At 72.1% G+C, this 56,593-nt stretch carries 52 protein-coding genes (2 of these 52 only partly in view); 39 read left to right on the plus strand and 13 right to left on the minus strand.

Annotation, left to right across the window (positions count from 1 at the left end; translation table 11 throughout):
• The 6 genes from ACFZB3_RS43975 to ACFZB3_RS44000 form a co-directional block, all read left to right on the plus strand.
• Positions 1–1,297: the 3' portion of an ABC transporter substrate-binding protein gene (locus ACFZB3_RS43975; protein ID WP_391387997.1), read on the plus strand. Its footprint begins 479 nt before the window's first position; only the last 1,297 of its 1,776 coding nucleotides appear in the window; its start codon lies beyond the left edge, outside the window; its stop codon occupies positions 1,295–1,297.
• A 72-nt stretch (positions 1,298–1,369) separates the two neighbouring features.
• Positions 1,370–2,377, plus strand: a complete 1,008-nt coding sequence (locus ACFZB3_RS43980; RefSeq protein ID WP_391388000.1) for an ABC transporter permease subunit — start codon at positions 1,370–1,372, stop codon at positions 2,375–2,377.
• Positions 2,374–3,465, plus strand: a complete 1,092-nt coding sequence (locus ACFZB3_RS43985) for an oligopeptide/dipeptide ABC transporter ATP-binding protein (protein ID WP_391388003.1) — start codon at positions 2,374–2,376, stop codon at positions 3,463–3,465. Before ACFZB3_RS43980 ends, ACFZB3_RS43985 begins: the two co-directional genes overlap by 4 nt.
• Positions 3,462–4,919, plus strand: a complete 1,458-nt coding sequence (locus ACFZB3_RS43990) for a dipeptide ABC transporter ATP-binding protein (RefSeq protein WP_391388007.1) — start codon at positions 3,462–3,464, stop codon at positions 4,917–4,919. Before ACFZB3_RS43985 ends, ACFZB3_RS43990 begins: the two co-directional genes overlap by 4 nt.
• A gap of 100 nt (positions 4,920–5,019) precedes the next feature.
• Entirely contained in the window at positions 5,020–6,420 is a 1,401-nt protein-coding gene (locus tag ACFZB3_RS43995; protein ID WP_391388010.1) for a M1 family aminopeptidase, read from the plus strand.
• A gap of 47 nt (positions 6,421–6,467) precedes the next feature.
• Positions 6,468–7,127, plus strand: coding sequence for a TRIC cation channel family protein (locus ACFZB3_RS44000; RefSeq protein ID WP_391388012.1), 660 nt, complete (start codon positions 6,468–6,470; stop codon positions 7,125–7,127).
• On the opposite strand, the gene ACFZB3_RS44005 is transcribed toward ACFZB3_RS44000, so the two are convergent.
• Positions 7,036–8,265 (minus strand): alpha/beta hydrolase-fold protein, encoded by a 1,230-nt coding sequence (locus ACFZB3_RS44005; protein WP_391388015.1) that lies wholly within the window; start codon positions 8,263–8,265, stop codon positions 7,036–7,038. The genes ACFZB3_RS44000 and ACFZB3_RS44005 overlap by 92 nt on opposite strands.
• A gap of 198 nt (positions 8,266–8,463) precedes the next feature.
• Here ACFZB3_RS44005 and ACFZB3_RS44010 point away from each other — a divergent pair, with 198 nt between their 5' ends.
• A complete protein-coding gene (locus ACFZB3_RS44010) occupies positions 8,464–9,315 on the plus strand; it encodes an acyl-CoA thioesterase domain-containing protein (RefSeq protein WP_391388018.1) in 852 nt (283 codons plus the stop codon).
• Positions 9,316–9,542: 227 nt separating this feature from the next.
• Entirely contained in the window at positions 9,543–9,923 is a 381-nt protein-coding gene (locus tag ACFZB3_RS44015; RefSeq protein ID WP_391388020.1) for a hypothetical protein, read from the plus strand.
• Between the two features lie 190 nt (positions 9,924–10,113).
• Here ACFZB3_RS44015 and ACFZB3_RS44020 read toward each other — a convergent pair whose 3' ends face one another.
• Positions 10,114–10,761 (minus strand): TetR family transcriptional regulator, encoded by a 648-nt coding sequence (locus tag ACFZB3_RS44020; RefSeq protein ID WP_391388022.1) that lies wholly within the window; start codon positions 10,759–10,761, stop codon positions 10,114–10,116.
• A 120-nt stretch (positions 10,762–10,881) separates the two neighbouring features.
• On the opposite strand from ACFZB3_RS44020, the gene ACFZB3_RS44025 reads away from it, so the two are divergent.
• From ACFZB3_RS44025 to ACFZB3_RS44040, 4 genes are all read left to right on the plus strand, one after another.
• Positions 10,882–11,049: a hypothetical protein gene (locus tag ACFZB3_RS44025; protein WP_391388024.1), complete on the plus strand. Its 168-nt coding sequence runs from the start codon at positions 10,882–10,884 to the stop codon at positions 11,047–11,049.
• Between the two features lie 35 nt (positions 11,050–11,084).
• Positions 11,085–11,357, plus strand: coding sequence for a DUF4190 domain-containing protein (locus ACFZB3_RS44030; protein WP_391388266.1), 273 nt, complete (start codon positions 11,085–11,087; stop codon positions 11,355–11,357).
• 180 nt (positions 11,358–11,537) lie between these two features.
• Entirely contained in the window at positions 11,538–12,701 is a 1,164-nt protein-coding gene (locus ACFZB3_RS44035) for an aminotransferase class V-fold PLP-dependent enzyme (RefSeq protein ID WP_391388027.1), read from the plus strand.
• A 145-nt stretch (positions 12,702–12,846) separates the two neighbouring features.
• Positions 12,847–13,677, plus strand: a complete 831-nt coding sequence (locus tag ACFZB3_RS44040; protein ID WP_391388030.1) for an intradiol ring-cleavage dioxygenase — start codon at positions 12,847–12,849, stop codon at positions 13,675–13,677.
• Between the two features lie 6 nt (positions 13,678–13,683).
• Here the strand turns inward: ACFZB3_RS44040 and ACFZB3_RS44045 are convergent, their stop codons facing one another.
• A complete protein-coding gene (locus ACFZB3_RS44045; RefSeq protein WP_391388033.1) occupies positions 13,684–15,009 on the minus strand; it encodes a hypothetical protein in 1,326 nt (441 codons plus the stop codon).
• A gap of 181 nt (positions 15,010–15,190) precedes the next feature.
• Here ACFZB3_RS44045 and ACFZB3_RS44050 point away from each other — a divergent pair, with 181 nt between their 5' ends.
• The 8 genes from ACFZB3_RS44050 (at position 15,191) to ACFZB3_RS44085 (ending at position 24,112) form a co-directional block, all read left to right on the plus strand.
• Positions 15,191–16,027, plus strand: coding sequence for an SDR family oxidoreductase (locus tag ACFZB3_RS44050; RefSeq protein WP_391388036.1), 837 nt, complete (start codon positions 15,191–15,193; stop codon positions 16,025–16,027).
• Positions 16,020–16,934, plus strand: coding sequence for an amidohydrolase family protein (locus tag ACFZB3_RS44055; protein WP_391388040.1), 915 nt, complete (start codon positions 16,020–16,022; stop codon positions 16,932–16,934). The genes ACFZB3_RS44050 and ACFZB3_RS44055 overlap by 8 nt, the downstream gene beginning before the upstream one ends.
• Positions 16,935–17,143: 209 nt before the next feature.
• The gene (locus tag ACFZB3_RS44060; protein WP_391388042.1) at positions 17,144–18,514 is read left to right on the plus strand and encodes an FAD-binding protein; all 1,371 of its coding nucleotides are present in this window, start codon (positions 17,144–17,146) and stop codon (positions 18,512–18,514) included.
• A 25-nt stretch (positions 18,515–18,539) separates the two neighbouring features.
• A complete protein-coding gene (locus ACFZB3_RS44065) occupies positions 18,540–19,547 on the plus strand; it encodes an ABC transporter substrate-binding protein (protein WP_391388045.1) in 1,008 nt (335 codons plus the stop codon).
• Positions 19,544–20,323 (plus strand): ABC transporter permease subunit, encoded by a 780-nt coding sequence (locus ACFZB3_RS44070; protein WP_391388048.1) that lies wholly within the window; start codon positions 19,544–19,546, stop codon positions 20,321–20,323. The genes ACFZB3_RS44065 and ACFZB3_RS44070 overlap by 4 nt, the downstream gene beginning before the upstream one ends.
• Positions 20,320–21,135, plus strand: a complete 816-nt coding sequence (locus ACFZB3_RS44075) for an ABC transporter permease subunit (RefSeq protein WP_391388051.1) — start codon at positions 20,320–20,322, stop codon at positions 21,133–21,135. Before ACFZB3_RS44070 ends, ACFZB3_RS44075 begins: the two co-directional genes overlap by 4 nt.
• Positions 21,132–21,941 (plus strand): ATP-binding cassette domain-containing protein, encoded by an 810-nt coding sequence (locus ACFZB3_RS44080; RefSeq protein ID WP_391388053.1) that lies wholly within the window; start codon positions 21,132–21,134, stop codon positions 21,939–21,941. Before ACFZB3_RS44075 ends, ACFZB3_RS44080 begins: the two co-directional genes overlap by 4 nt.
• Positions 21,942–22,072: 131 nt before the next feature.
• Positions 22,073–24,112 (plus strand): hypothetical protein, encoded by a 2,040-nt coding sequence (locus tag ACFZB3_RS44085; protein ID WP_391388056.1) that lies wholly within the window; start codon positions 22,073–22,075, stop codon positions 24,110–24,112.
• Positions 24,113–24,261: 149 nt separating this feature from the next.
• Here ACFZB3_RS44085 and ACFZB3_RS44090 read toward each other — a convergent pair whose 3' ends face one another.
• Positions 24,262–25,044: an SDR family oxidoreductase gene (locus ACFZB3_RS44090; protein ID WP_391388059.1), complete on the minus strand. Its 783-nt coding sequence runs from the start codon at positions 25,042–25,044 to the stop codon at positions 24,262–24,264.
• 30 nt (positions 25,045–25,074) lie between these two features.
• Positions 25,075–25,827, minus strand: coding sequence for an SDR family oxidoreductase (locus tag ACFZB3_RS44095; protein ID WP_391388062.1), 753 nt, complete (start codon positions 25,825–25,827; stop codon positions 25,075–25,077).
• Positions 25,828–25,934: 107 nt separating this feature from the next.
• Here ACFZB3_RS44095 and ACFZB3_RS44100 point away from each other — a divergent pair, with 107 nt between their 5' ends.
• The 6 genes from ACFZB3_RS44100 to ACFZB3_RS44125 all read left to right on the plus strand — a co-directional run bounded on the left by ACFZB3_RS44100 (position 25,935) and on the right by ACFZB3_RS44125 (position 31,715).
• Positions 25,935–26,819: a fumarylacetoacetate hydrolase family protein gene (locus tag ACFZB3_RS44100; RefSeq protein ID WP_391388066.1), complete on the plus strand. Its 885-nt coding sequence runs from the start codon at positions 25,935–25,937 to the stop codon at positions 26,817–26,819.
• Positions 26,820–26,826: 7 nt separating this feature from the next.
• A complete protein-coding gene (locus ACFZB3_RS44105; protein WP_391388068.1) occupies positions 26,827–27,648 on the plus strand; it encodes a fumarylacetoacetate hydrolase family protein in 822 nt (273 codons plus the stop codon).
• Complete coding sequence (locus ACFZB3_RS44110; RefSeq protein ID WP_391388071.1) at positions 27,645–28,865, plus strand: amidohydrolase family protein; 1,221 nt, start codon at positions 27,645–27,647, stop codon at positions 28,863–28,865. Before ACFZB3_RS44105 ends, ACFZB3_RS44110 begins: the two co-directional genes overlap by 4 nt.
• Positions 28,862–30,325: a carboxylesterase family protein gene (locus ACFZB3_RS44115; protein WP_391388073.1), complete on the plus strand. Its 1,464-nt coding sequence runs from the start codon at positions 28,862–28,864 to the stop codon at positions 30,323–30,325. The genes ACFZB3_RS44110 and ACFZB3_RS44115 overlap by 4 nt, the downstream gene beginning before the upstream one ends.
• Positions 30,326–30,354: 29 nt before the next feature.
• Positions 30,355–30,909: a carboxymuconolactone decarboxylase family protein gene (locus ACFZB3_RS44120; RefSeq protein ID WP_391388076.1), complete on the plus strand. Its 555-nt coding sequence runs from the start codon at positions 30,355–30,357 to the stop codon at positions 30,907–30,909.
• 65 nt (positions 30,910–30,974) lie between these two features.
• Positions 30,975–31,715, plus strand: coding sequence for an FCD domain-containing protein (locus tag ACFZB3_RS44125; RefSeq protein WP_391388079.1), 741 nt, complete (start codon positions 30,975–30,977; stop codon positions 31,713–31,715).
• Positions 31,716–31,755: 40 nt separating this feature from the next.
• On the opposite strand, the gene ACFZB3_RS44130 is transcribed toward ACFZB3_RS44125, so the two are convergent.
• From ACFZB3_RS44130 to ACFZB3_RS44140, 3 genes are all read right to left on the minus strand, one after another.
• Entirely contained in the window at positions 31,756–32,544 is a 789-nt protein-coding gene (locus ACFZB3_RS44130; RefSeq protein ID WP_391388081.1) for an SDR family oxidoreductase, read from the minus strand.
• 518 nt (positions 32,545–33,062) lie between these two features.
• Positions 33,063–34,679 carry a multicopper oxidase domain-containing protein gene (locus ACFZB3_RS44135; protein ID WP_391388084.1) on the minus strand — a complete coding sequence of 539 codons (1,617 nt, stop codon included), beginning with the start codon at positions 34,677–34,679 and terminating at the stop codon, positions 33,063–33,065.
• A 223-nt stretch (positions 34,680–34,902) separates the two neighbouring features.
• Positions 34,903–35,547: an N-acetylmuramoyl-L-alanine amidase gene (locus ACFZB3_RS44140; protein WP_391388088.1), complete on the minus strand. Its 645-nt coding sequence runs from the start codon at positions 35,545–35,547 to the stop codon at positions 34,903–34,905.
• A 79-nt stretch (positions 35,548–35,626) separates the two neighbouring features.
• Between ACFZB3_RS44140 and mnmA the strand changes: the two genes are divergently transcribed.
• Positions 35,627–36,763, plus strand: a complete 1,137-nt coding sequence (gene mnmA / locus ACFZB3_RS44145; RefSeq protein WP_391388091.1) for a tRNA 2-thiouridine(34) synthase MnmA — start codon at positions 35,627–35,629, stop codon at positions 36,761–36,763.
• Here mnmA and ACFZB3_RS44150 read toward each other — a convergent pair.
• The gene (locus ACFZB3_RS44150; protein WP_391388095.1) at positions 36,739–37,065 is read right to left on the minus strand and encodes a DUF427 domain-containing protein; all 327 of its coding nucleotides are present in this window, start codon (positions 37,063–37,065) and stop codon (positions 36,739–36,741) included. The two genes, mnmA and ACFZB3_RS44150, sit on opposite strands and share 25 nt — an antisense overlap.
• Positions 37,066–37,197: 132 nt before the next feature.
• On the opposite strand from ACFZB3_RS44150, the gene ACFZB3_RS44155 reads away from it, so the two are divergent.
• Both ACFZB3_RS44155 and ACFZB3_RS44160 read left to right on the plus strand, forming a co-directional pair.
• On the plus strand, positions 37,198–37,737 hold the full coding sequence (locus tag ACFZB3_RS44155) for a TIGR00730 family Rossman fold protein (protein WP_391388098.1): 540 nt from the start codon (positions 37,198–37,200) through the stop codon (positions 37,735–37,737).
• Positions 37,738–37,753: 16 nt separating this feature from the next.
• Complete coding sequence (locus tag ACFZB3_RS44160) at positions 37,754–38,452, plus strand: SDR family oxidoreductase (protein WP_391388102.1); 699 nt, start codon at positions 37,754–37,756, stop codon at positions 38,450–38,452.
• A gap of 24 nt (positions 38,453–38,476) precedes the next feature.
• Here ACFZB3_RS44160 and ACFZB3_RS44165 read toward each other — a convergent pair whose 3' ends face one another.
• The 3 genes from ACFZB3_RS44165 to ACFZB3_RS44175 form a co-directional block, all read right to left on the minus strand.
• Positions 38,477–39,700: a cytochrome P450 gene (locus tag ACFZB3_RS44165; RefSeq protein WP_391388105.1), complete on the minus strand. Its 1,224-nt coding sequence runs from the start codon at positions 39,698–39,700 to the stop codon at positions 38,477–38,479.
• A 159-nt stretch (positions 39,701–39,859) separates the two neighbouring features.
• Positions 39,860–41,038 (minus strand): cytochrome P450, encoded by a 1,179-nt coding sequence (locus ACFZB3_RS44170; RefSeq protein WP_391388107.1) that lies wholly within the window; start codon positions 41,036–41,038, stop codon positions 39,860–39,862.
• A gap of 228 nt (positions 41,039–41,266) precedes the next feature.
• Complete coding sequence (locus ACFZB3_RS44175) at positions 41,267–41,962, minus strand: helix-turn-helix domain-containing protein (RefSeq protein ID WP_391388110.1); 696 nt, start codon at positions 41,960–41,962, stop codon at positions 41,267–41,269.
• 352 nt (positions 41,963–42,314) lie between these two features.
• Here ACFZB3_RS44175 and ACFZB3_RS44180 point away from each other — a divergent pair, with 352 nt between their 5' ends.
• From ACFZB3_RS44180 to ACFZB3_RS44195, 4 genes are all read left to right on the plus strand, one after another.
• Positions 42,315–45,581, plus strand: a complete 3,267-nt coding sequence (locus tag ACFZB3_RS44180; RefSeq protein ID WP_391388112.1) for a BTAD domain-containing putative transcriptional regulator — start codon at positions 42,315–42,317, stop codon at positions 45,579–45,581.
• Positions 45,582–45,590: 9 nt separating this feature from the next.
• Entirely contained in the window at positions 45,591–46,592 is a 1,002-nt protein-coding gene (locus ACFZB3_RS44185; RefSeq protein ID WP_391388114.1) for a methionine synthase, read from the plus strand.
• A 13-nt stretch (positions 46,593–46,605) separates the two neighbouring features.
• Positions 46,606–48,801 carry an NAD-dependent DNA ligase LigA gene (gene ligA, locus ACFZB3_RS44190; RefSeq protein ID WP_391388116.1) on the plus strand — a complete coding sequence of 732 codons (2,196 nt, stop codon included), beginning with the start codon at positions 46,606–46,608 and terminating at the stop codon, positions 48,799–48,801.
• A 214-nt stretch (positions 48,802–49,015) separates the two neighbouring features.
• Positions 49,016–51,256, plus strand: coding sequence for an EAL domain-containing protein (locus tag ACFZB3_RS44195; protein WP_391388119.1), 2,241 nt, complete (start codon positions 49,016–49,018; stop codon positions 51,254–51,256).
• A 132-nt stretch (positions 51,257–51,388) separates the two neighbouring features.
• Here the strand turns inward: ACFZB3_RS44195 and ACFZB3_RS44200 are convergent, their stop codons facing one another.
• A complete protein-coding gene (locus tag ACFZB3_RS44200) occupies positions 51,389–51,967 on the minus strand; it encodes a WHG domain-containing protein (protein WP_391388122.1) in 579 nt (192 codons plus the stop codon).
• A gap of 96 nt (positions 51,968–52,063) precedes the next feature.
• Between ACFZB3_RS44200 and ACFZB3_RS44205 the strand changes: the two genes are divergently transcribed.
• From ACFZB3_RS44205 to gatB, 6 genes are all read left to right on the plus strand, one after another.
• The gene (locus ACFZB3_RS44205) at positions 52,064–52,435 is read left to right on the plus strand and encodes a DUF4267 domain-containing protein (RefSeq protein ID WP_391388124.1); all 372 of its coding nucleotides are present in this window, start codon (positions 52,064–52,066) and stop codon (positions 52,433–52,435) included.
• 38 nt (positions 52,436–52,473) lie between these two features.
• Positions 52,474–52,965: a cupin domain-containing protein gene (locus ACFZB3_RS44210; RefSeq protein WP_391388127.1), complete on the plus strand. Its 492-nt coding sequence runs from the start codon at positions 52,474–52,476 to the stop codon at positions 52,963–52,965.
• Positions 52,966–53,042: 77 nt separating this feature from the next.
• Complete coding sequence (gene gatC / locus ACFZB3_RS44215) at positions 53,043–53,339, plus strand: Asp-tRNA(Asn)/Glu-tRNA(Gln) amidotransferase subunit GatC (RefSeq protein ID WP_293990396.1); 297 nt, start codon at positions 53,043–53,045, stop codon at positions 53,337–53,339.
• 6 nt (positions 53,340–53,345) lie between these two features.
• Positions 53,346–54,839, plus strand: a complete 1,494-nt coding sequence (gene gatA / locus ACFZB3_RS44220; RefSeq protein ID WP_391388132.1) for an Asp-tRNA(Asn)/Glu-tRNA(Gln) amidotransferase subunit GatA — start codon at positions 53,346–53,348, stop codon at positions 54,837–54,839.
• Positions 54,836–55,078: a hypothetical protein gene (locus ACFZB3_RS44225; protein WP_089098594.1), complete on the plus strand. Its 243-nt coding sequence runs from the start codon at positions 54,836–54,838 to the stop codon at positions 55,076–55,078. Before gatA ends, ACFZB3_RS44225 begins: the two co-directional genes overlap by 4 nt.
• Positions 55,079–55,093: 15 nt before the next feature.
• A protein-coding gene (gatB, locus tag ACFZB3_RS44230) for an Asp-tRNA(Asn)/Glu-tRNA(Gln) amidotransferase subunit GatB (protein ID WP_391388135.1) crosses the window boundary here: on the plus strand, positions 55,094–56,593 show its 5' portion. The gene runs 15 nt beyond the window's last position; 1,500 of the gene's 1,515 nt are visible here — the first part of the coding sequence; its start codon is at positions 55,094–55,096; its stop codon lies beyond the right edge, outside the window.

Raw genomic sequence — 56,593 nt, forward strand, 5'->3', positions numbered from 1 at the left:
GCGTGACGTGCTCTCCCTCGGCCCGAACTACTTCCAGCAGTTCCTGGTCGGCGGCGACAAGTACAAGGGCCCCTACAAGGACAAGAGCGCCAAGGGCCTGGCGTCCATCGAGACCCCGGACGACACCACGATCGTCTTCCACCTGAAGCAGGCCTTCCAGGAGTTCGACTACCTGGTCTCGGCCCCGCAGACGGCCCCGGTCCCGCAGGCCAAGGACACCGGCGTCGACTACGTCAAGAACATCGTGTCCTCGGGCTCGTACCAGTTCCAGAGCTACCAGGACGGCAAGCAGGCCGTGCTGGTCCGCAACAAGAACTGGGACCCGAAGACCGACCCGCTGCGCAAGCAGCTGCCGGACAAGATCGTCGTCAACCTGAAGGTCAACGCCGAGACGATCGACAAGGACGTCGAGGCCGGCGACGCGATCGACCTCGGCGGCACGGGTGTCCAGGCCGCCACGCAGGCCCAGGTGCTCACCGACGCCAGCAAGAAGGCCAACACGGACAACACCTACGGTGGCCGTCTGGTCTACATGGCGATCAACACCAAGCTGAAGCCGTTCGACAACGTCGCCTGCCGCAAGGCCGTCGAGTACGCGATCGACAAGGTCTCGGTGCAGACCGCCGAGGGCGGCCCGATCCGCGGTGACGTCGCCACCACGGTGCTGCCCCCGGACATCCCGGGCTACACCAAGTCGGACGTCTACGCCACCACCGGCAACAAGGGTGACGTGACCAAGGCCAAGGCGCAGCTGAAGGCCTGCGGCAAGACGTCGATCAACACCAACATCACGGCCCGCTCGGACCGCCCGCAGGAGATCGACGCCGCCACGGCGATCATCAACTCGCTGAAGGCCGTCGGCATCAACGCCACCCTCAAGCAGTACCCGTCGGGCAAGTACTTCACCGACTACGCGGGTGTGCCGAACTTCGCCAACAAGCAGAACGTCGGCCTGATGATGATGCAGTGGGGTGCCGACTGGCCCTCCGGCTACGGCTTCCTGCAGCAGATCCTGAACGGCCAGGCGATCAGCCAGTCCGGTAACACCAACCTGTCGCAGTACGACAACAAGACGGTCAACGACCTGCTGGCGAAGGCGATCGGTACCCAGGACACCACCGAGCGCAACAGCATCTACACGCAGATCGACAAGCAGACCATGGACGACGCCGCCCTCGTGCCGCTGACCTACTTCAAGGTCCTGCTGGCCCGCCCGACCACCTTCACCAACCTGGTTTCCACGGCGGCCTTCAGCGGTCAGTACGACTACCTCAACATCGGCGTAGCGTCGAAGTAGCAGCCCCGGAAGGCAGGTGAAGGCATTGGTGCCCGCGGGCCGAGAGGCCCGCGGGCACCAGCGCCGATCCCCGTGATCTCGTACATCCTCCGTCGGACGCTCGCAGCGGTGATCCTGCTGCTGGTCGTCTCCGCGGTCACCTTCGCCATCTTCTTCGTGCTGCCGCGACTCGCCGGGCAGACCGCTGATCAGCTGGCGCAGCAGTACATCGGCAAGAGCCCGTCGAAGGCGGACATCGCCGCGGTCAAGCACAACCTCGGTCTGGACCAGCCCGTCTACGTCCAGTACTGGCACTTCATCAAGGGGATCGTCTCCGGCGCCACCTATGACCTGGGCCCCACCACGGTGCACTGTGACGCACCGTGCTTCGGCTACTCCTTCAAGACCCACCAGGCGGTCTGGCCGCAGCTGACCTCCCGGATGCCGGTGACCCTGTCGCTGGCCCTCGGCGCGGCCGTGCTGTGGCTGGTCTCCGGCGTGGCGATCGGCGTGATCTCCGCGCTGAAGCCCCGCTCCTTCTTCGACCGCACCTTCATGGGTGTGGCCCTCGCCGGCGTCTCGCTGCCCATGTTCTTCACGGGCAACCTGGCGATCCTGCTCTTCACCTACCAATGGCCGATCTTCGGCCGAACGTACGTCCCGCTCACCGAGAACCCGGCGCAATGGGCCAACACCCTGATCCCCGCCTGGTGCTCGCTCGCGCTCCTGTATTCGGCCATCTACGCGCGGCTCACCCGCTCGGGCATGCTGGAGACGATGAACGAGGACTACATCCGCACGGCCCGCGCCAAGGGCTTGCGCGAGCGCAAGGTCGTCGTCCGGCACGGACTGCGCGCCGCGCTCACCCCGATCATCACCGTCTTCGGCATGGACCTCGGTCTGCTGCTCGGCGGCGCGGTGATCACCGAGACCGTGTTCTCGCTGCACGGCATCGGCCAGTACGCGGTGCAGGCCATCGACGACAACGACCTGCCCCCGATCCTCGGCGTGACCCTGCTCGCCGCCTTCTTCGTCGTGATCGCAAATCTCCTGGTGGACCTGCTCTACGCGGCCGCCGACCCGCGGGTGAGGCTCTCGTGACCGAACTCTCCAAGACCGGCGCCGCCGTGGGCGAGCCCACGCCGGCCGCCCCGTCCGACGCCTTCCTCGAAGTCCGCGACCTCAAGGTGCACTTCCCGACGGACGACGGCATCGTCAAGTCCGTCGACGGCCTCAGCTTCTCGCTGGAGAAGGGCAAGACCCTCTCCATCGTCGGCGAGTCCGGCTCCGGCAAGTCCGTCACCTCGCTGGCCATCATGGGCCTGCACCGGCTCGGCGCCCGCGGCAAGAACGTGCGGATGTCCGGCGAGATCTGGCTCGGCGGCAAGGAGCTGGTGAGCGCGTCCCCGGACGAGGTGCGCCGGCTCCGCGGCCGTGAGATGGCGATGATCTTCCAGGACCCGCTGTCCGCGATGCACCCGTACTACAAGGTCGGCGACCAGATCGTCGAGGCGTACCGGGTCCACCACAACGTCAGCAAGAAGGTCGCCCGCACCCGCGCCATCGAGATGCTCGACCGCGTCGGCATCCCCGAGCCCGCCAAGCGCGTCGACGGCTACCCGCACGAGTTCTCCGGCGGTATGCGCCAGCGCGCCATGATCGCCATGGCGCTGGTCAACAACCCCGAGCTGCTCATCGCGGACGAGCCGACCACGGCCCTCGACGTCACCGTCCAGGCGCAGATCCTCGACCTGATCCGCGACCTCCAGAAGGAGTTCGGCTCCGCGGTCATCCTCATCACCCACGACCTGGGTGTGGTGGCCGAGATCGCCGACGACGTCCTGGTGATGTACGGCGGCCGGTGCGTGGAGCGCGGCCCGGTCGACGAGATCTTCGAGAAGCCGCAGCACCCGTACACCTGGGGCCTGCTGGGTTCGATGCCGCGCATCGACCGGGAGACCTCCGACCGGCTCATCCCGGTCAAGGGCCAGCCGCCGAGCCTCATCAACGTCCCCTCGGGCTGCGCCTTCCACCCGCGCTGCCCGTACGCGGACCTCCCCAAGGGGAACGTCACCCGCACGGTCCGCCCCGAGCTGCAGCAGGTCGACGGCGGCCACTGGTCCGCCTGCCACCTCTCGGCCGAGGACCGCACGCGGATCTGGACCGAAGAGATTGCGCCGAAGCTGTGAGCGACACGAAGAAATCCGATGACGCCGTCATCCCGCAGCAGGCGTCGGCTTCCGGGAAGGCCTCCGCGGACCGGGAGGTGCTGCTGAAGGTCGAGGGCCTGGAGAAGCACTTCCCGATCAAGAAGGGCATCCTGCAGCGCCAGGTCGGCGCGGTGAAGGCCGTCGACGGCATCGACTTCGAGGTCCGCAAGGGCGAAACCCTCGGCGTCGTCGGCGAGTCGGGCTGCGGCAAGTCGACCATGGGCCGGGTCATCACCCGCCTCCAGGACCCGACCGGCGGCAAGGTCACCTTCGAGGGCCAGGACATCACGCACCTGTCCACCTCGAAGATGCGCCCGCTGCGCCGCGACATCCAGATGATCTTCCAGGACCCGTACGGCTCCCTGAACCCCCGGCACACCATCGGCTCGATCGTCTCCGCGCCGTTCCGGCTGCAGGGCGTCGAGCCGGAGGGCGGGGTGAAGAAGGAGGTCCAGCGCCTCCTGGAGCTGGTGGGCCTGAGCCCCGAGCACTACAACCGCTACCCGCACGAGTTCTCCGGCGGTCAGCGCCAGCGCATCGGCATCGCCCGCGCGCTCGCCCTGAAGCCGAAGCTGGTGGTGGCCGACGAGCCCGTCTCCGCGCTGGACGTGTCGATCCAGGCGCAGGTCGTCAACCTCATGGACGACCTCCAGGAGGAGCTGGGCCTCACCTACGTGATCATCGCCCACGACCTCTCCGTCGTCCGGCACGTCTCGGACCGGGTCGCGGTGATGTACCTCGGCAAGATCGTCGAACTCGCCGACAGCACCAAGCTGTACGAGTCGCCGATGCACCCGTACACCAAGGCCCTGATGTCGGCCGTGCCGGTGCCGGACCCGAAGCGCCGCGGGCAGAAGAGCGAGCGCATCCTGCTCCGCGGTGACGTGCCGTCGCCGATCGCCCCGCCGTCCGGCTGCCGCTTCCACACCCGGTGCTGGAAGGCGACGGAGATCTGCCGGACGACGGAGCCGCCGCTCCTCGAACTCCGCCCGGGCCAGCGGGTGGCGTGCCACCACCCGGAGAACTTCGCCGACCAGGCCCCGCAGGACACGGTCCTGCTGACCGCGGCGAAGGAGGCCTCGGAGCTGGTGGGCGAGGCGGTCCTGGAGGAGTCGCCGAAGCAGGCCGAGCAGGCCGAGCAGGCCGAGCAGGCCGAGCAGGCCGAGGCCACGGAGACCGCGACGACGGACGCTCCCGAAGCCGAAGCCGAAGCCGAAGCCGAAGCCGAAGCCGAAGCTGCCGAGGAGCCTGCGGCCGAAGTCGCCGAGGAGCCTGCGGCCGAAGTCGCGGAGAAGCCTGCGGCCGAGGCCGAAGCGACCGAGGAGCCCGAGGCCGAAGCCGCGGAGAAGCCCGCGGCGGCGGCCGCCGAGGAGTCCGCGGCCGGTGACGCCACAGGCAAGGCACAGGAGTCACAGGAGCCAACCGGCAAGTAGCCCATGACACGACTTTGCAAAGTCATGTACATGCCCGAACGGGAGAGCGCAGAGTCGACCGTGTCCGTCTACTGATCGGCACGCTCGAAAGGGACGACCCATGCGCCTCTCCCGTTCGGCACGTCTGGCGGCTGTCGCAACCGCGGCGGCCGCCTCCTTCGTCTTAGCCGCCGCCCCTGCCCCCACCCCGGGCGCCGACGGCACCGGCGACCCCTACTTCCCGCAGCTCGGCAACGGCGGCTTCGACGCCCGCCACTACGACCTGGACGTGGCCTACGCCCCGGACACCGGCCGCCTGGACGGCCGTACCACCCTCACCGCCCGCGCCACCCAGAACCTCTCCGCCTTCGACCTCGACCTGCAGAAACTGGAGGTCACCAAGGTCGAAGTGAACGGCAGGCGTGCCGAGTTCACGCGCACCGGCGACGAGATCACCGTCACCCCGCGGGACGCGCTCCGCAAGGGCCGCGAATTCACCGTCGTGGTCACCTACGGCGGGATACCCGTGCCCCTCAACGGCCCCATCGTGTTCGGCTCGGACTACGGCTGGATGAAGACCGCCGACGGCGTCTTCGTCGCCTGCGAGCCCAACGCGGCCTCCACCTGGTTCCCGTCCAGCGACCACCCCTCCGACAAGGCCACCTACGACATCCGGATCAAGGCGCCCGAGGGTCTGACCGGTGTCTCCAACGGCCGGCTGGTCTCGACGTACGACAAGGGCGGCTCGACGTACGCGCACTGGCGCGAGTCGAGGCCGATGGCGACCTACCTGGCCACCGCCACCATCGGGAAGTTCGACGTGCGGACCGGGAAGACCCCCTCCGGGATCCCCATCTACGTCGCCATCGACCCGGTCCTCGCGAACAGCAACAACGTCGACGTGTACGCCGTCACCGCCGCCGCCACCGACTACTGGTCGCAGCTCTTCGGCCCCTATCCCTTCGAGGAGACCGGGGCCATCGTCGACGACATGCCGGAGGCCGGGTTCTCGCTGGAGGTGCAGAGCAAGCCGGCGTACTCGGCGGTGCGCAACGAGTCGACGATCGTGCACGAGCTGGCCCACCAGTGGTTCGGCGACTCGGTGAGCGTGGCGCAGTGGAAGGACATCTGGCTCAACGAGGGCTTCGCCACCTACGCCCAGTGGCTGTGGGCGGAGCACCAGGGGACCCGCTCCGCGCACGACTCCTTCCTCGCCGGCTACAACGCCCGCGCCGCCGACAACCCCTTCTGGCAGATCACCGTCGCCGACCCGCAGCGCGACACCATGTTCGCCTCCGCCGTCTACCAGCGCGGCGCGATGACCCTGCAGATGCTGCGCGAGCGCATCGGCGACACGGCGTTCTTCAAGCTGCTCCCGGCCTGGACGAAGCTGCACCGCTACGGCAACGCCGACACCGCCGACTTCATCCGCCTCGCGGAGAAGATCAGCGGGCAGCAGCTGGACGACCTGTTCCAGACGTGGCTCTTCAGCACAGGGAAACCCGCCCTGCCCGCCCAGTAGGCCTGGCTTTGTAAGGTTCATGCACCCTGACAGGTGACAATGTCAGGGTGCAGCTCCAGCAACTCTTCTCTCCCTCCGTCCAGCACACGCTCGATGTGATCGGCATCTTCGTCTTCGCGATCTCCGGCGCGCTGCTGGCCGTCCGCAAGAACTTCGACCTCTTCGGCATCGGGGTGATGGCCGAGGTCACCGCGCTGGGCGGAGGGATCTTCCGGGACGTGATCATCGGGGCGGTACCCCCGGCCGCCTTCACGGACCTCGGGTACTTCGTCACCCCGCTGATCGCCGCCCTGGTGGTGTTCTTCCTGCATCCGCACGTCGAGCGGATCCAGTCGTCGGTCCTGGTCTTCGACGCGGCCGGCCTCGGCCTGTTCGCCGTCAGCGGCACGACGAAGGCGTACTCCTACGGCCTCAACCTCACCGCCTCCGCAGCCCTGGGGCTCGCCACCGCGGTCGGCGGCGGCGTGCTCCGGGACGTGCTCGCCAACGAGGTTCCCTCGCTGCTGCGCTGGGACCGCGACCTGTACGCGGTCCCGGCGATCGTCGGGGCGACGACGGTGGTGCTGTGCATCCATTACGAGGCGTTGACCCCGTTCACCAGCGGGCTCGCGGTCGTCACCGCTTTCGTACTGCGCCTGCTCGCGATGCGCTACCACTGGCGAGCGCCGCGTGCGTGGAACCGGCGTTCGACGGTTCGCGAGGAGTAGCCCCGGCCCCGGCACGGCTCTGGCCCATGTTGAGCGTGAGCCACTCGAAGACCGTCGGCACCTGCGGCCGCCACAGCGCCATGTTGTGACCGCCCGCGCTGCGCGGCAGGTACACCACGTGCACGGTGGTCGGAGCCTTGGCGATCTGTTCGAGCGCGACTCCGGCCTGGTAGCCGTCGCCGGACTCGCCGGAGATGTAGAGCGCGATGCGGGGCGGGGCGGCCGCCTTCCGCAGCAGCAGGTAGGGGTTGTTCTGCTCGCGCAGGGTCACGCTCTGCGCGGCGAGCGAGTTGCGTTCGCCGATCGGGTCGTTGTAGCCGGACAGGCTGACCGCGGCCCGGTAGCGGTCCGGGTGGGCGACGGCCAGCTTGACCGCGCAGTGCGCGCCCGCCGAGTAACCGGCCACGGCCCAGTTGGCGGGGGCGGCCGCGGCGCGGAAGTTGTCGGTCACCATCTTCGGCACGTCGATGCTGAGCCAGCTGTCCGCGTTGACCGTGCCCGGGATGTTGGCGCAGCCGGTGTCCACCCCGGCCAGCAGGTTGGTGCGCGGCGCGACCAGGATGAAGGGCGCGACTCTGCCGCTTCTCATCAGCGGCTCCAGCTGCTCGGTCACCTTCAGCGAACCGAACCAGGCCTTGGCCGAGCCGGGGTAGCCCGGCAGCAGCTCCACGACCGGGAAGCGGTGGTTGCGGTACTTCGCCTCGTGGTACTGGGGCGGCAGCCAGACGTAGACCTCGGCGTTGACCCCCGAGACCCGGCCCTTGAGCTGGGTGACCTCGACCCCGCCCGCCGCCCGCATGCCCGGCCCGTCGGCCGCCGTGAAGGTCTGCTTCACCTTGGGCAACCGTTTCAGCGCTATGCCGCCCGTACCGTCCTGGCCGAGGTTCGCGGCCTGCTGGACGTGGTCGCCGGTACCGAGGAGGTCGGCCCAGTTGTCGTACAGGTTGTTCTCGTTGTTGACCAGCACGAAGATCAGCGTCACCGCGGTGGCCTGAGCGAACAGCAGCATCAGGACCCGGGCCGCGGCACGCACGGCCTTGGGCCCGCGCATCCTCGACCACAGGACGAGCGGCAGTATGAGGGCGACCACGGACAGCACGACGGTCGTGTAGAGGAACGGAGTCCCGGTGAGGCTCATGTCCCCATAGAGGGGAATTGCGGGCTCCGGGTTACGGACGTGTCCGGACACTTACCTAGAAATTGCCGGAACCTCACTCGGCGGGGGGATCCCTTACCGGTGGGACGCCGGTGGGACGCCGACCGGGCAGTGGTCGGACCGGTGGTGCGTGGATCACAAAAGCTACCGCTTAGTAATCGACTCTTGTACTGTTCAGGCATGCCTGAAGCAGCATCCACGCGGGCCGTGATCGGCGACAGCGAGTTCGACCGCGACACCGCGGTCACCCGGCGCGCTCCCGGCGTCTACGACATCGACCTCTCGGCCGGCTGGACCATCATCAGCGCCGTGAACGGCGGCTACCTCCTCGCCGTGCTCGGCCGGGCGCTCGCGGACACGCTGCCGCACCCGGACCCGTTCACCGTCTCCGCGCACTACCTGACCGCCTCCCAGCCGGGCCCGGCCGTGATCCGCACGGACATCGTCCGCACCGGCCGGACCCTCTCCACCGGCCAGGCCTCGCTCTTCCAGTACGACGACGAGGGCAACGAGGTCGAACGCATCCGCGTCCTCGCCTCCTACGGCGACCTCACCGCCCTCCCCGACGACGTCCGTACGACGGCGACCCCGCCCGCCTTCCCGCCCATGGAGCACTGCTTCGGCCCCGAGGACGGCCCGGCCCCGGTCGACGGCAGCTCCGCCATCACCGAGCGCCTGATGCTCAAGCTGGACCCGGCCACCCTCGGCTGGGCCCTCGGCGCGCCCTCCGGCAAGGGCGAGATGCGCTCCTGGTTCGGCCTCGCGGACGGCCGGGACGCCGACCCGCTCTCCCTCCTCCTCGCGGTGGACGCGCTGCCGCCCACCGCGTTCGAGATCGGCCTCAAGGGCTGGGTCCCCACGGTCGAACTCACCGTCCACGTCCGCCACCGCCCCGCCCCCGGCCCGCTGCGCGTCTCCATCACCACCCGCAACCTGGCCGGCGGCTTCCTGGAGGAGGACGCCGAGGTCTGGGACAGCGCGGACCGCCTGGTGGCCCAGTCCCGCCAGCTGGCCCGGGTCCGCCTCGGCTGAACCCGGCCGGTGCGTCCCGGTTTCGACGGCCGGAACCCCGTTCTGTCACGGGCGTGTACCAGCGAGTAGGCGCCGCCCCGGAGCGAACTGCCAGGTCAGCGCCGCCTCTTGGGGAGCGCTTTACCTCCTTGACAGGCGGCGAACAGTGCGGGCCCAAGAACGCCTTAAGCACCGTTGATTGAGTGCCACTCCTCAGGACTCCCTCATCCTCAATGGAGTTGTCTCTCATGAAGCGTGTACGTCTCGTCCCCGCCGTGGCTCTGCTCGCGCTGTCCCCGCTGCTGCTGACCGCGTGCGGCGGCTCGGGCGACTCGTCGTCGTCCGGCAGCTCCAACTCCGGCCAGCAGAGCTGTCAGCAGCCCACCGGCAACGCCTCGGGCCGCCCGAGCGGCGCCCCGACCGGCAACGCCTCGGGCGCCCCGAGCGGCGCCCCGACGGGTGCCCCGACCGGCAACGCCTCCGGCATGCCCAGCGGCGGCCCCGGCGCCGGCGGCCAGGGCGGCCCCGGCGGCGGCATGGGCGGCGGCTGCGGCGGCGGCCAGGGCGGTCCCGGCGCCGGCGGTGCGGCGCCGAGCGGGGCGCCGACCGCGCAGGCGACGAAGAGCTGACGATTGCAGGGGCCTTACGACAGGGGTGGCGCGTCCGGCGAACGGGCGCGCCGCCCCTTTGTGTTGCCGGCCAAGTGCCGCTCTGGAAGTGTCGCGCTGTGCCGTCGGGCGACTGCGGCACCGTCGTGGCTGGTCGCGCAGTTCCCCGCGCCCCTCGGGGGCGCTGCCGTACCGGAGTGGGCTGACTCGCTCAGTCCAGCCAGTGCTGGCGGCCCAGGCTGATCAGACGCATCTGCCGGGTGGCGACCTGGACGACACGCTGCCGCTCCGCCTCCGAGGGCTCCGGGGAGTCCGAGGGCTCGGGGGACTCCAGGGTCTCCAGGAACAGGGAGGCGGTGATGAGCATCTGGTCCACGTAGAGGTGGGCCAGCATCAGCAGGTCGTCGTCGCTCCAGCCCTTCGCCTCCGGGTCCTTGGCCAGCTCGGTCCTGACCTCCTCGGCGAACCGGGCGAGCTGGGCCCGGATCGCCTCCCGCACCGGCTGCACCCCGCCGTGCCGCTCCCGGGCGATGAACCGGACGTGCGCCGGGTGCGCCGAGACGTGGTCGGCGATCAGCTGCACGGCCCGGGTGATGCGCTCCGCGCCGGCCGTGGCGACCGTGGTGCGGACCATCGGATGCAGGCTGCCCAGCGCCTCGTCGACGAGGGCGACGCCGAGGTCGGCGGTGGAGCGGAAGTGCCGGTAGAAGGCGGTCGGGGCGACGCCCACGGCCCGGGTGACCTCGCGCAGGCCCAGGCTGCTCAGGCTCTGCTCCTCCAGCAGGGCGAGCGCCGCGTCCAGGAAGGCCTGGCGGGTCTTCTGCTTCTGGGCCTGTCGGATGCCGAGGGTGTGACTCATGTCATCCAGTTAACAACTGTTCTCCGGAATTGAAAAGCCGCGCGAGTTGCTAGACTCAAAGTCAGTGAACAACTGTTACTACAACCGTTCACCCAAATGTAACGGAGGGGGATCGACCCCATGCTGTTCCTCGTCGCCGCACTCATGCTGCTCGGCGTGGTGCTGGGCACCGTCGCCCACGCCCCGCTCGACGTCACCGCAGGCCTCGCCGCCGTGATCGTCGTCTGGCTGGCCGTCTTCGCACTCCGCGAGCGCCTCGCCCGCCGCCGCCAGATCTCCGCCAACTGACCTTCCGTCCCCGCTCACTTCAGGAGCTGAGCATGATGCAACTCACCGCCCCCGCCACCCCCCGCCCCCAGAACCCCACCCGGGACGCCGACGGCATGGCCGTGGCGTCCTTCATCCTGGGCCTGCTCGGCCTCCTGGTCCTGAACCTGTTCCTGGGCCCGATCGCGATCATCCTGGCCCTGGTCGCCCTGTGGCGCGGCACGGCCCGCAAGGGCCGCGCATACCTGGGCCTGGCCCTGGGCGTGGCCGACCTCGCGGTCCTGGCCATCGCGATGGAGGCCTCGAACACGGTGTCCTGGAGCCTGTAAGCGGATCCTTGAAGGCGCCCTCAGGGGCAGCGCCCCGTCAGGGGCGCGGGGCTGTGTTGAATTTGCGGCTCCGCCGCGTGGGCGCGACCAGCCACCCCCCACCGGCACCCGCACACCGGCACAGGTCACCTACGGCGGCTGGGCGACCCGCACCCCGCCCCCCGTAGAATCGACGTCATCATGGCCTACCTCGACCACGCCGCCACGACCCCGATGCTCCCCGAGGCGGTAGAAGCCCTCACCGCCGCCCTCGCCGTCACCGGCAACGCGTCCTCCCTGCACGCCTCCGGCCGCAAGGCCCGCCGCGCGGTCGAGGAATCCAGGGAGACCCTCGCGGAAGCGCTCGGCGCCCGCCCCAGCGAGGTCGTCCTCACCTCCGGCGGCACCGAGGCCGACAACCTCGCGGTCAAGGGCCTCTACTGGTCCCGCCGCGACGCCGACCCGGCCCGCACCCGGATCCTCGCCAGCCCCGTCGAGCACCACGCGGTCCTGGACGCCGTCCACTGGCTCGGCGAACACGAGGGCGCCACGGTGGAGTACCTCCCCGTCGACACCTACGGCCGGGTCCACCCCGAGGCGCTGCGCGAGGCGGTCGAACGCAACCCCGACGACGTGGCGCTCGCCACCGTCATGTGGGCCAACAACGAGATCGGCACGGTCCTGCCGGTCCGCGAACTCGCCGCCGTCGCCAACGAATTCGGCATCCCGCTGCACGCCGACGCGGTCCAGGCCTTCGGCCAGGTCCCGGTGGACTTCGGCGCCTCCGGCCTCGCCGCGATGACCGTCTCCGGCCACAAGGTCGGCGGCCCGTACGGCATCGGCGCCCTGCTCCTCGGCCGTGAGTACAGCCCCGTCCCCGTCCTGCACGGCGGCGGCCAGGAGCGGCACGTGCGCTCCGGCACCCTCGACGTCCCGGCGATCGCCTCCTTCGCGGTGGCGGGGCGGCTCGCCGCCGAGCGCCGCGAGTGGTTCGCCCGGGAGATCGGCGCCCTGCGCGACGCGCTGATCGACGCCGTCCGCACGGCCGTACCGAACGCGATCCTCGGCGGCGACCCGGTGGACCGCCTCCCCGCCAACGCGCACTTCACCTTCCCCGGCTGCGAGGGCGACTCGCTGCTCCTGCTGCTCGACGCCCAGGGCATCGAGTGCTCGACGGGCTCCGCGTGCACCGCCGGGGTCGCCCAGCCGAGCCATGTCCTGCTGGCCACCGGCACCGACCCGGACCTGGCCCGCGGCACCCTGCGCTTCTCGCTCGGCCACACCTCCACCCAGGCCGACGTCGACGCGGTCGGGAAGGCGATCGGCCCGGCGGTGGAGCGGGCCAGGGCCGCCGGGCTCAGCTGACCCCCGGCCGTTCCCGGCGGCCTCCGCGACACGCGGAATTGGCACCGACTCGGCGCCGAAAGGGGCGAGTTGGGGGGTTTGGCTCCAGCGTTCTCACAGTGCGTGGCCATGGCTCGCCTCAGGTCGGTCTCTAGCGTCTGCCGACATGACAGACAACACTTCTGCCTCCGCGCAGACTCCGGAGCCCGTCTCCCACGAAGCCGACTCCGTCGACAACACCGTGAAACGGCGGCGCGTGCTGATCGGCGGCGCCACCATCGCCGCGGCCGGCGGTCTGATGGCCGCAGGCCTCGCCTCGGCCTCGGCCGCCACCGCCGAGACGGCGACCGGGACCACGACCTCCGCCGCTGCCGCCGCCGACGTCTGCACCCTCACCGAAGAGGTCACCGAGGGCCCGTACTGGCTGGCCGGTGCGCTCGTGCGCGAGGACATCCGGGAGGACAAGGACGGCTTCGAGGTCCAGTTCACCTTCACCGTCGTCGACCAGGCGAACGACTGCGCGCCGCTGGAGAACGCCCTGGTCGAGATCTGGCACGCCGACGCCCTCGGCGAGTACTCCGGCTACGTCGGCGGCAACCACCACACCGAGGACGACGACGGCACCTTCCTGCGGGGCGGTCAGATGACCGACTCCGACGGCCAGGTGAGCATCACCTCGATCTGGCCGGGGCACTACACCGGCCGCGCCGTCCACGTCCACATGCGGGTGCACACGGACGTGACGCTGACCGACGACTCGTACACCGGCGGCTCGATCATCCACACCGGTCAGCTGTTCTTCGACCCGGACATCAACTCCGAGGTCCAGGCGCTGTCGCCGTACTCCGACAACACCACCACGGAGACCCAGCTCGACGACGACGGCATCTACGACGACGGCGGTGCCTCCTCCGGCCTGCTGACCCTGACCGCGCTCGGCGACAGCGTCTCCGACGGGTACGCGGCGACGCTCACCGTGGGCGTCAGCTCCTCCTGAGGCCGCTCACCCCAGTCCGCGGGCCAGTGCCCGGAGCTCCTCGTCGGTGGCGAGGCGGTTCTCCCGGGACATCAACTGCTGCACCTGAGCGAGCAGTTGGTCCAGGGCGGCCGGCGGCAGCCCGATCCCGAGGGCTGCCGCCCGGTCGGCCAGGGTGTAGGGCCCGCTGTCCGGGGTGAGCGGGACCCGGCGTTCGTTGCCCACCAGGGACGGCTCCACGCAGTTGTGCAGCAGCGGGTCGACCGCCGTCTCCTGGGTGATGAAGTCCAGGCCGCCCCAGCAGAAGGCGTCCGGGCCGGTGACCGGGTGGTTCCGGGCGGTCCGGTGTCCCGTCAGCTCCGCGCCGAGCCGGGCCAGTTCGGTGAGGGTCTCGGTGCGGATGCCGGTGCGGACGCCGTAGACGGCCTCGAAGGCCAGCGCGGTGGCGGCGAGATCGGCGTTGCCGGGACCGCCGCAGTAGCCGTTGACCGACAGCTCGACGGCGCCGGCACCGGCCCGGACGGCGGCGACCGCGCAGCCGACGGCCAGCCCGAAGGTGTTGTGCGGATGCACGCCCACCGTCACCGCCGGGGCCAGCTCCCGGGTCCGGCGCACGAGATGACCGAACGCCTCGGGGCCCAGCGCGCCCGGCCCGTCGAAGAGGGTCAGCTCGCCGGCCCCGGCGGCGGTGAGCGCGGCGACGGTCGCGGCGTGGTCCTCCTCCGTCAGGTACGACACCATCAGCGTCGGCGCGATCACGTCGAGGCCCGCCGCACGGGCGTACCCGACGAGACGGGCCGCCCGCTCCAGTACGGCGGCCCGGTCGCGCGGGAGGTCCGGCGTCCGCCATTCCTCGCCCCGCCACGCGGCCGCGTACACGTCGGGCCGGTAGAGCAGTGCCGTCTCGCCGAAGCCCTGCACCCACACCTGCACGGCGTCGTAACCGGCCCGCGCGGCCCGGTCGACGTCGTCCGCCGAGCGCATCAGCGGGCAGATCACCCGGCACTCCGGGTTCTCGCCCTTGACCAGGTCCACCTCCGCCTTCAGCACGTCCTCGGCGCGTCCGCCCGGCCCGGCGGTGACGACCTCCGGCACCCCGGTCGCCACCACCCGCCGCAGGAACTCCCGCTTCGCCGCGGCCGTGGCCGTGACGCCCGGCAGGGTCTCCAGGGAGCGCAGCGTCGCGTCCCGCAGCCGGACCGTCCCGGGCAGCGGACCCACCACGTCCGTACGGCGGTTGAGCGGGCTCACCGACCAGCGGCCGGGCTCGTGCGCACCGGGCGCGCGCCGGGCGGCGAGCTCGGCGCGGAAGCGGGCGATCTCCTCCGGGGTGAAGACGGGGGGTTTGTGCACCGGGGTCCTCCAGGCTCTCCGGGTCCTCCAGGTTCTGCGAGTACGCCCATACAAACCCTCTGTCGACACACTTGGCAAGAAGATGCCGAGAAACCCCGCGCTGAAGGTCTCATGTTTACTTTGTGTCGACACTTGGCTATGACTGTCGGCAGGCTCCGAACCCCCACGCAGGGAGGCTCCTGTGCTTCAGGACTCGCCAGAACACCCGCCCCGGGCCCGTTCCGGGCGGCTCGCCGGCAAGGTCGCCGTCATCGGCGGCGCCGGCAGTGCCGGCCCGGGCTGGGGCAACGGCCGTGCCGCCGCCGTGCTCTTCGCCCGCGAGGGCGCCACCGTTCTGCTGACCGACCGGGACACGGACGCGCTGCAGGTCACCGCGGACCAGATCCGCGCCGAGGGCGGCACCGCCCGCACCGACCTCCTGGACGTCACCGAACCCGACGCCGTCCAGGCCTACTTCACCGAGGCGGCCGCCCGGACCGGCCGCATCGACATCCTCGTCAACAACGTGGGCGGCTCCCGGCCGGGCGGAGCCGTGGAGCTGGGCCTCGCCGACTGGGAGAGCCAGCTGCGGACCAACCTGACCAGTGCCTTCCTCGCCTGCAAGCACGTCATCCCGGTCATGCGGCGGGGCGGGGGAGGGGCGATCGTCAACACCGCCTCCTGCTCCGGGCTGCGCTGGACCGGGGCCGCGCAGGTCGGGTACGCGGCGGCCAAGGCGGCGGTCATCCAGCTCTCCAGGGTGACGGCCGTCGAGTACGCGCCGCACGGCATCCGCGTCAACACCGTCGTCCCCGGGCAGCTCCACACCCCGATGGTCGAGGCCCGGCTGGCCGGGCAGCGGACGGGCGGCGACGTGGCGAAGCTGCTCGCCCAGCGCCGGGCCCGGATCCCGCTCGGCTTCATGGGGGACGGGCGGGACACGGCGTACGCTGCGCTGTTCCTCGCCTCGGACGAGGCGCGCTTCGTCACCGGCACCGAGATCGTCGTCGACGGCGGAATGACGGCGCGCTGTGACTGACCCCGCCGCTGCCGCCCCCTCCCGGGTGCCCTCGCCGGGCTGCCCGCCTCCGCATCCGGCGCCCCGGGTGCCGAAGCTCCGCCTGCCGCCGGGCAGTTGCGACGCCCACTGCCATGTCCTCGGCCCCGCCGACGTCTTCCCGTACGCACCGGAGCGCACCTTCACCCCAACGGACGCCCCCAAGGAGCAACTCCGGGCCCTGCACGCCCACCTGGGCCTGACCAGAGCGGTGGTCGTGCAGTCGTCCTGCCACGGCCACGACCACCGGGTCCTGCTCGACGCCCTCGCGGCCGGGTCGGGGCGGCTCCGGGGGGTGGCCCTGATCGGCGAGGCGACCGGCCGGGCCGAGGCCGAGGAACTGCACCGGGCAGGGGTGCGGGCCTTCCGCCTCAACTTCCTGCCCCATCTGCGCAGCCGGCCCACGAACGCGGAGATCGACGCCGTGCTGGACCGCGTGGCGGGCCTCGGCTGGGCCGCCCAGCTCCATGTGCGGGGCGAGGACCTGCCGGGCCTCGCGCACCTCGTACGCGCCCTGCCCGGCCGGGTGGTGATCGACCACATGGGCCGGGTCGACCTCGGCGCCGGCCGGGACGGCCCGGCGGTGCGCTGCCTGCGCGCGCTGCTCGACACGGGCGCGGTGTGGGTCAAGGTCAGCGGGGTCGACCGCGTCTCCGCCCAGGGGCCGCCGTACGCCGACGCCGTGGAGCTCGCCGCGTCCCTGGTGGCGTACGCCCCCGAACGGGTCGTGTGGGGCACCGACTACCCGCACGTCAACATCACGGGCACCGCCCCGGACGACGGCCTCCTGGCCGACCTCCTCGAACACATCGCCCCCGACCCGGCCCACCTGCAACGACTCCTGGTGGACAACCCGGCCGAACTCTTCGACTTCGAGGCGATCTCATGAAAGCGCCCGCGGGTGACGCGCCCCAAGGGGGCGCGGGGAACTGCGCGACCAGCTCCCACGGCGCCGCACCCGTCCGACGACCCGTCTTTCCGGCCTCCCCGGCACCGCGCCTAGTGTCGCCAGAGATGCCAGATATTCCGAACGCAGATGTCTTGAAGCCCAAAAGTGTCGACAGTATGGTCCCGGATGAAACCCGCGAGGAGACGGCCATGCAGCAGCTGCCCCAGGGCACCCTCATCCGGCGCGGCGACGCGGCCTACGAACGGGCCCGTCTCGACGCCGTCTGGAACGAACGCAAGCCCGACCGCCACCCCGACGCCATCGCGCTCGCGGAGAGCGAGCCGGACGTCGTCGCGGCCGTCCGGCTGGCCCGCGCCGAGGGATGGCGGGTCGGCATCCGCTCCGGCGGCCACAGCTGGGTCGGCAACGGCGTCCGCGACGGCGGGATGCTGCTCGACCTCTCGCGTCTGACGGAGGTGACCGTCGACCCGGCCACCCGCACGGCGACCGTGCAGCCGGCGGCCACCGGACCGGCCCTGCTCGAAGCCGCCGCCCCGCACGGCCTGTTCTTCCCCACGGGCCACGCCCCGACCGTCGGCCTCGGCGGCTTCCTGCTCGGCGGCGGCTACGGCTGGGACTCCCGCCACCTCGGCCCGGCCTGCCTGAGCATCCGGGCCGTGGACGTCGTCCTCGCCGACGGCACCCTGGTGCACGCCACCGACGCGAACCACCCCGCCCTGCTGTGGGCGGCGCGCGGCAGCGGCCCCGGCTTCTTCGGCGTCGTCACCCGCTTCCACCTCGCCCTGCACCCGGCCCCGAAGCGGCTGCTGCGCACCGTCCACAGCTACCCGCTCCGCCTCCGCGACGAGGTGCTGGCCTGGGCGTACGACATGCTCGAACTGCTCCCGAGGGAGGTGGAGTTCTCGGCCAAGGTCGGCTTCGTGGAAGGCCTCGGCCGGCCCACCGTGTCGGTCACCGCGACCGCCTTCGCCCAGGACGACCACTCCGACCCGCTCGCGCCGCTGGAGACCGCGCCCTTCCGGGCCGAAGCGCTGCGCGCGGTCGTGAGCGCCGGGACGAGCATGGCCGAGCTGTACGGGCACGCCGACCGGATGACCCCGGCCGGGATGCGCTGGGCCCTCGACGGGATCTGGACCGACGAGCCGGTCGACAAGGTGCTGGCCGCGGCCCGGCCGCTGTTCGACGCGGTCCCGGACACCACCAGCCACGTCCTGTGGATGCTGTGGGGCGGCTTCCCGGAACGCCCCGACGCCTGCTGGTCCAGCCAGGCCAAGCTCTACCTCTCGCCCAACGCGGGCTGGACGGACCCCGCCGAGGACCTCCGCCACGAGCGGTGGGCGCACGGTGAACTCGCCGCGATCCAGCACCTGTCGAAGGGGCTGCAGTTCTCCGACAACAACCTCGCGGACCGCTTCGACCACGGGCTGAGCCCCGCCCACGCGGCCCGTCTGGAGGAGATCCGCGCCGTGTACGACCCCGACGGCCTGTTCCGCACCTACCTGACCCCCGCCGAGTCGACCACCGCCTACGCCGCCGCGGGCCCCGCGCGGATGCACTGACCTTCATCTCAAGGAGAGCCGTTCCATGCACACTTCGAGAATCCCGCGGCGCCGCGCCCTCGTCCTGCTCACCGCCCTGGCCGCCACCGCGTCCCTGACGGCCACCGCCTGCGGCGGCGACTCGGCGGCCGGCACGCAGACCGCCGACGGCAAGGTGAAGATCACCGTGCTGCGCTCCAACGGCGCCGTCTTCGAGCCGCTCTACATAGCCGAGCAGCAGGGCTACTTCGAGGACGCGGGCCTGGACGTCACCATCAAGGCCGGCGCCCAGGACACCTCGCAGAACGCGCCCTCCGTCCTCAGCGGCGAGGCCCAGTTCGCGATGACGGACAGCTCCGGCTTCCTCAAGGGCGTGGCCTCGGGCATGGGGATCCGGATCGTCACCGGCCTGCAGTCCGCGACGACGAAGACCGACCCCACCGACGGACTCCTGGTGAAGAAGGGCAGCGACATCACGTCCTTCAAGGACCTGGAGGGCAGGACCGTCGGCCTGTCCGCGCTCGGCGGCACCCTCCAGTTCATCTGCGAGTACCTGACCCAGCAGGCCGGCGGCGACCCCTCGAAGATCAAGTTCGTGGCCCTGCCCACGACGTCGCTCACGGACGCCGCCAAGTCCGGGAAGACGGACGCGGTGTACTCCTTCGGCCCGTTCTACTTCGCCGGCAAGGACAGCGGACTGCACGCCATCGGCAACGGCATGAACGACCTGCCCGGCATGGTCCAGGGCCTGCTCTTCGCCGGCCAGAAGTACCTGTCGGCCAACGGCGACACCGCCAAGAAGTTCATCGACGCCGTCGCCAGGGCCATCACCTACGCCGACGCGCACCCGGCCGCCGTCAAGGCGATCGACAAGAAGTACACGCAGGTCGACGCCGGTTTCATCGACGCGCACGACACCAACTACTACGACAAGAACCTGAACAGCACGATGATGCGCACGGTGATCACGAAGATGCACGAGTTCGGTCTGCTCGACAACGAGCCCAAGGACGACGACGTGTACTGGGACCAGGCCCCCGTGGTGACCTCGTGAAGGACCTCGTGAAGGTCCGCCTCCTCCAACTCGGCGCGCTGGTCTGCGTGCTGGCGCTGTGGGCACTCGTCACGGCGGCGGGCGCGGTGAGCGCGACGGCGCTGCCGGGACCCGCCGCGGTCGCCGGCGCCCTCGGCGACCTGCTGGGCAGCGGGACCTACTGGCAGGCCGTCGGTGACACCCTGGACGGCGCGCTCCTCGGCCTCGCGGCGGCCGTCGCCGTCGGCATCCCGGTCGGCCTGGTCACCGGGGTGTACGCGGCGGCCGAGGAGTCCTCCCGGCTGCTGGTGGAGATCCTGCGCTCCTTCCCGGTCATCGCCCTGCTCCCGGTGTTCCTGCTGGTCCTCGGCTCGACCCCGGGCATGAAGGCCACGGTCGTCTTCATCGCCTGCGTCTTCCCGATCCTGCTCCAGTCCCAGTACGGCGCCCGCAGCGTGACCCCGGCCGTGCACGAGACCGTACGGAGCTACCGCATCCCGCGCCTGCTGCGCTTCCGCCGGGTGATCCTGCCCGGCGCCGTGCCCTCCGTGATGACCGGACTGCGGCTCGCCGCGACCACCTCCGTGCTGGTCGCCATCGGCGTGGAGGTGCTCACCACCCTCCCCGGCATCGGCCACATGATCATGGAGTCGCAGCAGGGCGGCGCCTCGGACCGGGCCTACGCCTACATCCTCACGGCGGGCACGATCGGCTACTCGATCACCCTGCTCGCCCAGTACGCCGAACGCCGGCTACTGCGCGGGCGGCCCCCGGCCAGGGCGGGTGAGGCGGCATGACCGGCCGTGCGGCGATACGCCAACTCTGGCTCCCCGCACTGGTGTTCGTGATCCTGCTGCTCTCCACCGCGGGCAGCACCAGCTTCTACTTCCCGCCCCTGACCACGGTCCTGCACACCCTGTGGGACCAGCTCGCGGGCGGCGGCCTCCTCGACGACCTCTGGTTCAGCCTCCGCAACATCGTCCTCGGCCTGGCCCTCGCCACCGTCGTCGGCGTCGCCGCGGGCCTGGTCATCGGCGAGGTCCGCACCCTGCGCCTGGCCCTCGGCCCGCTCCTCGACTTCGCCCGCGCCACCCCGACCGTCGGCTTCGTGCCGGTCATCATCCTCACCCTCGGCATCGGCTCCGGCCCCAAGGTCTTCCTGATCTTCCTGGGCTCGCTCTGGCCGGTCCTGCTCAACACCGTGGCCGGGGTGGGGCAGATCAACCCCGCCGTGCACGAGACGGCCCGCGGCTACCGGATCCCCTGGCACCTCCAGCTCCGCCGGGTGGTCCTGCCGGGCGCCCTGCCGCAGATCTTCGCCGGCATCCGGGTCGCCCTGTCCGTCGCCGTCGTCCTCATGGTCGTCAGCGAGATCTACGGCTCTCCGATCGGCCTCGGCAACTTCATCCTGCAGAGCGGATCGAGCTTCCACGTCGCCGAGACCTGGGCCGGCACCCTCCTCATCGGCGTCCTCGGCTACGGCCTGAGCGTGCTGCTCCTGCTCGGCGAGCACGCCCTGCTGGGCTGGTACCACCAGCGGGCGCCCGGAACGCGCCGATCCCTGCCCACCGTGTCCGCCCCGAAGAAGAGCAACGGAGTGGTCGTATGACCCGCGGATCCGCCCTCCACGTCGAGGACCTCTGCATGACCTTCGGCCAGGGCGGCCCGCAGGAGCACCGGGTGCTCGCCGGGTTGAACCTGCGGGTGGACCCGGGGGAATCCGTCTGCGTCGTGGGCCCCTCCGGCGCCGGCAAGACCACCCTGCTGCGCTGCCTGGCCGGACTCACCCCGCCCACCTCCGGCACCGTCCGCTACGGCGACCAGCGCCTGACCGGGCCGCACGCCGACATCGCCGTGGTCTCCCAGGACTACCGGGGCTCCCTGCTGCCCTGGATGCGGGCCTGGGACAACGTGGCCTTCCCCCTCCAGGGGCGGGGCGTGAGAAAGGCGGCTCGGAGGGCGACCGCCCTTGAGTGCCTGGACGCCGTCGGCCTCGCGGACGCCGGCGACAAGTACCCCTGGCAGCTCTCCGGCGGCATGCAGCAGCGCGTCGCCATCGCCCGCGGCCTCGCCTACGACGCGCCCGTACTGCTCATGGACGAGCCGTTCGGCTCGGTCGACGCCCAGTCCCGCTTCGACCTGGAGGACCTCACCCTCCAGCTGCGCCGCGGCCTCGGCATCACCGTCGTCGTGGTCACCCACGACATCGACGAGTCCGTCTACCTCGGCGACCGAGTCATCGTGCTCGGCGGCCGCCCGACGGCCGTACTCGACACCCTGACCGTGCCGTTCGGCACCGACCGCGACCAGCTCACCACCCGCGCCGACCCGCGCTTCGCGGAACTGCGCACCAGAGTGCTGGCCCGGATCCGCGGCGAGCGCCTCGACCAGGACGCCGAGCCGGCCCGCAACTGACCCACCGCATCACCGAGCAGGGGGGCGTGCGCCCGCGGGCGCCACGCCCGGCTCACCCCTGCCCGCGCCTCCCCGTGTCGCCGACCGGCGATGCCCCCTGCCCCCGACACCGGAAGACAAAGGAGTCCACAGTGCTGCCCACCGACAGGACCGAGCAGGAGACCACTTCAGCCGCCACCGGCCTGCTCGACCGGCCCGTCGCCAACCGGGCCCGCCCCCGCGCCCTCATCGTCGCGGTGGCCGCCGCCCTCGCCCCCGCCCTGCTCGCCCCCGCCACCGCACAGGCCGCCGGAGCGAAGAAGGCGAGGAAGCCCAAGAAGGCCGACGAGACCACGATCACCGTCGGCTCCGACGAGACCCTCACCCTCACCGAGACCACCACCGCGACCGAACTGGTGATCGAGGAGGGCGGTGTCATCACCGTCGACGACGGCTACAGCCTCAGCCTCACCGTCAACGGCGTGGAGACCGGCAGCGAACTCGCCGCGCTCACCGACGGATACGGCGGCGTCGCCACCGCCATCGCGGCCGGCACCTACACCGGCACCGTCGTCCTGAACGTCGCCGAGGCCACCGACGTCGCCTACTCCACCCTCACCTTCCCCTTCCGGCAGGCCATCTACGTCGACGCCGACGGCGTCGACGAGGACAAGTCCGTCCCCTCCGACGTGCTGGACGGCACCGTCACCGACACCGGGGCCTCGGACATCACGCTGCTCTCCGACGGCGAGGCCTTCAACGGCGTCTACGTCGCCGGTGGCGGCAGCTACACCCTCACCGACCCGACCATCGCCTTCGACGGAAACGGCCGCTGCGACTTCGTCGGCTACGGCGCCGCCGTGGTCGGCACCGGCTCGGGCACCACCCTCGTCCTGGACGGCGCGAACATCAGCAACGTGGGCGTGGTCCGTACGGCGGTCATCGCCGACGCGACGGCCAACGTGATCGTCAAGAACTCCACCATCAAGTGCGCCGACGGCGTCGTCCCCGCCGAGTACCCGGCGGCCGGCACCGGAGACACCCGCTACATGATCACCGTGCCGTGGATGCTGGGCATCTCCGGCAACGTCCGCGCCACCAACCTGCTCGGCGCCAGTACCAAGGCGACGTACATCAACTCCTCCGTCTCCTCGGAGAAGTGGGGCGCCCTGTCGGTCGACGGCGGCAGCTACTGCACCCTCACCGCCATCAACAGCACCATCGCCAACACCGGCGGCCAGGGCTACGGCAGCTACGCCATCGGCAACGTGACCGAGCACTTCCTCGGCTGCACCTTCGACGTCGGCGACTACGCCCTCATCCACTGGGGCGCCTCGGCGCACTACGGCGACAGCACCAAGGACGCGGTCTCGGACCTCAACGACTCCCTCTCCCTCGGCCTCACCTCGGCCGAACTGGACGACCTCCCCGTCCAGTCGACCACCATCGACGCCGGCCGGTTCATGGTCATGTGGTACGCGGCGGGATCGGTCGCGATCGACGGCGGCACCCAGGTCAGCACCGGCGAGACCACCTTCATGTGCAAGGCGGTCGCGGGCACCGTCACCGTCGACGGCTCCGACGGCGCCACGATCACCACCGGCAACGGCGTCCTCTTCCAGCTGATGGACACCGACCGCCCGAGCAGCGTCACGGTGTCGGGCAAGCCCTGGTCCAGCGAGACGACCGGCACCTACACCGAACCAACCGGCTCCCCGGCCAAGTCGTCCAGCTGGGACCCGACCACCTCCCAGTCCACCGACGCCAAGGGCACCTTCACCGACATCGCCCTGACCGGCGACTTCTACAACTCGGTCCGGGGCGGCGGCAACGCGAGCCTCCAGGGCCAGAACCTCGCCCTCTCCTTCACCCGCACCACGGTCGAGGGCGTGATCTCGGCGAGCACGGCCATGCACAGCGTCTCCACCATCACCAGGACGGAGTACCGCGAGATCAGCGAGGTCACCAACACCCCGGGCGCGGTGGTCAACAACGGCGTCCTGGTGACCCTGGGCGAGTCCTCGACCTGGACGGTGACGGGCACGTCGTACCTCAGCGCCCTCACCCTGGCCTCGACCGCGTCGATCACGGCCCCGAACGACAGGACGGTGACCCTGACGGTCGACGGCACGGAGACCGACATCGAGCCGGGGAGCAGCTACACCGGCGCCCTCGCCTTGACGGTGTCGTAAGCAGACCAACAGAAGTGAACCGGCCCCCGGGTATGGATGCGAACCGAATCCCGGGGGCCGGAGCTTTCAAACAAGGGGCTGGGCAACGTCCTAGGGGCGCGGGGAACTGCGCGACCAGCCACACACGACCCGCACCCGGCGTACCACCCTTACGCCCCAATCATGTTGTATCCCCCGTCAGCCACCAGGAAGCCCCCGGTGATGTGCCCGGCATCCTCGGTCGCCAGAAACAGCGCAGCTCCCGCCAGTTCCTCGGGCCCGGGTATCCGGCCGAGCGGCGTGGCCGCCCTGAGCGCATCCCCCCGCCCGCTCTTCCAGTCCTCCCGCCCCAGCGTCGCCGCCGTCTCGATGAACCCCGGCGCGAAGACGTTCACCCGCACCCGCGGCGCGAACGCGTGCGCATAGGACTTGGTCAGGCCGATGATCCCGTACTTCGCAGCCGCGTACTGCGGCGCCCGCGCACTGCCCCGCACCACCACCGTCGACCCGATGTTCACGATCGCCCCACCCCCTTCCTGCTCCAGCATCCGCCCGCCGAACTCGTGGGTGCACAGCAGCGTCCCCTTGATGTCCACGGCGAGCACATGGTCGACCGACTCCTCCGTGACGTCCCGCCAGGACATCTGCTCACGCGCGACGTCCCCCACGTTGTTGACCGCCACGTCCAGCCGCCCGAAGTGCGCCCACACCTCCTCCGCGAGCCGGGTGATCTGGGCGTGCTCGGAGATGTCGGCCCGGACGACGAGCGCCTTGCGGCCGAGCGCGGTCACGCGCTCGGCCGTGGCCTCGGCCCCCGCGCGGGAACCGCGGTAGTGGACGGCGACGTCGGCCCCCTCCCGCGCCGCCCGCACGGCGATCTCCGCACCGAACCCGGTGCCGGCACCGGTGACGAGCACGGTCTTCCCGGCGAAACGTTCGAACACGGCGGTCATACGGCCTCCAGAGCCATCGTGGACGGGAATTCAGACGAGCGTCCGGCCGCCGTCGACGTACAGCACCTGCCCGGTGACGAACGCCGCGGCGTCGGACGCGAGGAAGAGGACGGGCCCGGTCAGATCGGCCGGTACACCCAGCCGTCCCGCCGGAACCAGGGACTCCAGCGACGCCCGGACCCCCGCCCCGGCGAGGTACGCACGCGTGAGGTCGGTCTCGGTGTAGCCGGGCGCGACCGCGTTGACGGTGACCCCGCTCGCCGCCCACTCGCGGGCCATGACCCGCATCAACTGGTCGACACCGCCCTTGGTCGCGGCGTACGGCGCGTGGTCCGCGTGGGCGAGCCGCCCCGAGACGGAGGACAGATAGACGATCCGGCCGTGTCCGGCGGCCACCATGACCCCACCCACGGCCCGCCCCAGCCAGAACGCGCTGTCGAGGTTGACCGCGGTGATCCGCTCCCACACCTCGTCCGGGGTGTCCAGCACCGGCCGCCGGTCGTTCACCCCCACCGCGTGCACGAACACGTCGATACCGCCGAGCAGTTCCACCGCGTTGTCGACCGCGACCCGGCAGGCGTCCGCCGATGTCAGGTCGGCGGACAGCCCCTTGACGGGGCCGGGCCCCACCAGCCGGTCCAGCCGGTCCAGCCGGTCCTCGTCCACGTCCAGGACGACCACCGCCGCTCCCGCCCGTGCGAACTCTCCCGCGACCGCCGCGCCGATCCCGCCGGCCCCGGCGACCAGTGCCCGGCTCCCCGTGAAGTCCCATGTCGTCCGCATGCCTCGGACGGTAGGTCACCGTGCCGATTTGTGTCCACACTTTGCGCACCTATTGACGGCCGGAACGGCTCGGGACAGGCTGTCTGTCGACAGTTGAGGGAGGTCTGATGAAACTGGTGACGTTCTCCGACGGCCGGGACGACGGACTGGTGGGCCGGCTCGACGGAGACACCGTCGTGGAACTGGAAGTGCCCTCCACCCGCGCCTGGTTCGAGCGGGAGGGGCAAGTCGTTGAGACGGGAAGGACGTTCGCGCTCGCCCAGGTCCGGCTGCGCGCGCCGATCGTGCCGAAGAAGTTCTTCCACACCGCCGGCAACTTCCGTGAGCACCACGAGGACCTGGCCCGCGTGGACTGGTCCCACCCGGTCAACAAGGGGATCGTCTTCTTCCAGAACGTCGACGCGGTCATCGGCCCCGACGAGCCGATCGTCTACCCGGCGAACCTCACCCGGGAACTCGACTACGAACTCGAACTCGCCGTCGTCATCGGCAGGCCGGGCCGCTTCTTCTCCGCGGAACAGGCCGTCGAGCACATCGCCGGGTACGTCATCTTCAACGACATCACCGCGCGGGACATCCAGCGCCGCGAGATGGAGTCGGGGGTCTTCTCCTTCTCCAAGGCCATCGAGACCTTCTGCCCGCTCGGGCCGTACATCGTCACCGCCGACGAGATCGCCGACCCGCACGCCCTGGACATGGAGCTGAGGGTCAACGGCGACGTGCGCCAGAAGTCCAGCACCGCCCGGATGTCGGTCTCCCTCCCGCAACTGGTCGCCTACCACTCCCCGCAGACCTACAGCGCCGGCGACCTCGTCACCACCGGCACCGTGGCGGGCGTGGCGGCGAGCACCGAGGACCCGTTCGCCCACTACCTCAAGCCCGGGGACGTCGTCGAGGCGGAGATCGAGGGCCTGGGCGTGCTGCGCAACCCGGTGGTCTCCTGGAGAGAGGCGTACGGCGAGGACGAGCCGCCCGCCGGGCACTGGGTGTGATCGCCGGATGCGCCTCGCACGCCTCGCCGGCCGTACCGTCCTGCTGACCCCGGACGGCGCCGTCGGCGTACCGGCCGCCCTCGCCGCCGACCCCTTCGCCCGCTGGGACGACCTGCGCCTGTGGTCCGCCGCCGCGACCGGCGCCCGCCCCTACGACGAGGCCGACCTGGAGCCCCCGGTACCGGCCCCCCGCCAGATCTTCGCCGTCGCCCTCAACTACCGCCCGCACACCACCGAGGCGGGCTACGAGGAACCCGAAGTCCCCCTCGTCTTCACCAAGTTCGCCACCTGTCTCACCGGTCCGCACACCACGGTCACCCTCCCGACCGGCCATGTCGACTGGGAGCTGGAACTGGTTGCCGTCATCGGCCGCGAGGCCCACCGGGTGCCGGAGGAGAAGGGCTGGGACCCGGTCGTCGCGCTCACCGTCGGCCAGGACCTCTCCGAGCGGATCAGCCAACTCGCCGGCAGGCCAGCCCAGTTCTCGCTCGGGAAGTCCTATCCGGGCTTCGGTCCGATCGGACCCGCGCTGGTCAGCCTCGACGAGCTCGACGACCCGGACGACCTGGAGCTGACCTGCCAGCTCAACGGCGAGACCGTCCAGCACGACCGCACCTCGAACATGATCTTCCCGATTCCCCGGCTGGTCGCCCACCTCAGCCGGTTCTGCACGCTCCTCCCCGGCGACCTGATCTTCACCGGGACCCCGGCGGGCGTCGGCAACCGCCGGATCCCGCAGCGCTTCCTGACCCCCGAGGACGAACTGGTCAGCAGAATCGGGGGAGTCGGCGAGATGCGGCACCGCTTCTGGAGGCCGAGGACCCCATGACCAGCACCCTCTTCACCGACGTCCACGTCTTCGACGGCACCGGCCACGACCCGTTCCCCGCCCAGGTCCTGGTCGAGGGCAACCGCGTCACCGCGGTCGCCGAGCACATCCCGCGCGACCTGGCCGCCGCCGCCCGGGTGATCGACGGAGGCGGCGGCACCCTGCTCCCCGGACTCGTCGACGCCCACACCCACCTCGGCTTCGGCTCCACCGTCGAGCACCTCTCCCGGCGCCGCGACGAACCAGCCGAGGAGAAGGCCCTGTTGGTCGCGCACGCCGGCCGGGTCCTCCTCGACCACGGCATCACCAGCGCCTACTCCGGCGGCAACCGGCTGCCCGGCACGGAGGTCGCCGCCCGCAAGGCCTTCGCCGAGGGCTGGATGCCCGGACCGCGCCTCAAGGCCGCGTCCTGGGAGGGCAGCGCGGGCATGGTCGAGCCCGGTGTCTACGACTTCCCCGGCACCGACGGCCGCGCCTCCGACCCCGGCTCGGTCGCCCGGTTCGTCGCCGACATGGCCGGACTCGGCGTCGACATCGTCAAGCTGTCCCTCTCCGGCGAGAGCGCCGTCGTCCAGGGCACGTCCCGGATCGTGCAGTTCACCGACGAGGAGGTGGCCGCCGCCGCGCACGCCGCCGAGAAGCACGGCGTCTGGCTCACCGCACACGCCCATGCCGCGGAGTCGGTCAGGATGGCCGTACGGCACGGCATCCGCGCCGTATACCACTGCACCTTCGCCGACGAGGAGGCCCTCGACCTCCTCCGGGCCGCCCGCGACCGGATCTTCGTCGCGCCGACCCCCGGCATCATCCACGCCAACCTCCACGAGGCCGGCGGCGAACCCGAGCCCGGCATGGAGGTCGAGGCCACCCGGGACGCGGTGTGCGCGGTGGTACCCGAACTCGTGGCGCGGGGGGTCAGGGTGGTCCCCGGCGGCGACTACGGGTTCGCCTGGAACCCGGTCGGGCGCAACCTGCGGGACCTGGAGCTGTTCGTGGACTGGTTCGGCTTCACCCCGGCCGAGGCACTGCGCGCGGCGACCGGGTACGGCGGCCAGGTGATGGGGATGGGGGAGGAGCTGGGGCTCGTCCGGGCGGGGTACCTCGCCGACCTGGTGCTCGTCGACGGCGACCCGCTGGCCGACATCAGGATCCTCCAGGACCCCGACCGGCTGCGGGTGATCATGAAGGACGGCGCGCTGCACAAGGCGGCCGGATGACCGGGGCACGTGTGCGCGGCGGGCGGCTGGCGGGGGAGCGGGACGGCGGGGTGGCCGTCTTCCGCGGCATCCCGTTCGCCGAACCGCCCGTCGGCGAACTCCGCTGGCGGCCCCCGCGTCCCGCCGCGCCCTGGGACGGCGAGCGCCGGGCCGACACCTTCGGACCGGCCCCGCTGCAACCCCAGCCGCCCCGCGACTCGCTCATGTACCACGCCAACTTCGCCGACCGGCGGGCGCTGGTGATGAGCGAGGACTGCCTCTACCTGAACGTGTGGACCCCGGACCCGGCGCCGGGCGCCCGGCTGCCCGTGCTGGTCTGGATCCACGGCGGCGGCAACCGCTACGGCCACGGCGGCCAGGAGATCCACCAGGGCCGTGCGATGGCCCGGCGCGGCCTGGTCTTCGTCACCCTCAACCACCGGCTCGGCGCCCTCGGCTTCCTGGCCCACCCCGGACTCGCCGCCGAGGACGACCTGGACGCCACCGGCAACTACGGTCTGCTCGACATCGTCGCCGCCCTCACCTGGGTGCGCGAGAACATCACGGCCCTCGGCGGCGACCCCGGCCGGGTCACCCTCGCCGGCAACTCCGCCGGTGCCGCCCACGTCTGCCACCTCATGGCCGCGCCGGCCGCCCGGCACCTCTTCCACGCGGCGATCGGCCAGAGCGCCGCGGGCGTCGGGCGGGCCGAGGGGCCGCTGCCCGGCCGGCTCGCCGCGCGGCAGCAGGGGCTGCGCTGGGCGGCGGACCGTGGCCTCGACGAACTGCGCCGCCTGGACGGCGCCGGACTCGTCCTCAAGGGGCACTTCGGGCCGGTCGTGGACGGCCGGGTCCTCACCGAGCCGAGCGACGACGTCTTCGCCGCCGCCCGGCAGCACGCCGTGCCGCTGCTCGTCGGCACCAACGACGACGAGGGCTCGGTATACGCCACGCCGGACATCCTGCGCCGGCTGCCCGTCGAGCCCGGCACGGACGCGGTGTACCCGCTGCGCGACGCCGCCGAAGCCCGCCGTACGGCACGGCGGTTCACCGGCGAGAGCCGGTTCGGCCACCCGGTGTGGCACTGGGCGCGGACGCACGCGGCGGTCGCGCCCACCTGGATGTACCGCTTCACCCGGACCCCGCCCCTGCCACCGGACCTGCCCCTCGCCCCGCCCCGCGACGGACTGCCCGGTTACGGCGTCCACCACACGGCCGAACTGCCGTACGTCCTCGACACGTTGGCGGCGCGCGCCTGGCCCTGGACCGACGCCGACCGGGAACTGGCCCGCACCATGGCCGACACCTGGGCCCGCTTCGTCACCGACCACGACCCGAACGGGGGCACGCTGCCCGCCTGGCCGGAGTTCACGGGGGAGCGGGCGATGGTGTTCGGGGCCGGCGGGGCGGCGGTCGGGCCGGTCCAGCGGCTCGACGCCCTGCGCCTGCTGGCCCGCCTGCCCCGCCCGCTGCCCGGCTGACCCGACCGTACGGACGGAAGGAACCCCCCATGGCACGTCTCCCCGGCACCGACGGCAGCGGCGAGATCGCCGACCGCGTCCGGGCCCGGCGCGGTGGCAGCCTGCATCCGCTCGACCGGATGCTGCTGCACAGCCCGCCACTGGCCGACGGCTGGAACAGCCTGCTCGGTGCCGTACGGGAGCGGCTGTCGCTCCCCGCCGATCTCCGCGAACTGGTCATCCTGCGGATCGCGGTCCTCAACCGGGCGCCGTACGAATGGGCGGCGCACGAGCCGGACGCCCGGCGGGCCGGGCTCGGTGACGTGCAGCTCGCGGAAATCCGCAAGGAGAGACCGGAGTTCGAGGGACGCACCGCGCGGGTCGTCGCCTTCACCGACGCCATGACCCGTGACGTCCGGGTCCCGGACCCGGTGTTCGACGCCCTGCGCGCCGACTTCGACGAGACCGGGCTCGCGGAGCTGACGGCGACCGTGGCGGTGTACAACATGGTGTCCCGGTTCCTGGTCGCCCTGGACGTCCAGCCCCAGACGGCTGTCGACAGACGGCGGGGGATCGGGGTTCTGGGCGATACCGGAGTGGGATAGTGTCGACACCGATGGATCCGCTGTGAACCCGGCACCGGGCCGGGCACGGACCGGGAGGCCGCCGGATGACCGATCAGGACACGCATGTCGTGCTCGCCCGCCTGCTGCGGCTGCGGGACCGGCGGGAGCCGCTGGTCGCGCAGATCGCCGAGTGGGTGGGCGCCGGCATCATCGAGGGCCGGCTGGCCGCGGGCCAGGACCTCAACAGCGTCGACCTGTCACGGCGGTTCGACACCAGCCGCACCCCGGTCCGCGAGGCCCTGATGCTCCTGGAGCAGGAGGGCCTGGTCGAGATGAAGGCGCGCCGCCGGCCCCGGGTCGCCGCGCCCTCCCTCCAGGACATCCGGGACATCTACCAGGTCCGCCGCCAGCTCCTGTCGATGCTCGCCGCCCTGCTGGTGGAGCGGGCCACCGACGAGGAGATCGGCGAACTGCGCGGCCGGGTCGAGAAGATGCGCGGACTGGCCGACGAGGGCGACGTGGACGCGTACTTCTGGAGCCATGTGCAGCTCCAGGAGCGGATGACCGAGATCGTCGGCAACGCCACCCTCAAGCAGATCCTCGACTCCCTGGCGCTGCGCACCCTGATGCTCCGCCACCTCAGCCTGACCCGCCCCGGCCGGCTCGCCTACAGCGTCGACGACCAGGAACGGCTGATGCAGGCCTGCGAGGAGCGCGACGGCGAGCTGGCCGCCGCGCTGATCGCGGGGGCGACGGTCCGGGCGCTGCGCTCGGTGGAGGAGCAGATCCAGGAGCAGGAGGCCGGCCGCAAGCCGGCCCGCCGCCGGCGCACTCCGTCGACGTGACGGCGGCCCGGGGGGCCCGCCGCCCGCCGCGCCCCGGCCCTCACACGGCCAGCACGCCGCCGTCCACCGGGAAGTTCCCGCCGGTGACCCACGCCGACTCGTCGGATGCCAGGTAGACCGCGCACCAGGCGATGTCCTCCGGAGTGCCGACCCGGCCCAGCGGGATGCGGGCGAGGAGGGCCGTCCGGGCCGCTCCCCGGTGCGCGCCGGCCGACTCGGTGGCCGGCGTGCGGACCATGCCGGGGGAGACGGTGTTGGCCCGGATCCCGGACGGGCCGCCCTCCACGGCGAGCTGCCGGGTCAGGCCGAGCACCGCCGACTTGCCCGCGCAGTGCGCGACCATGCCGAAGGTACCGCTGCCCCGGAAGGCGTTCACCGAGGCGAAGTTGACGATCGAGCCGCCGCCGGAGGCCACCAGGTGCGGCCAGGCCGCCCGCACCGGCAGGAACACCACGTCGACCTCGCCGTGCAGGGTCGGCGTCCACTGCGCGTCGAAGTCCATCTCCGCCGCGCTCGCCATGTGCGGGGCGATCGCGCCCGCCGTGACCAGCACGTCGATCCGGCCGTACCGCTCGAACACCGAGTCCGCGTAGCGCCGGGTGTCCGCCGGGACCGTCATGTCCAGCGGCGCCATGACCTCCACCTCCACCCCGCGGTCGGCGGCCAGTTCCCGGGTGCGCCCGGCCGCGGCCGCGTCGATGTCGCAGCCGACCACGGTCGCGCCCTGCTCGGCGAAGAGCAGCGCGCAGCCCTGCCCGATCCCGGCGCCCGCACCGGTGACGAGGGCGACCTTGCCCGAGAGGCGCTGTCCGGGCCGGGGATCGGTCATGGCGTGCTCCTCGTCTCGTGGAAAGGCCCTGCGCTCACTGTCTAGTGTCGACAGTAGGGCTCGGTCAAGGGTCTTCGTGTCATTCACAGCCCAAGGTGTCGACACTGAGCCGTCCTTCGGGCAGACTGCGGGCCCGGCGGGAACGGCCGCGCAGCCGGCGCGGCAGCTGTGGGCGCGTGTCCAGAGAAGTCACAGGCCGGCATTGGCCGGAGCAAAGACGCGCACCTTACGTTCCGTTGAAGGCCCGGTCACGCGGCGCACTGCCCCCTGAACTGCCGCGTGGCCGGCCGTCCAGCCATCGAGTCGACGGAGGGCCGCCCCGTGACCGTCTTACCGCCGCGCCGGCAACCCCTCGGCGCGGGGCAGTTGACGCGAACCGCCCGCGAGGCCTCGCCGACCGGCCCGGCCCGCCGGGTCGATGTGTTCCGGGAGGTCCGCCGGTGACCGGAACCTCGCGAACGGCTGCCGCCGGCACTTCCACTGCCGGCGGCAGCCTGCTCAGGAGGCCCGGGCGGCCACTAGCTGTCCGTGACCATGAGGGCCGCCATCATGCCCTCGTCCTCGTGCTGCAGCAGATGGCAGTGGAGCATGTACATGTACGTGTCGTCGGAGAAGTCCGTGAACTCCATGGCGATCACGATGGAGCCGCCGCCGACCACCTCGTACGTGTCGTACCAGCCGAGTTCGACGCCGGTCGGGTCCTCGCCGTTGATGGAGATCAGCTGGTACGGCACGTCGTGCAGGTGGAACGAGTGTTCCAGCTGTGTGCTGTTCTTGATCGTCCAGATCTCCTTGGACCCCAGCGTGGTGCTGATCATCGCCATGGATGCCATGGTCGTGCCGGCCGATCCGTTGATCAGCATGGTGGCGCCGCTCTGGCCGAGGGTGATGGTCCGCGCGGTGAAGTCGCTGGTGTCGTACCGGTCGATGGTCCGCAGCGAGCTGGGCAGATCGTCCGGGGTGTCGGTGCCGCTCGCGGTGACGGTCAGGAAGTCGTACGTGCCGCTGCCGCCGCGGACCCAGCCGGTGGTGATGACCGCCTGGAGGGTCACATCGTCCGACATGTCCATGACCATCTCGGCGCGGGCGCCGGCCACCAGCCGGATCGTGGTCACGTCCGCCGCCTCGGCCAGGTATCCCTGGTCGGAGGCGATCTGGGTCATGGTGCCGCCGTCGCTGCGCTGGATCGTGATGATGTCCGACGGCGAGGCGTTGAGCAGCCGGAACCGGGTCCGGGTCTTGGTCGCGGTGAAGGTGAGGGTGGTGTCGTCGACGTTGGTGCCGTTGACCAGCAGCGGGTAGCTCAGGCCGCTGCTGAGGTAGCCGGTGAGGTCGTACTTGATGTCACCGGAGCTGTCGACGGCCAGGCACTGGAAGATCAGCGGGATGTCGTCTGTGCCGTAGGTGGTGGGCAGGTCGGCGCTGGTGGTGTTGTCGCTGTCGTCGACGATGATCATGCCGGCCAGGCCGTGCACCGCCTGCTTCGCCGTGGTGCCCAGCGCGTGCGGGTGGTACCAGAGCGTCATCGGCTCGTCCTTGACCGTGAAGGTCGGCGACCAGGTCTCCCCGTCGGCGAAGGCGACCTGCGGACCGCCGTCCATCTTGGGCGGGACGTGCGCGCCGTGGAAGTGGACCGTGGTGGACTCGCCCAGGTTGTTGGTGATGTTGAGCACGTTGGTGTTGCCCTTGGTCCACTTCATGGTGGGGCCGAGGAACGACTGGTTGTAGCCGGCGGTGGTGCTGGTGACGCCGCTGAGCACCTCGGCGCTGCCGGTCTTCGCCTCCAGCGTGAACGTGGTGGTGCTGTCGGAGGTGGTGCCCTCCAGGAGGTCCGGGATGTTCAGGGTGGCGGTGTTGGTCGCCGCACCGGCCTTGTTGCCCTTCGCGTCGGTCAGCAGGGCGAAGGTGGAGCCGGCCGCCGCGACGGCACCCAGACCGACCCCGGCCATGCCGCCGAGGAACTTCCGGCGGTGAACGCCCTTGCCGCGCTTGGCCGTTCCCTCCTTGGCGTGCTCGGCGTCCGTGACACGCGCCGCCTTGGCGTGCTCGGTGCCCTTGGCGCGCCGGCGCCTGCCGCCGGTGGCCTGCTCTTCGTTCCTGTCCGCCTCGAAGGCGGGATCTGTGGTGTGGGTCATGGTCCGGGATGTTTGACCTGGGGACTGTGTGAAATCTGAGGCGAAATTAGGAGCGAACCCGCGGGACTGTGAGGCGGCCGTGGACGCTGGTAATACTTAACTCCCTTGAAGGAAAGCCGAGTTGAGCAGACGCAGCTGGCGCCCGGGGTGCGGGACGCAACGGACACAGGCAGCGTGCAGCACGGGCACAGGATAACGATTGAGTCACGGGCGGAACTCGGGGTCAGGCCTGTCCGACGCGCCGAACAAGCCCCATGTAGCGACCCCAGTCCCAGTGCTTCCCCGGGTCGGTGTGATCCGTCCCCGGCACCTCCACATGACCGATCACGTGCTCGCGGTCCATGGCCATTCCGTACCGCCGGCATATCGCGGCCGTCAGCCGTGCCGAGGCCGCGTACATCGCGTCGGTGAAGTCCTCCGGGCGGTCCACGAACCCCTCGTGCTCGATCCCGACACTGCGCTCGTTGTACGACCTGTTCCCCGCGTGGAACGCCACGTCCAGCTCGCGGACCAGCTGGGTGATCCGCCCGTCCTTGCGCACGATGTAGTGCGCCGCCGCCTCGTGCGCCGGGTCCTGGAAGGCCTTCACCGCGCTCGCGTAGCCGCCCTGGGTGACGTGGACGACCACCCGGTCGATCGGGTAGTCGGACGGCCGGTCCGCCGTCCGGTAGTTGGCCGGGGACGCCGCCACCCAGCGCGCGCCCGTGAAGTCCACCGCGCCCGCCACCCGCGCCTTGCGCACCCCCGGCAGCCGCCAGTACAGCCGCGCCAGCTCGTCCCTGGTCAGCGCCACCGTGCCCGCGGCCGCAGCCGCCCCGCCGATCAGCAGCGCCCGCCGTCCGAGCCTGCGGTCACCGTCACTCGCCACTGTCCGAAATCACCCCCACGTGATCCCCAACGGATACTCGCGGGCCCCGGTTCCCGCGCCCCCGTACCCTGGAGGGGCTATGACTGACACCCCGCAGCGCACCCGCCCCCTCCGCGTCCTCGCCGCCATGTCGGGCGGCGTGGACTCCGCCGTCGCCGCCGCCCGTGCGGCCGAGGCCGGCCACGACGTCACCGGCGTCCATCTGGCGCTCTCCGCGAACCCCCAGTCCTTCCGTACGGGCGCGCGGGGCTGCTGCACCATCGAGGACTCCCGCGACGCCCGCCGCGCCGCCGACGTCATCGGCATCCCGTTCTACGTCTGGGACCTCGCCGACCGCTTCCGCGAGGACGTCGTCGAGGACTTCGTCGCCGAGTACGAGGCCGGCCGCACCCCCAACCCGTGCCTGCGCTGCAACGAGAAGATCAAGTTCGCGGCCCTGCTCGACAAGGCCCTCGCCCTCGGCTTCGACGCCGTCTGCACCGGCCACTACGCGAAGATCGTGACGCTTCCCGACGGCTCCCGCGAGCTGCACCGCGCCTCCGACATGGCGAAGGACCAGTCGTACGTCCTCGGCGTCCTGGACGAGCGGCAGCTCGCGCACGCCCTCTTCCCGCTCGGCGACACCCTCACCACCAAGGACGAGATCCGCGCCGAGGCCGAGCGGCGGGGCCTCGCGGTCGCCAAGAAGCCCGACTCGCACGACATCTGCTTCATCGCGGACGGCGACACCCAGGGCTTCCTCGCGAAGCGGCTCGGCAAGGCCGAGGGCGACATCGTGGACGAGTCCGGCACCAAGGTCGGCACCCACGAGGGCGCGTACGGCTTCACCATCGGGCAGCGCAAGGGCCTGCGCATCGGCCATCCCGCCGCCGACGGCAAGCCCCGCTACGTCCTCGACATCTCGCCGGTGGACAACACGGTGACGGTCGGCCCGGCCGCCGCCCTCGACGTCACCGGCCTCACCGCGATCAGGCCCCGCTGGTGCGGCACCGCCCCCGCCGGACCCGGCGTCTACACCGCCCAGCTCCGCGCCCACGGCGGCGAGACCGAGGTGCGCGCCGAGCCGGTCGGCGGCGAACTGCACGTCACGTTCACCGAGCCGGTCCGCGGCGTCGCCCCCGGCCAGGCGATCGTCCTGTACGACGACACCCGCGTCGTCGGCTCGGCGACGATCGCCTCGACCGTCCGGCGTCAGCCGGTGACGTCCACCTCGTAGAAGCAGAGGTGGTCCTTGATCCGGGCGACGTCGGCCTTCGGCTCGGGGTACGCCCAGACCAGGTCCGGTGCGTCCGGCAGGGACCAGTAGGAGGCGGTCCCCTTGAAGGGGCAGACGGTGTGCGTCTCGGAGGGCGTGAGGAGGTCCAGGCGGACGTCCTCGGCGGGGATGTAGTAACGCACGGGGGAGCCGGTCTCCCGCAGGACGAGGGGCCGGTCGCTCTCGGCGAGGACCAGGTCCCCGTGCGTGACGCGGACGTGCTGCTGCGACTGCTCGATGGTGATCGTGTGTCCTGAGGCCATGTAAGGGTGACGCCGACGGACGCCCACTTGTTCCCGACGCCCGGTGGAGCGCCCCCCTTGGGGGCGCGGGGAACTGCGCGACCAGCCCCCACGCACCCGCACCCGCCCCTGGTCAGTGCATACCCTGACCCCATGCGAATCTGTGTCTTCCTCTCCGCGGCAGATCTCGACGACCGCTACACCCGCCCCGCCCGCGACTTCGCGAAACTCATCGGCAAGGCCGGCCACTCCCTGGTCTGGGGAGGCTCCAACGTCGGCCTCATGAAGATCGTCGCCGACGGCGTCCAGGAAGCCGGCGGCAGGCTGATCGGCGTCTCCGTCGGCTTCCTCGCCAACAAGGCCCGCCCCGGCGCCGACGAGATGGTCGTCGCGGCCGACCTCGCCGAGCGCAAGCGACTGCTCCTGGAGAAGGCCGACGCCGTGGTCATCATGGTCGGCGGCACCGGCACGCTCGACGAGGCCACCGAGATCCTGGAGCTGAAGAAGCACGGCCGCACCGACAAGCCCGTCGTCCTGCTCAACACCGCCGGCTTCTACGACGGCCTGAAGCAGCAGTTCCACCGCATGGAGGCGGAGGGCTTCCTGCCCCGCCCGCTGGCGGAGCTGATGTTCTTCGCCGAGGAACCCGCCGAGGCGCTCGCGTACCTGGAGACGGGCCGCGACGCCCGCTGATGCGAGCATGGCACCCATGGCAACTCATGTGATCACCGGCGCCGGTTCCGGCATTGGCGCCGCCGTGGCCCGCCGCCTGCACGCGCGCGGGGACGACGTCGTACTGCACGCGCGCGACGCGGCCCGCGCGAAGGAGCTGGCCGCCGGCTTCCCCGGCGCCCGCACCCTGGTCGGCGACCTGGCGGACCCGGACAAGCTCTCCTGGGCCTTCTCCCACCAGACCCTCCCGGACCGGGTGGACTCGCTGCTGCACATCGCCGGCGTCGTCGACCTGGGCGAGGTCGGCGAGCTGACCCCGAAGTCCTGGCGCCACCAGCTCAACGTCAACCTGGTCGCACCGGCCGAGCTGACCCGGCACTTCCTGCCCCAGCTCCGCGCCGCCCGCGGCCACGTGCTGTTCGTGAACTCCGGCGCGGGACTCAACGCGCACGCGGGCTGGTCGGCGTACGCGGCCTCCAAGCACGGCCTCAAGGCCCTGGCCGACTCCCTCCGCGCCGAGGAGCACGGCAACGGCGTCCGCGTCAGCTCGGTCTACCCCGGCCGCACGGCGAGCCCGATGCAGGCGAAGGTCCACCAGCAGGAGGGCAAGGAGTACGACCCCGCGCGCTGGATCGACCCGGAGTCGGTGGCGACCACGATCCTCACCGCCCTGGACCTGCCGAGGGACGCGGAGATCAACGACCTCACGGTGCGGCCCGGCCCGTTCCCGGGCTAGGACCGCCCGTACCGGCGCCCCCGCTCACCGCGGGGCCAGCCGCCCGCGGAAGTTCTCCGGCACCGGTGCGAACCGCAGGGCCATCGTGACCGCCTCCGGGTCCGCCACGGTCAGCCGGTAGCGGGTGCACAGCAGGTGGCACAGGGCCATCAGCTGGACGACGGCGATGTTCGCGCCGATGCACTTCTTCGGCGCCCAGCCGAACGGCACGTAACAGCTCCGGTCGGCGGGGCCGTGCGGCGCGCCCGGGAGGAAGCGGTCCGGGTCGAAGACGTCGGGCTGTTTCCACACCCGCTCGTCACGGTGGATCAGATGCGGGCTCAGCAGGTACCACTGCCCCGCCTCCAGCCGGGTCGTCCCCAGGTCGAACGCGAACGCGGAGCGCCGCACCAGCACCAGCGGCGGGCTCCACATCCGCAGCACCTCCTTCACGAACCGGTGGGTGACCGGGGCCGCCCTGGTGGGGGCCGTACGGAACGCCTGCGGGTCCACCGCGCCCAGCTCCGCCTCCAGCCGGCGCCGCCACTCCGGCTGCCGGACGAACTCGTACAGCACGCTCGCGGCGGCGGTGCCGGGCGGACCCCCGATCGCGGTGAGGACCGTGGTCACCACGTCCAGCGCGCGGTCCATGCCGAGCTCCGGCAGCAGGTCCACGAAGGGGTCGGCGAGGTCCGCCTCGCGCCCGCGCCGGCCCCGGGCGCGCTGCCGCAGGACCCGGCGCACCACCAGCCCGGCCCGCACCTGGACGGCGACGTGCCGCAGGTGGTGCAGGACGCCGCCCGGCGCGGGCGACACCAGCCGCGCCAGCTTCAGCTCCAGGTCCCGGCGGACCAGATCCTCCTCGGCGCCGGTGAGCCCGCCGAGCGCGACGGGCAGCAGCGACCGCAGCGCCACGTCCTGCATCAGCATGGTCAGGTCGGTGTCCTGCCCGGTCCGAGCGTCCAGCACCCGCTCCATGCGCTCGATCAGCAGGCCGTGCTGCTCCGCCGTCGCGAGGGTGTGCAGCTGGGTCATCCAGGCGGAGCGGACCCGGCTCCACCGCATCTCGGGGCTGCGCCGCCGGCGCACCATGTCGACCAGCCGGTCGTGCATCACGTACCGGTGCCAGTTGGCGGCGCTGACCCGGCGGGCCGCCTCCGGCTCGAAGACCCCGAGCCGCTCGTCGTCGACCCAGAAGATCCCGTCCTCCTGAGCGCTGCGCAGCCGCATGGAGCTCAGGAAGTCCTCGGGGTGCTGCGGGGTGGTCATCGTGAGCGTTCCCCTCGTAGGGGCACGGGGAGGCGACCGCCAGGCGCGCCTCCCCGCGCGGGCCGGTCAGATGTGGTGGTACAGGTACCAGAACTGCCCGTACGTGCGTCGGACGTTGAGGACCGACTTCGTCTTGAGGTACAGCGCGCGCATGCTGGTTCACCTCCTCTCGGGACAGTCGTCGGGACGGCTCAGCACCGCGGTGAACCGCGGCGGAGCCAGCGCCGGACCCACCTGGGGCCCGCCGCCGTCCGGGGTGACCGACACCCGCCAGTCACGGGTGAGGAGGCCGACGAGGTCCTCCAGCAGCCGTACGGTGACGGTCGCGCCGGCACAGGTGTGCGGACCGAGGCCGAACGGCAGGTAGGCCCCGTCCGGCACGCCCTCGGCCCAGCGCTCGGGGACGAACTCGTCGGGCCGCTCCCAGTACCCGGGGTGCCGGTGCACCAGGTAGCTGCACACCATGAGCCGGTCCCGGGGCGTGACCGGCGTCCCGCCCAGTTCCTGCGCACGGCTCGGGGTGCGCGCGAACAGCCATGCCACCGGCCACAGCCGCAGGGCCTCGCGGACGGTCCGGCCAGGATCCGCCGCGGCCCGCTCGGGGTGCGTGCCCAGCAGCAGGACCGACCAGCCGAGCGCGAACCCGATCGACCCGGCCGTGGCGAACAGGAACGACAGGTAGACCTCGACGAGTTCGTCCGGATCCGCCGCCGGGCCGCCCCCGTCGACGACGACGTCGAGGAGATCGCGCGGGCCCGCCGGACGGCCGGGCGGCCGGGCCGCGCGCCGCCGGGCGCCTATCTCCGTGCGCAGGGCGTGCAGCGCACGGTGCCGGAACAGCAGCCGGGACGGGGCCGAGTGGCTTTGCCTCGCGCCCGCCAGCACCGCGCGGGCGACGATCGCCTCCACCGCCCGGTGCAGGCGGGGCGGGGCGTCCGGGTGCAGCAGCACATCGCGCAGGTGCCGCAGGACGAGCAGGTTCCCGGCGTCCGGCCACAGGCTGCGCGGCGCCAGCAGCTCGGCGACCAGTCCGGGCAGGTCGGCCCGGTGGAGCTGGAGATGGCGCTGTATCAGACCGCGGGCCGCGCGGCCGATCGTGAGCTGTGCCGAGCGCGGCCCGAAGACGCCGTGCCGGTGGTGGTAGAAGTCGGAGGTCTCCTCGACCACGCCGTGCCGGTTGCCCAGCACCGCCCGCGCCGCCTCCGGACCGGCCACGCACACCGCGCCGCCCAGCGCCGAGCGCCACACGTCGGACCCGGCTTCGAATCCGGCCGCGAACTCCCTCTGCAGCAGCGCCAGCTCGTCGGCGGGCGCGGGTCGTTGCGGCGACGACGTCATGGATGTCCTCCCTGAGCGGTGGCGGGGCCATGGAGCCGGTCTGCGATACCGGACCCAGCCTGCGGAGCGGGCCACGCCCTGTCGCCCGCTGTGCCGTTGAGCGGAACGAACGCAACGAACGCAACGAGCGGGGGCGAACGCGGCGAGTGGGGGCGAACGCGACGTGCGGGGCGTGCGGGGCGTGCGCGGAGTGCGGGGTGCGCCGGGCGTGCGGGACGGCGGTCCGGGTCAGCGGCGGCCGAGCCCCGCCGTGACGGCCGACGCCGCGCGGCGGGCCGTGTCGGCGAGGCGCCCCAGATGGTGGCCGGGGCCGGTCAGCACGCACAGCGCCGCCACCGGGACACCGTCCGCCCCGGCCACCGGGACGGCGGCGCAGCACACCCCCGCCAGCACCTCCTCGTGGTCGTAGGCGGCCCCGGTCTCGCGGATCCGCGCGGCCTCGCCCGCCCAGTCCCGGGGCAGCGGCCCGGCCGCCGGACCGGGGCGGCCCCAGGCGGCCAGGACCTTGCCGGCCGCCGTGTACCAGGGCCAGACCGGCCGGTCGTCGGGGAGCGGGCACGGCGCGTCGGCGGGCACCGTCCAGTCCAGGACCAGCGTCTGACCCCGGTGCAGGACGGCGAGGGCGGCCGTCGCCCCGGTGACGGCCGTCAGCCGCCGCAGCGGCGGCTGGGCGGCCGGCCGCAGCCCCGGGTACGGCTGCCAGCCGTGGCCCAGCCGGAACATGCCCGGCCCGATGCGGTAACGGCCCGCACTGCGTTCCACGGCGCCCAGCTCCGCCAGTTGGTCGAGCAGCCGGTACGCGGTGGTCTTGGGCAGACCGCACACCTCGGCCAGAGCGGTCACCCCGGCACCCTGCTCCTGCTGGACGGCGTGCAGCAACGCGAAGGCCCCTTCCAGCACCCCGCGCCCGGCCGCACCGGACAACGGCCCGCCCGGTCCGCCGGGTCCGCCAGGCCCCGCCGCGGACACCGTCCCCGGCGGCCCGGTCCGTGGCGGTGCCGGGACGGTCGTGATCGCCCTCTCCGATCGGTGCACGTGTCTACCCCCGTGGTCACGTGTGGGCCCCGTCCGGTGCCGGACCGGGGTGCGGTGGCCGGCGCGACACGCCGACGAACCGGCGCCGCACCGCCCCGACCAGGGTGGGTTGCGCACATGGGCCGATTCGTTGCCGAAAGGTTGTCGCCCAGCCCACGAATGTGAGGAAACTGTGAACGCGGGGCGGACGGGGGTGGGCGCAATGCTGCGGTTGTGTCTGTCGGGACCGGTGGAAGTGTTCGTGCGCGAGGCGCCGGTCGATCTGGGGCCGCCCCAACGCCGGGCGGTACTGGCCGCGTTGGCCGTGGACGCCGGCCGGCCCGTGCCGGTGGAGACGCTCGTCGGCCGGGTCTGGGGCGCCGATCCGCCGGAGGGCGCCCGCCGCGCCCTGTACGCGCACATCGCCCGCATCCGGCGGCTCGCGGAACACCTCGACGACAGCGGCGAGGGCCGATTACCGGTGCTGCGCCGCGCCGGTGGGTACCAGCTCGACGTCGATCCCGACAGCGTCGACCTGCACCGCTTCCAGCGCCTGGCCGCGACCGCCCGCGACGGCACGCTGCCCGCCCGCACCCGCGCCGCGCACCTGCGCGAGGCGCTCGCCCTGTGGCGCGGCGAGCCCTTCGCGGGACTGGCCGGGACCTGGCCCGCCCGGATGCGGGAGAGCTGGCGGCGGCAGCGCGTGGACGCCGCCGTAAGGCTCGCGGACATCGAGATCCGCGACGGGCACCCGGCCGCCGTCGTCGGCCAGTTGGCGGACCTGCTCGGCGAGTACCCGCTGACGGAACCGCTGGCGGAGGCCCTCATGCGGGCCCTGCACGCGGCCGGCGACAGCGGCGAGGCGCTGCGCTGCTACGCCCGGACCAGGAAACGTCTGGTGGAGGAACTCGGCACGGAACCGGGCCGCCGGCTGTGGGAACTGCACCGGCGGATCCTCCGGGACCACCCCGCGACCTCCGCCCCCGCCCCCGCCCGCGAACACGAGCCGGTTCCCGCCCGCCGGCATCCGGCGGCCGTACGACAGGCCCCCACCGGCGCGCACGAGGAACCGGACCCGGCCGCACCGCCCGCGACAGCACTAAGACCGTCCCCCGCCGGACCCGCACAGGCCCCCGCCGGACCCGCACAGGCCCCCGCCGGACCTGCGCTGTCCTCCGCCGGACCTGCGCTGTCCTCCGCCGGACCTGCGCTGTCCTCCGTCGGTCCCGCGCCGTCCCCCGCCGGACGTGTGCCCGTCCCGGCAGACCCCGTGCCCACCCCCGCAGACCAGCTGCCCGCTCCCGCAGACCCGCTGCCCACCCCTGCAGACCAGCTGCCCGCTCCCGCAGACCCGCTGCCCACCCCTGCAGACCCGCTGCCCGCTCCCGCAGGCACGGGGCCCGACCCCGCAGACCTTCCGTCCGCCCCCGCAGACCCCGGGCCCGCCCCCGCCGGACCTAGGGCCGCCCTCGTCGGCGAGGGCACCCCGTACACCGCCCCCGCCCAACTTCCCCTCGACGTCCCGGGTTTCACCGGCCGCGTCGACGAACTCGCGCGGCTGGACGCGCTGCTGGCGGAGCTCGGGCGGCAGCCGGCGGCGGCCGGGGTGTGCGCGCTGTCGGGCATGGGCGGCGTCGGCAAGACCGCGCTCGCCGTGCACTGGGCCCGGCAGGCGCGTCCGGCCTTCCCCGGCGGGCAGTTGTACGTGAACCTGCGCGGCTACGACCCGAGCGGCGCGCCCCTGCCCGCGGACCGTGCCCTGCGCGGATTCCTGGCGGCGCTCGGGGTGCCCGCCGCCCGGGTGCCGGAGTCTCCCGACGCCCAGGTCGGCCTGTACCGCAGCCTGTTGTCCGGCCGCCGGGTCCTGGTGGTCCTCGACAACGCCCGGGACGCCGACCAGGTACGGCCGTTGCTGCCCGGTGCGCCGGGCTGCCTGGCCCTGGTGACCAGCCGCGCCCCGCTGACCGGGCTCGCCGCCGCGGAGGGGGCCCGGCTGCTCGCCCTCGGCCTGCTCGGTGCCGAGGAGAGCCGCGACCTGCTCGCCGCCCGGCTGGGCGCCGCCCGGGTGGCCGCCGAGTCCGCCGCGGCCGACGAGATCGTCGTACGGTGCGCCGGGCTGCCGCTCGCCCTCGCGGTCGCCGCCGCCCGGGCCGCCGCCCGCCCCGACGTGCCGCTGGCCGGTCCTGCCGAGGAACTGCGCACCGCCGAGCGGATCCTGGACCCCCTGGACACCGGCGACCCGGCCACCGCCGTACGGGCGGTCCTCGACTGGTCGTACCGCACGCTCAGCCCGGCCGCGGCCCGGCTCTTCCGCCTCCTCGGCCTGCACCCCGGCCCCGACGCCGACCCGGCCTCGCTCGCCGCGCTGGCCAGCACGGGCGTGGGCCCGGTGCGGGCGCCGGTCGCCGAACTGACCCGCGCCCACCTGCTGACCGAGGCCACTCCCGGCCGCTACACCTGCCACGACCTGCTGCGGGCCCACGCCGTCGAACTGGCCGCCGAGCACGACGACGCACGCACGGTACGGGCCGCGAGCCGCCGGGTCCGGGACCACTACCTGCACACGGCGTACGCGGCCGACGCCCTGCTGACCCGGCGCCGCCACCCGATGTCCCTCGCCCCGGCCGAACCCGGGGCGCTGCCACGCCCGTTGGCGGACCACGACGAGGCGCTGGCCTGGCTGGTCGCCGAACAGCCCGTGCTGCTCTCGGCCGTGGAGCGGCCGGCCCCGGACCTGGACGCCCACACCTGGCAACTGGCCGCGGCCCTGACCACGTTCCTCGAACGCCAGGGCAACTGGCAGGCCCTCACCGATGTCCACACCGTCGCCCTGCGCGCGGCCGCGCACCACGGCGACCTGGCGGGACAGGCGGCCGCCCACCGCGGCCTGGGCCTGGCCCGCTTCCAGCTGCGCGACGCCCTCGGCGCCCGGCAGCACCTCACCCGCGCCCTCGGCCTCTTCCGGCGCCTGGACAACCATCCCGGCCAGGCGCTCACCTGCCGGAACCTGGCCAGGACGGCCTGGGCGCACGGCGCCACCCGGGAGGCACTGCAGTACGCACGCCGTGCCCTGGAACACTTCCGGCTCGCCCACGACCGCGGCGGCCAGGCGGTCGCCCTCAACGACATCGGCTGGTACCTCGCCGAACTCGGCGAACTGCGCGAGGCGCTGGAGCACTGCCGGCTGGCCCTGCCGCTCGTGCAGGCGACGGGCGACCTGAGCGGCCAGGCGCACACCTGGGACAGCCTCGGCCGCATCCACCGGCACCTGGGCCGTCACACCACGGCCGTGGAGTGCCACGGCCGGGCCCTCGCCCTCTTCCGCAGGACGGGCGACCTGCGAGGCGAGGCGATCGGCCTCACCTGCCTCGGCGACACCCACGAGGCGGCGGGCAGCCCCGGCCCCGCGCTCGACGCCTGGCGCCGGGCCCTGGACCTGTCCGACCGGCTGGGCCTGCCGGAGGCGCAGGCCCTGCGCGCCAGGATCCGCGCCCACGCTGCGGCACACCGCACCGCCCACCCCGCTTAGGCTCCTCACGTGAACGCACTCTCCGACTTCGGCCCCGCCACCGGCATCGGCTCGCTCCCCGGCACCGACGCCCGCGAGGCCGCCAAGACCGCGACCGGCAGCTTCGAGGACTTCCCCTTCCTGCCCGAACTGCCCGCCCGCGGCCCCGGCGCCGACATGATCGGCCGCACCGCGGGCCTGCTCGTCGAGCTGTACGCGCGCGTGGAGCCCAGCGGCTGGCGGCTCGGCGACCGGCCGGGCCGGGACACCCGGCGGGCCCGGTCCTGGCTGGGCGAGGACCTGGACGCGCTGGAGGAGTTCACCCAGGAGTACACGGGCCCGCTGAAGGTGCAGGCGGTCGGCCCCTGGACCCTCGCCGCCGCCCTGGAGCTGCGCAACGGCGAGTCGGCCCTCTCCGACCCCGGCGCCTGCCGTGACCTGGCCGGCTCCCTCGCCGAGGGACTGCGCCTCCACCTGGCCGAGATGCAGCGGCGCGTCCCCGGCGCCCGCCTGGTGCTCCAGCTCGACGAGCCGTCCCTGACCGCCGTGCTGCGCGGCCAGGTGAGGACCGCCTCCGGCTACCGCACCCACCGCGCGGTCGACCGCCAGGTCGTCGAGTCCACCCTGCGCGACGTGTTCGGCGTGCACGCCGACGGCCCGGTAGTCGTCCACTCCTGCGCCCCCGACGTCCCCTTCGCCCTGCTCCGCCGCGCCGGGGCGGCCGCCGTCTCCTTCGACTTCGTGCTCCTCACCGAACGTGACGACGACGTGATCGGTGAGGCGGTGGAAGCGGGCACCCGGCTCTTCGCCGGTGTCGTGCCGGGCACGGACACGGCATTGTCAGACCCTGCCGGTAGCGTCATGGGTGTCAGGACGCTGTGGCGCAGGCTGGGGCTGCGGCCGGGGCTTCTCGCGGAGTCCGTCACGGTCACCCCGGCGTGCGGGCTGGCGGGCGCTTCGCCCGCGTACGCCAGGCAGGCGCTCGCCCACTGCGTCCGGGCGGCGAGATCACTCGCGGACAACCCAGAGTAACGGGAGGAACACGGTGGCCGGCGACAAGCAGCAGGCGGAGACGGCAGTGCCCGCCGAGGCACGGGAGAAGCACGCGCGGCTCGCTGAGCAGATCGAGGAGCACCGCTTCCGGTACTACGTGAAGGACGCTCCGGTCGTCAGCGACGCGGAGTTCGACAAGCTCCTCAAGACGCTGGAGGCGCTGGAGGACGAGTATCCCGAGCTGCGCACGCCCGACTCGCCGACCCAGAAGGTCGCGGGGGCGTACGAGACGGAGTTCACGTCGGTCGAGCACCGCGAGCGGATGCTGTCGCTCGACAACACGTTCAACGACGACGACCTCGCGGCCTGGGCCGAGCGGATCCACAAGGAACTCGGCGAACAGGAGTACCACTTCCTGTGCGAGCTCAAGGTCGACGGCCTCGCCGTCAACCTCACCTACGAGCAGGGCCGCCTCACCCGCGCGGCGACCCGCGGCGACGGCCGCACCGGCGAGGACATCACGCCCAACGTCCGCACGATCGCGGAGATCCCGGACCGGCTGCACGGCGAGCGGGTGCCCGACCTGGTGGAGATCCGCGGCGAGGTCTACTTCCCGATGGAGAAGTTCGCCGAGCTCAACGAGCGCCTGGTCGCGGCCGGCGACAAGCCGTTCGCCAACCCGCGCAACGCGGCGGCCGGTTCGCTGCGCCAGAAGGACCCGCGGGTCACCGCCGGCCGCCCGCTGCACATGGTCGTGCACGGCATCGGCGCCCTGGAGGGCTTCGAGGGCCTCGGCCGGCTCTCCGAGGCCTACGACCTGCTCAAGACCTGGGGTCTGCCCACCTCCCCGCACAACCGGGTGGTCGACGACCTCGACGGGGTACGGGAGTTCATCGCCTACTACGGCGAGAACCGGCACTCCGTGGAGCACGAGATCGACGGCGTCGTCGTGAAGCTGGACGAGATCCGGCTCCAGGGGCGCCTCGGCTCGACGGCCCGGGCCCCCCGGTGGGCGATCGCGTACAAGTACGCGCCGGAAGAGGTCAACACCAGGCTGATCGACATCAAGGTGGGCGTGGGCCGCACCGGGCGCGTCACGCCGTACGCCCAGGTCGAGCCGGTCACCGTGGCCGGCAGCGAGGTGGAGTTCGCCACCCTGCACAACCAGGAGGTCGTCAAGGCCAAGGGCGTGCTGATCGGCGACACCGTGGTGCTGCGCAAGGCCGGTGACGTCATCCCGGAGATCCTCGGCCCGGTCGTCGACCTGCGGGACGGCAGCGAGCGGGAGTTCGTGATGCCGGCCGAGTGCCCCGAGTGCGGGACGCCGCTGCGCCCCATGAAGGAGGGCGACATCGACCTCCGCTGCCCCAACGCCCGTGCCTGCCCGGCCCAGTTGAGAGAGCGGGTGTCCTACCTCGCGGGCCGCGAGTGCCTGGACATCGAGCACTTCGGCGGCGTCGCGGCGGCCGCGCTCACCCGGCCGCTGGAGCCCGCCGACCCGGCGCTGGTCGACGAGGGTGATTTGTTCGACCTCACCATCGAGAAGCTGCTGCCCATCAAGGCGTACGTCCTGGACCCGGACAGCGGGCTGCCCAAGCGGGACCCGAAGACCGGGGAGGAGAAGGTCGTCACGGTCTTCGCCAACCAGAAGGGCGAGCCCAAGAAGAACACCCTCGCGCTGCTCCAGAAGATCGAGGAGGCCAAGACCCGCCCGCTCGCGCGCTTCCTCAACGGCCTGTCCATCCGGCATGTCGGACCGGTCGCCGCCCAGGCGCTGGCCCGCGAGTTCCGTTCCATCGACCGCATCGAGCAGGCCACCGAGGAGGAGCTGTCGAACATCGACGGCGTCGGCGGCATCATCGCGACCGCGCTCAAGGAGTGGTTCGCCGAGGAGTGGCACCGCGAGATCATCCGAAAGTGGAAGGCCGCTGGAGTCCCGCTGGAGGACGAGTCCACCGGAGAGGACGAGGGACCGCGTCCGCTGGAGGGCCTCACCGTCGTCGTGACCGGGACCCTGGAGCACTACACCCGGGACGGCGCTAAGGACGCACTGCAGAGCCGCGGGGCCAAGGTGACCGGTTCGGTGTCGAAGAAGACCGCTTTCGTGGTCGTGGGTGACAACCCGGGGTCCAAGTACGACAAGGCGATGCAGCTGAAGGTTCCTGTTCTGAACGAGGACGGATTTGTCGTCCTTTTGGAGCAGGGACCGGACGCCGCGGCCGAAGTCGCCCTTCCGACCGAGGAGTAGTGGTTGAAGGCCACCCGTTCGGCGCATATCAGATGCATACGGGTGGCCGGGGCGCAATCGGGCAACCGTCGTCGACCGCTGCCCGTGGAAGCCTTCCGCGGCCTACTGTTGAGACGTGCGCCTGCCGTGCCCAGCTGCGGTCGGGGCATTCCCCGTGCTCCGGCAGGGCACGGACCGCATGGCGTGGGCACCGCCGGCTGTGAGAGGGACGGGAATGGAACCGACCGAGAGCGCCGCCACGGGCGCGCGGCTGCCGCTGCGCCGCCGGGCGTGCGCGTGGCGGGCGAGCCGGTGGACGGCTCGGGGCGACCGGCGCCCCGGCCTGCCCGGCAGGCCGGTGGTGAGCGGCGCGGCGGACGCCCGCGACCCGCTGCCGCTGGCCGCCGTCGAACCGCCGCCCGGCCTGGTCGGCACCGATCACGAACGGCACCTGTCCTGGCCCGCGCTGCCCGCCGGAGTCGTCGCCGCCGCCGGGTTCGTCCTCGGGGCCGGGTTCTACCGCGCGTTCTCCGACGACCACGCCCTCTTCCCGTCCGGCACGGTCGGCTGGTCGCTGGCCGTGCTGACCGGCATCATCGTCGGCCACCTCGTCCTGCTCGGCCGCGCCCGCTGGTGGGGCGGCACCGGCTCCGGCGCCGCCCTCACCCTCGCCGTCCTGCTGCTGTACGGCTGGGTGCCGGCCGGCATGGTCAGCCTCACCGTCGTCGTCCTGGTCGGCATAGCCAGGCGCCACCGCTGGCGGCAGGGCGTCCTGCACGGCGCGGTGGACATCCTCGGTATCGGGGCCGGCGCCCTGGTGCTCCTCGTCTTCGGACGCGTCCCGACCGTCGAGTCGCCCTGGAACCCGGCCGGCTGGACCGTCGCCACCGCGCCCGAGGTCGTGCTCGTCGCGGCCGCCTACCTCGCCGTCACCCGTGCCCTGCTCTGGTACCTGCACGCACCGCGCGGCGGCGGCCTGCCCACCGTCGCCCGCACCGCCCTGATGCGCCAGGGCCTGGTCGCCGTCGCCCTGCTCGGCATCGCCCCGCTGATCTGCGTGGTCGCCGTCGCCCAGCCGCTGCTGCTGCCGCTGTTCTCCATCCCGCTGGTCGCCCTCGACTCCACCCTGTGGATAGCCCGGGCCCGCGCCGAGGAGCAGCTGCGCGACCCGCTGACCGGACTGCCCAACCGGCAGTGGCTCCTTGAGCGGATCTGGACCGCCCTCGACGACGCCGAACGCATCGGCGCCCGCTCCGCCCTCATGCTGATCGACCTCGACCGGTTCCGTTCGGTCAACGACACGCTCGGTCATCTCGCCGGTGACCGGCTGCTCCTCCAGATAGCCGACCGGCTGCGGGCCGCGCTGCCGCGCGGTGCGGAGGCGGCCCGGCTCGGCGGCGACGAGTTCGCGGTCTTACTCCCGGTCGCCGACTCCACGACCTCGGCGACCCGGGTGGCCCGGGGCCTGGTCACGGCCCTCTCCTCGCCGCTCGACCTCGACGGCCTCACCCTCGTCCTGGAGGCCAGCGCGGGGGTCGCCGTCTTCCCCGACCACGCGCTCGACGCGGAGGGGCTGCTGCGGAGGGCGGACGTGGCGATGTACCAGGCGAAGCGGGACCGTACGGGCGTCGAGGTCTACGAGTCCAAGCGGGACTCCAACACCCCCGACCGGCTGGGCCTGCTGGGGGATCTGCGCCGGGCGCTGGACGCGCACGAGGTGCAGCTGCACTACCAGCCGAAGGTGCGCTTCGACGGCCAGGTGGCCGGACTTGAGGCGCTGGTGCGGTGGGTGCACCCGGAGCGGGGGAAGGTGCCGCCGGACGAGTTCATAGCGATCGCCGAGTCGTCCGGGCTGATGCCCCATCTGACGGAGTACGTGCTGGAGACCGCGCTCGCGCAGGTCGCCGAGTGGCGGGCGCAGGGGCTGCGGGTACCGGTGGCGGTGAACGTCTCGCCGCGCGACGTCCACACGCCGGGGTTCGCGGGCCTGGTGGCGGCGCGGCTGGCGCGGCACGGGGTGCCGGCCGGGGCGCTGCAGCTGGAGATAACCGAGCATGTGCTGCTTGAGGACCCGCAGCGGGCCGCCGACACCCTCGCCGGGCTCAACGGGCACGGCGTGAAGATGTCCCTCGACGACTTCGGCACCGGGTACTCGTCGCTCGTGCACCTGCGGCGGCTGCCGGTGAGCGAGCTGAAGATCGACCGCTCCTTCGTGGCCCGGCTGGCCGTCGACAACGAGGACGCGGAGATCGTGCGCTGCACGGTCGACCTCGCGCATTCGCTGGGGCTGCTGGTGGTCGCGGAGGGGGTGGAGGACGACGAGACGTGGGAGCGGCTGCGGGACCTCGGGTGTGACGCCGTGCAGGGGTGGCTGGTGGCCGCCGCGATGCCGCCGGAGGAGACGACGGCGTGGTTGCTGGCGCGGGGGTCGCGGGGGTGGCAGCGGCCGCGGGCCGCGTTGCCGGCGGCCGAGTAGTTTCCCACCCGCCCGCCCGTTCACCGTTTCTCAAGAGGTGAGCGTCTGCCGTGGGGGTGCGGTCGTGTTGGCGGGTGCGGGTGCGTCGTGGTTGCTCGCGCAGTTCCCCGCGCCCCTTACGGGGCGCTGTCCTCACGGGGTGGTGAAGTGCCCCACCAGCAGCGCCAGCCTCGTCTCGTGGGCCTCCTCCGGGAGGCGGCCGCTGCGCATCAGGGTCACCAGGCCGTGCAGGCCCGCCCAGAACGTCTCCGTCAGGATGCCGGGGTCGTCGTCGCCCACGGCGATCGGCTCGACCGCCTGCAGCAACTCGCCGAACGCCGCCCACAGGGCCTCGGGGGCCTCCTGGGTCGCGAACGGCAGGTCCACCCGGTGGGTGAACATCGCGTCGTAGAGCGCGGGGCGCCGCCGGCCGAACGACGTGTACGCCTCCGCCACCGCCGCCAGTGACTCCCGCGTGCCCCGCGCCGCGGTGCGCGCCGCCCGCAGCTCCGTCGCCATCTCCGCGAAGCCCTGGACGGCCACCGCCGCCATGATCGCGTCCTTGCCCTTGAAGTGGCTGTAGAGGACCGGCTGGCTGTACTCGATCTCGGCGGCCAGGCGGCGGGTCGTCACCGCGTCCCAGCCCTCCGTCTCGGCGAGTTCACGGGCGGCCGTGACGATCAGCTGCTCGCGCTCTGCCCGTTCGCGTTCCCGGCGGTTCTGAATCGACATGCTCTGGATTCTAGCAGCGCTAGCCAATCTGTCGATGCTCTGCTAGCTTCGCTATCAGTCCTAGCGCTGCTAGAAAACAATCAACTGGGGGCCACCGTGACCGTCACCGCCTACACGCTCTCCGTCGTGCTCGACCTGTTCTGCCTGTTCCTCGGCTACCGGTTCCTGTTCCAGCCGGGGCCCGCCGCCGTCGGCTACGGCGTCCCCGCCGACCCGAAGGGCGACGCCGGTGCCTACCTCACGGTCAAGGGCATCAAGGACGGCACCTTCGGCGTCATAGGCCTCGCGCTGCTGGCCTTCGCGGGTGTCCGCGCCGAGGCCTGGTTCATGCTCTGCGTGGCACTCGTGCCGCTCTGCGACACGCTGGTGGTGCTGCGGAACGGCGGCACGAAGGCGGTCGCGTTCGGGATCCACTTCGCCACCGCGATCGTTGTGCTGATCAGCGCCGTCCTGCTGTTCCTCGTCTGACCGCTCGCGACAAGTCGTCATCGACAGGGGGTTCGGAAATGTCGTTGTTCGTGCCGAAGTTCGACGAGTCCGTGATCGTGCGGGAGGCCGACGCCGAGGTGGTCGGCGGTGACCCGGTCGGCGTCAGGCTGCTCGCCGACAGCAGCGCCACCGGCGGTGCGCTCTCCACCGTGCGGGTCACGCTGGGGGAGGGTGCCGACGGCGCCGTGCCGCATCTGCACCGCAACTCCGCCGAGCTGTTCTACCTGCTCGACGGGGCCGCCGACGTGCTCTCCGGCGACGACGTCGTCACCGCCGGACGCGGTGACCTGGTCGTCGTCCCGCCCGGCAGGCCGCACGCCTTCGCCGCCGTCCCGGGCAGCACCGCGGACATCCTGATCGTCATCACGCCGGGCGTGGAGCGCTTCGAGTACTTCCGCCATCTCCAGCGGCTGCGCCTCGGCGAGGCCACCCTGGAGAGCCTCCTGGAGGTGCAGGAGCGGTACGACAACCACTACCTGCGCAGCGAGGCCTGGGACACCCGGCACTGAAACCGTTTAACGGGTACCCGGCCGTGCCCCATAGGATTGGCTCCAAACCACACACACTCACCCCAGAGGAACGCTGCATGCCTGGCATCACGCGCGAGGAGGTCGCCCACCTCGCCCGGCTGGCGCGTCTGGAGCTGAAGCCCGAAGAACTCGAACACTTCGCCGGCCAGCTGGACGACATCATCGGCGCGGTCGCCCGCGTCAGCGAGGTCGCCGACCAAGACGTACCGCCGACCTCGCACCCGCTGCCGCTGACGAACGTCATGCGCGCGGACGAGGTCCGTCCCTCGCTCACCCCCGTGCAGGCGCTCTCCGGCGCCCCGGCCCAGGAGCAGCAGCGTTTCAAGGTGCCGCAGATCCTGGGGGAGGACTAGACAGCCATGACGGACATCATCAAGCTCGGCGCCGCCGAGATCGCCGCGAAGATCGCCGCCGGTGAGCTCACGGCCGTCGAGGTCACCGAGGCCCACCTCGCCCGGATCGAGGCCGTCGACGAGAAGGTGCACGCCTTCCTGCACGTCGACCGCGAGGGCGCCCTGGCGCAGGCCCGTGCCGTCGACGAGAAGAAGGCCCGGGGCGAGAAGCTCGGGCCGCTCGCCGGCGTCCCGCTCGCGCTCAAGGACATCTTCACCACCGAGGGCGTGCCGACCACCGTCGGTTCGAAGATCCTCGAAGGCTGGATCCCGCCGTACGACGCGACCCTCACCAAGCGGCTGAAGGCCGCCGACGTGGTCATCCTCGGCAAGACCAACATGGACGAGTTCGCCATGGGGTCGAGCACGGAGAACAGCGCGTACGGGCCGACCGGCAACCCGTGGGACCTCACCAAGATCCCCGGTGGCTCCGGCGGCGGCTCGTCCGCGGCCCTCGCCTCCTACCAGGCGCCGCTCGCCATCGGCACCGACACCGGCGGCTCCATCCGCCAGCCGGCCGCCGTCACCGGCACGGTGGGCGTCAAGCCGACCTACGGGGCTGTCTCCCGTTACGGCATGGTCGCGTTCTCCAGCTCCCTCGACCAGGGCGGGCCCTGCGCCCGTACGGTCCTGGACGCGGCCCTCCTCCACGAGGTCATCGCCGGGCACGACCCGCTGGACTCCACGTCCATCGACGCCCCCGTGCCGCCGGTCGTCGAGGCCGCCCGCAACGGCAGCGTCGAGGGCATGCGCGTCGGTGTCGTCAAGCAGTTCCGCGGCGAGGGCTACCAGGCCGGCGTCATCCAGCGGTTCGACGAGTCCGTCGCGCTGCTGAAGGAGCTGGGCGCCGAGATCGTCGAGCTGGACTGCCCGTCCTTCGACCTCGCGCTGTCGGCGTACTACCTCATCGCGCCGAGCGAGTGTTCGAGCAACCTCGCCCGCTTCGACGGCCTGCGCTACGGCCTGCGGACGGGTGACGACGGCTCGCACTCCGCCGAGGAGGTCACCTCGCTCACCCGTGAGGCGGGCTTCGGTCCCGAGGTCAAGCGCCGCATCATGCTCGGCACGTACGCGCTCAGCTCCGGCTACTACGACGCGTACTACGGCTCCGCCCAGAAGGTCCGCACGCTCATCACGCGCGACTTCGAGAAGGCCTTCGAGCAGGTGGACGTCATCGTGTCGCCCACCACGCCGACCACCGCCTTCGCGATCGGCGAGCGTGCCGACGACCCGATGGCGATGTACCTGGCCGACCTGTGCACCATCCCGACGAACCTCGCGGGCAACGCGGCGATGTCGCTGCCCTGCGGTCTCGCTCCGGAGGACAACCTCCCGGTGGGCCTGCAGATCATCGCCCCGGCGCTGAAGGACGACCGCCTTTACAAGGTCGGCGCCGCCGTCGAGGCCGCCTTCGTGGAAAGGTGGGGGCACCCGCTCCTGGAGGAGGCACCGTCGCTGTGAGCAACGCACTGTCGAAGGCCAAGGGCTTCAAGAAGTCGAAGTCCGGCACGTACCTGTCCATGGCCACCACCGCGTTCGGCGCGGTCGGTGTCGCCAAGCAGATCAAGAAGGCCCGCGCCGAGCACGACACGCTGCGGCTCATCGACGCCACCGTGTCCGCCGTCGCGATCGTCACCGGTTTCGCCCTGCTGTACCGCGAGCTGAAGCGGCTGGGCGACGACGACGTCCTGCTGGGCTGAGAGGGAAGTTTCACCGTGACCACCACGACCGAACTGGTGTCGTACGAGGACGCGCTGGCGTCCTACGACCCCGTCATGGGCCTTGAGGTCCATGTCGAACTCGGCACCAGGACCAAGATGTTCTGCGGCTGTTCGACCGAGCTGGGCGCCGAGCCCAACTCCCAGACCTGCCCGACCTGCCTCGGCCTGCCCGGCGCGCTCCCGGTCGTCAACGCGACCGGCGTCGAGTCCGCGATCAAGATCGGTCTCGCGCTGAACTGCGAGATCGCCGAGTGGTGCCGCTTCGCCCGGAAGAACTACTTCTATCCGGACATGCCGAAGAACTTCCAGACCTCCCAGTACGACGAGCCGATCGCCTTCAACGGCTACCTCGACGTACAGCTGGAGGACGGGGAATCCTTCCGCGTGGAGATCGAGCGCGCCCACATGGAGGAGGACACCGGCAAGTCGACGCACGTCGGCGGCGCCACCGGCCGTATCCACGGCGCGTCCCACTCCCTGCTCGACTACAACCGCGCGGGCATCCCGCTCATCGAGATCGTCACCAAGCCGATCGAGGGCGCGGGCGAGCGCGCTCCCGAGGTCGCGCGGGCGTACGTCCGTGAGCTGCGCGAGGTCATCCGGGCGCTCGGTGTCTCCGAGGCCCGCATGGAGATGGGCCAGATGCGCTGCGACGTGAACCTGTCGCTGCGGCCCAACGGTACGGAGAAGTTCGGTACCCGCTCCGAGACGAAGAACGTGAACTCGCTGCGGTCCGTGGAGCGCGCGGCCCGCTTCGAGATCATGCGGCATGCGGCAGTGCTGTCCTCCGGCGGCACGATCATCCAGGAGACCCGGCACTTCCACGAGGACACCGGGTCGACGACCTCGGGCCGCGTGAAGGAGGAGGCCGAGGACTACCGGTACTTCCCGGAGCCCGACCTGGTCCCCGTGGCGCCCTCGCGCGAGTGGGTCGAGGAGATCCGCGCCGCGCTGCCGGAGATGCCGCTGGCCCGCCGCACCCGGCTGCTCGCCGAGTGGGGCATCTCGGCCTTCGACATGCAGGCGATCATCAACGCCGGCGCGCTGGACCTGATCGTCGCCACCATCGACGCCGGGTCCGACGCGGCCTCCGCCCGCAAGTGGTGGATGGGCGAACTGGCGCGCAGCGCCAACGAGTCGGGCACCTCGCTCGACGAGCTGGCGATCACCCCGGCGCAGGTCGCCCGGGTCACCGAGCTCGTCACCAAGGGCGACCTGAACGACAAGCTGGCCCGCCAGGTCATCGAGGGCGTCCTCGCGGGCGAGGGCACCCCGGACGAGGTCGTCGACAAGCGCGGTCTGAAGGTCGTCTCCGACGAGGGCGCGCTGACCGCCGCCGTCGAGGAGGCCATCGCCGGCAACCCGGGCGTCGCCGACAAGATCCGCGGCGGCAAGGTGGCCGCGGCCGGCGCCCTGGTCGGCGCGGTCATGAAGGCGACCCGCGGCCAGGCCGACGCGGCCCGCGTCAAGGAGCTGATCCTGGAGAAGCTGGGC

Origin of the sequence: Streptomyces sp. NPDC008092 (genome assembly GCF_042957285.1) — a bacterium.
Taxonomy (GTDB): Bacteria; Actinomycetota; Actinomycetes; order Streptomycetales; family Streptomycetaceae; genus Streptomyces.

Bases quoted from the DNA above. Each gene is read 5' to 3' on its own strand.
- ACFZB3_RS43995 (WP_391388010.1), top strand. From the start codon at position 5,020: ATGCGCCTCTCCCGTTCGGCACGTCTGGCGGCTGTCGCAACCGCGGCG.
- ACFZB3_RS44005 (WP_391388015.1), bottom strand. From the start codon at position 8,265: ATGAGCCTCACCGGGACTCCGTTCCTCTACACGACCGTCGTGCTGTCC.
- ACFZB3_RS44010 (WP_391388018.1), top strand. From the start codon at position 8,464: ATGCCTGAAGCAGCATCCACGCGGGCCGTGATCGGCGACAGCGAGTTC.
- ACFZB3_RS44015 (WP_391388020.1), top strand. From the start codon at position 9,543: ATGAAGCGTGTACGTCTCGTCCCCGCCGTGGCTCTGCTCGCGCTGTCC.
- ACFZB3_RS44020 (WP_391388022.1), bottom strand. From the start codon at position 10,761: ATGAGTCACACCCTCGGCATCCGACAGGCCCAGAAGCAGAAGACCCGC.
- ACFZB3_RS44025 (WP_391388024.1), top strand. From the start codon at position 10,882: ATGCTGTTCCTCGTCGCCGCACTCATGCTGCTCGGCGTGGTGCTGGGC.
- ACFZB3_RS44030 (WP_391388266.1), top strand. From the start codon at position 11,085: ATGCAACTCACCGCCCCCGCCACCCCCCGCCCCCAGAACCCCACCCGG.
- ACFZB3_RS44035 (WP_391388027.1), top strand. From the start codon at position 11,538: ATGGCCTACCTCGACCACGCCGCCACGACCCCGATGCTCCCCGAGGCG.
- ACFZB3_RS44040 (WP_391388030.1), top strand. From the start codon at position 12,847: ATGACAGACAACACTTCTGCCTCCGCGCAGACTCCGGAGCCCGTCTCC.
- ACFZB3_RS44060 (WP_391388042.1), top strand. From the start codon at position 17,144: ATGCAGCAGCTGCCCCAGGGCACCCTCATCCGGCGCGGCGACGCGGCC.
- ACFZB3_RS44065 (WP_391388045.1), top strand. From the start codon at position 18,540: ATGCACACTTCGAGAATCCCGCGGCGCCGCGCCCTCGTCCTGCTCACC.
- ACFZB3_RS44075 (WP_391388051.1), top strand. From the start codon at position 20,320: ATGACCGGCCGTGCGGCGATACGCCAACTCTGGCTCCCCGCACTGGTG.
- ACFZB3_RS44080 (WP_391388053.1), top strand. From the start codon at position 21,132: ATGACCCGCGGATCCGCCCTCCACGTCGAGGACCTCTGCATGACCTTC.
- ACFZB3_RS44090 (WP_391388059.1), bottom strand. From the start codon at position 25,044: ATGACCGCCGTGTTCGAACGTTTCGCCGGGAAGACCGTGCTCGTCACC.
- ACFZB3_RS44095 (WP_391388062.1), bottom strand. From the start codon at position 25,827: ATGCGGACGACATGGGACTTCACGGGGAGCCGGGCACTGGTCGCCGGG.
- ACFZB3_RS44100 (WP_391388066.1), top strand. From the start codon at position 25,935: ATGAAACTGGTGACGTTCTCCGACGGCCGGGACGACGGACTGGTGGGC.
- ACFZB3_RS44105 (WP_391388068.1), top strand. From the start codon at position 26,827: ATGCGCCTCGCACGCCTCGCCGGCCGTACCGTCCTGCTGACCCCGGAC.
- ACFZB3_RS44110 (WP_391388071.1), top strand. From the start codon at position 27,645: ATGACCAGCACCCTCTTCACCGACGTCCACGTCTTCGACGGCACCGGC.
- ACFZB3_RS44115 (WP_391388073.1), top strand. From the start codon at position 28,862: ATGACCGGGGCACGTGTGCGCGGCGGGCGGCTGGCGGGGGAGCGGGAC.
- ACFZB3_RS44120 (WP_391388076.1), top strand. From the start codon at position 30,355: ATGGCACGTCTCCCCGGCACCGACGGCAGCGGCGAGATCGCCGACCGC.
- ACFZB3_RS44125 (WP_391388079.1), top strand. From the start codon at position 30,975: ATGACCGATCAGGACACGCATGTCGTGCTCGCCCGCCTGCTGCGGCTG.
- ACFZB3_RS44130 (WP_391388081.1), bottom strand. From the start codon at position 32,544: ATGACCGATCCCCGGCCCGGACAGCGCCTCTCGGGCAAGGTCGCCCTC.
- ACFZB3_RS44135 (WP_391388084.1), bottom strand. From the start codon at position 34,679: ATGACCCACACCACAGATCCCGCCTTCGAGGCGGACAGGAACGAAGAG.
- mnmA (WP_391388091.1), top strand. From the start codon at position 35,627: ATGACTGACACCCCGCAGCGCACCCGCCCCCTCCGCGTCCTCGCCGCC.
- ACFZB3_RS44150 (WP_391388095.1), bottom strand. From the start codon at position 37,065: ATGGCCTCAGGACACACGATCACCATCGAGCAGTCGCAGCAGCACGTC.
- ACFZB3_RS44155 (WP_391388098.1), top strand. From the start codon at position 37,198: ATGCGAATCTGTGTCTTCCTCTCCGCGGCAGATCTCGACGACCGCTAC.
- ACFZB3_RS44160 (WP_391388102.1), top strand. From the start codon at position 37,754: ATGGCAACTCATGTGATCACCGGCGCCGGTTCCGGCATTGGCGCCGCC.
- ACFZB3_RS44165 (WP_391388105.1), bottom strand. From the start codon at position 39,700: ATGACCACCCCGCAGCACCCCGAGGACTTCCTGAGCTCCATGCGGCTG.
- ACFZB3_RS44170 (WP_391388107.1), bottom strand. From the start codon at position 41,038: ATGACGTCGTCGCCGCAACGACCCGCGCCCGCCGACGAGCTGGCGCTG.
- ACFZB3_RS44195 (WP_391388119.1), top strand. From the start codon at position 49,016: ATGGAACCGACCGAGAGCGCCGCCACGGGCGCGCGGCTGCCGCTGCGC.
- ACFZB3_RS44200 (WP_391388122.1), bottom strand. From the start codon at position 51,967: ATGTCGATTCAGAACCGCCGGGAACGCGAACGGGCAGAGCGCGAGCAG.
- ACFZB3_RS44210 (WP_391388127.1), top strand. From the start codon at position 52,474: ATGTCGTTGTTCGTGCCGAAGTTCGACGAGTCCGTGATCGTGCGGGAG.
- gatC (WP_293990396.1), top strand. From the start codon at position 53,043: ATGCCTGGCATCACGCGCGAGGAGGTCGCCCACCTCGCCCGGCTGGCG.
- gatA (WP_391388132.1), top strand. From the start codon at position 53,346: ATGACGGACATCATCAAGCTCGGCGCCGCCGAGATCGCCGCGAAGATC.